The sequence below is a fragment of the Alkalicoccobacillus plakortidis genome (genome assembly GCF_023703085.1).
GTDB classification, from domain to species: domain Bacteria; phylum Bacillota; class Bacilli; order Bacillales; family Bacillaceae_D; genus Alkalicoccobacillus; species Alkalicoccobacillus plakortidis.
Genome location: NZ_JAMQJY010000001.1, coordinates 403,701 through 461,371 on the forward strand (window position 1 = coordinate 403,701; position 57,671 = coordinate 461,371).

The 57,671-nt window shown below is 37.3% G+C and carries 59 protein-coding genes, 4 pseudogenes and 1 other annotated feature (2 of these 64 cut by a window edge); of the genes and pseudogenes, 12 read left to right on the forward strand and 51 right to left on the reverse strand.

Annotated elements, in window-relative coordinates:
• Together NDM98_RS02285 and NDM98_RS02290 are read right to left on the reverse strand one after the other, a co-directional pair.
• Window positions 1–798, reverse strand: a pseudogene (locus NDM98_RS02285) (ATP-binding cassette domain-containing protein); it reaches 1,465 nt to the left of the window's first position.
• A gap of 220 nt (window positions 799–1,018) precedes the next feature.
• Window positions 1,019–1,390 carry a nuclear transport factor 2 family protein gene (locus tag NDM98_RS02290; RefSeq protein ID WP_251604215.1) on the reverse strand — a complete coding sequence of 124 codons (372 nt, stop codon included), beginning with the start codon at window positions 1,388–1,390 and terminating at the stop codon, window positions 1,019–1,021.
• 747 nt (window positions 1,391–2,137) lie between these two features.
• On the opposite strand from NDM98_RS02290, the pseudogene katG reads away from it, so the two are divergent.
• Window positions 2,138–4,373 (forward strand): annotated as a pseudogene (gene katG / locus NDM98_RS02295) (catalase/peroxidase HPI).
• Between the two features lie 212 nt (window positions 4,374–4,585).
• Window positions 4,586–5,188, forward strand: a complete 603-nt coding sequence (locus NDM98_RS02300) for a CHRD domain-containing protein (RefSeq protein WP_251604218.1) — start codon at window positions 4,586–4,588, stop codon at window positions 5,186–5,188.
• 68 nt (window positions 5,189–5,256) lie between these two features.
• On the opposite strand, the gene NDM98_RS02305 is transcribed toward NDM98_RS02300, so the two are convergent.
• The 7 genes and pseudogenes from NDM98_RS02305 to NDM98_RS02335 all read right to left on the reverse strand — a co-directional run bounded on the left by NDM98_RS02305 (window position 5,257) and on the right by NDM98_RS02335 (window position 9,786).
• Entirely contained in the window at window positions 5,257–5,553 is a 297-nt protein-coding gene (locus tag NDM98_RS02305) for an SRPBCC domain-containing protein (RefSeq protein ID WP_251604221.1), read from the reverse strand.
• A 99-nt stretch (window positions 5,554–5,652) separates the two neighbouring features.
• Complete coding sequence (locus tag NDM98_RS02310; protein ID WP_251604223.1) at window positions 5,653–6,150, reverse strand: GNAT family N-acetyltransferase; 498 nt, start codon at window positions 6,148–6,150, stop codon at window positions 5,653–5,655.
• On the reverse strand, window positions 6,119–6,265 hold the full coding sequence (locus NDM98_RS02315; protein ID WP_251604226.1) for a hypothetical protein: 147 nt from the start codon (window positions 6,263–6,265) through the stop codon (window positions 6,119–6,121). The genes NDM98_RS02310 and NDM98_RS02315 overlap by 32 nt, the downstream gene beginning before the upstream one ends.
• A 102-nt stretch (window positions 6,266–6,367) precedes the next feature.
• Complete coding sequence (locus tag NDM98_RS02320) at window positions 6,368–6,739, reverse strand: helix-turn-helix transcriptional regulator (protein ID WP_251604229.1); 372 nt, start codon at window positions 6,737–6,739, stop codon at window positions 6,368–6,370.
• Between the two features lie 147 nt (window positions 6,740–6,886).
• Window positions 6,887–7,718: pseudogene (locus NDM98_RS02325) on the reverse strand (ABC transporter permease).
• On the reverse strand, window positions 7,715–8,704 hold the full coding sequence (locus NDM98_RS02330) for an efflux ABC transporter ATPase subunit, DrrA-related (RefSeq protein WP_251604232.1): 990 nt from the start codon (window positions 8,702–8,704) through the stop codon (window positions 7,715–7,717). Before NDM98_RS02330 ends, NDM98_RS02325 begins: the two are co-directional and overlap by 4 nt.
• A 149-nt stretch (window positions 8,705–8,853) precedes the next feature.
• Window positions 8,854–9,786: a Gfo/Idh/MocA family protein gene (locus NDM98_RS02335; RefSeq protein WP_251604235.1), complete on the reverse strand. Its 933-nt coding sequence runs from the start codon at window positions 9,784–9,786 to the stop codon at window positions 8,854–8,856.
• 93 nt (window positions 9,787–9,879) lie between these two features.
• Here NDM98_RS02335 and NDM98_RS02340 point away from each other — a divergent pair, with 93 nt between their 5' ends.
• Window positions 9,880–10,851 (forward strand): helix-turn-helix transcriptional regulator, encoded by a 972-nt coding sequence (locus NDM98_RS02340; RefSeq protein WP_251604238.1) that lies wholly within the window; start codon window positions 9,880–9,882, stop codon window positions 10,849–10,851.
• Between the two features lie 74 nt (window positions 10,852–10,925).
• Here the strand turns inward: NDM98_RS02340 and NDM98_RS02345 are convergent, their stop codons facing one another.
• Genes NDM98_RS02345 through NDM98_RS02355 form a run of 3 tightly spaced genes read right to left on the reverse strand, consistent with a single transcriptional unit; the run spans window position 10,926 to window position 13,074 of the window.
• Window positions 10,926–11,777 carry an amidohydrolase family protein gene (locus NDM98_RS02345; RefSeq protein ID WP_251604242.1) on the reverse strand — a complete coding sequence of 284 codons (852 nt, stop codon included), beginning with the start codon at window positions 11,775–11,777 and terminating at the stop codon, window positions 10,926–10,928.
• Window positions 11,774–12,202: an RbsD/FucU family protein gene (locus NDM98_RS02350; protein WP_251604245.1), complete on the reverse strand. Its 429-nt coding sequence runs from the start codon at window positions 12,200–12,202 to the stop codon at window positions 11,774–11,776. The genes NDM98_RS02345 and NDM98_RS02350 overlap by 4 nt, the downstream gene beginning before the upstream one ends.
• Window positions 12,196–13,074 (reverse strand): AraC family transcriptional regulator, encoded by an 879-nt coding sequence (locus NDM98_RS02355; RefSeq protein WP_251604249.1) that lies wholly within the window; start codon window positions 13,072–13,074, stop codon window positions 12,196–12,198. The genes NDM98_RS02350 and NDM98_RS02355 overlap by 7 nt, the downstream gene beginning before the upstream one ends.
• A 152-nt stretch (window positions 13,075–13,226) precedes the next feature.
• Here NDM98_RS02355 and NDM98_RS02360 point away from each other — a divergent pair, with 152 nt between their 5' ends.
• From NDM98_RS02360 to NDM98_RS02375, 4 genes are read left to right on the forward strand one after another with little or no spacing between them, the layout of a single operon-like run.
• Window positions 13,227–13,997, forward strand: coding sequence for an SDR family NAD(P)-dependent oxidoreductase (locus NDM98_RS02360; protein WP_251604252.1), 771 nt, complete (start codon window positions 13,227–13,229; stop codon window positions 13,995–13,997).
• Window positions 13,998–14,018: 21 nt separating this feature from the next.
• Window positions 14,019–14,915, forward strand: a complete 897-nt coding sequence (locus tag NDM98_RS02365; RefSeq protein WP_251608883.1) for a fumarylacetoacetate hydrolase family protein — start codon at window positions 14,019–14,021, stop codon at window positions 14,913–14,915.
• A gap of 11 nt (window positions 14,916–14,926) precedes the next feature.
• The gene (locus NDM98_RS02370; protein ID WP_251604254.1) at window positions 14,927–16,024 is read left to right on the forward strand and encodes a mandelate racemase/muconate lactonizing enzyme family protein; all 1,098 of its coding nucleotides are present in this window, start codon (window positions 14,927–14,929) and stop codon (window positions 16,022–16,024) included.
• Between the two features lie 30 nt (window positions 16,025–16,054).
• Window positions 16,055–16,852: an SDR family NAD(P)-dependent oxidoreductase gene (locus tag NDM98_RS02375; protein WP_251604257.1), complete on the forward strand. Its 798-nt coding sequence runs from the start codon at window positions 16,055–16,057 to the stop codon at window positions 16,850–16,852.
• 578 nt (window positions 16,853–17,430) lie between these two features.
• Here NDM98_RS02375 and NDM98_RS02380 read toward each other — a convergent pair.
• From NDM98_RS02380 to NDM98_RS24520, 7 genes are all read right to left on the reverse strand, one after another.
• Window positions 17,431–18,249: a carbohydrate ABC transporter permease gene (locus NDM98_RS02380; RefSeq protein ID WP_251604260.1), complete on the reverse strand. Its 819-nt coding sequence runs from the start codon at window positions 18,247–18,249 to the stop codon at window positions 17,431–17,433.
• Window positions 18,246–19,148 (reverse strand): carbohydrate ABC transporter permease, encoded by a 903-nt coding sequence (locus NDM98_RS02385; protein ID WP_251604263.1) that lies wholly within the window; start codon window positions 19,146–19,148, stop codon window positions 18,246–18,248. Before NDM98_RS02385 ends, NDM98_RS02380 begins: the two co-directional genes overlap by 4 nt.
• On the reverse strand, window positions 19,141–20,436 hold the full coding sequence (locus NDM98_RS02390; protein WP_251604265.1) for an ABC transporter substrate-binding protein: 1,296 nt from the start codon (window positions 20,434–20,436) through the stop codon (window positions 19,141–19,143). The genes NDM98_RS02385 and NDM98_RS02390 overlap by 8 nt, the downstream gene beginning before the upstream one ends.
• Before the next feature lie 510 nt (window positions 20,437–20,946).
• Window positions 20,947–21,315 carry a hypothetical protein gene (locus NDM98_RS02395; RefSeq protein WP_251604268.1) on the reverse strand — a complete coding sequence of 123 codons (369 nt, stop codon included), beginning with the start codon at window positions 21,313–21,315 and terminating at the stop codon, window positions 20,947–20,949.
• 84 nt (window positions 21,316–21,399) lie between these two features.
• Entirely contained in the window at window positions 21,400–21,603 is a 204-nt protein-coding gene (locus NDM98_RS02400; RefSeq protein WP_251604271.1) for a hypothetical protein, read from the reverse strand.
• Window positions 21,584–22,429 (reverse strand): saccharopine dehydrogenase NADP-binding domain-containing protein, encoded by an 846-nt coding sequence (locus tag NDM98_RS02405; protein WP_251604274.1) that lies wholly within the window; start codon window positions 22,427–22,429, stop codon window positions 21,584–21,586. The genes NDM98_RS02400 and NDM98_RS02405 overlap by 20 nt, the downstream gene beginning before the upstream one ends.
• Before the next feature lie 127 nt (window positions 22,430–22,556).
• Entirely contained in the window at window positions 22,557–22,706 is a 150-nt protein-coding gene (locus tag NDM98_RS24520) for a class I SAM-dependent methyltransferase (protein ID WP_373370349.1), read from the reverse strand.
• A gap of 303 nt (window positions 22,707–23,009) precedes the next feature.
• Between NDM98_RS24520 and NDM98_RS02415 the strand changes: the two genes are divergently transcribed.
• The gene (locus NDM98_RS02415) at window positions 23,010–24,008 is read left to right on the forward strand and encodes a helix-turn-helix transcriptional regulator (protein ID WP_251604281.1); all 999 of its coding nucleotides are present in this window, start codon (window positions 23,010–23,012) and stop codon (window positions 24,006–24,008) included.
• On the opposite strand, the gene trpS is transcribed toward NDM98_RS02415, so the two are convergent.
• Together trpS and NDM98_RS02425 are read right to left on the reverse strand one after the other, a co-directional pair.
• Window positions 24,003–25,001, reverse strand: a complete 999-nt coding sequence (trpS, locus tag NDM98_RS02420) for a tryptophan--tRNA ligase (RefSeq protein WP_251604284.1) — start codon at window positions 24,999–25,001, stop codon at window positions 24,003–24,005. The two genes, NDM98_RS02415 and trpS, sit on opposite strands and share 6 nt — an antisense overlap.
• A 111-nt stretch (window positions 25,002–25,112) precedes the next feature.
• Window positions 25,113–25,368: a binding site (T-box leader), on the reverse strand.
• A 17-nt stretch (window positions 25,369–25,385) separates the two neighbouring features.
• Window positions 25,386–26,105: a YebC/PmpR family DNA-binding transcriptional regulator gene (locus tag NDM98_RS02425; RefSeq protein ID WP_251604287.1), complete on the reverse strand. Its 720-nt coding sequence runs from the start codon at window positions 26,103–26,105 to the stop codon at window positions 25,386–25,388.
• 186 nt (window positions 26,106–26,291) lie between these two features.
• Between NDM98_RS02425 and NDM98_RS02430 the strand changes: the two genes are divergently transcribed.
• A complete protein-coding gene (locus NDM98_RS02430) occupies window positions 26,292–26,588 on the forward strand; it encodes a hypothetical protein (RefSeq protein ID WP_251604289.1) in 297 nt (98 codons plus the stop codon).
• A gap of 43 nt (window positions 26,589–26,631) precedes the next feature.
• Here the strand turns inward: NDM98_RS02430 and NDM98_RS02435 are convergent, their stop codons facing one another.
• From NDM98_RS02435 to NDM98_RS02465, 8 genes are all read right to left on the reverse strand, one after another.
• Window positions 26,632–28,314, reverse strand: coding sequence for a glycoside hydrolase family 2 protein (locus NDM98_RS02435; RefSeq protein ID WP_251604292.1), 1,683 nt, complete (start codon window positions 28,312–28,314; stop codon window positions 26,632–26,634).
• Window positions 28,315–28,334: 20 nt separating this feature from the next.
• Window positions 28,335–29,126 carry an alpha-L-fucosidase gene (locus tag NDM98_RS02440; RefSeq protein ID WP_373370350.1) on the reverse strand — a complete coding sequence of 264 codons (792 nt, stop codon included), beginning with the start codon at window positions 29,124–29,126 and terminating at the stop codon, window positions 28,335–28,337.
• Between the two features lie 4 nt (window positions 29,127–29,130).
• Entirely contained in the window at window positions 29,131–29,802 is a 672-nt protein-coding gene (locus NDM98_RS02445) for an alpha-L-fucosidase (RefSeq protein WP_251604298.1), read from the reverse strand.
• 122 nt (window positions 29,803–29,924) lie between these two features.
• A complete protein-coding gene (locus NDM98_RS23770) occupies window positions 29,925–30,764 on the reverse strand; it encodes a phytoene desaturase family protein (protein WP_307728613.1) in 840 nt (279 codons plus the stop codon).
• A 7-nt stretch (window positions 30,765–30,771) separates the two neighbouring features.
• A complete protein-coding gene (locus NDM98_RS23775) occupies window positions 30,772–31,431 on the reverse strand; it encodes a phytoene desaturase family protein (protein WP_308807672.1) in 660 nt (219 codons plus the stop codon).
• 20 nt (window positions 31,432–31,451) lie between these two features.
• The gene (locus NDM98_RS02455; RefSeq protein ID WP_251604311.1) at window positions 31,452–32,012 is read right to left on the reverse strand and encodes a methyltransferase family protein; all 561 of its coding nucleotides are present in this window, start codon (window positions 32,010–32,012) and stop codon (window positions 31,452–31,454) included.
• Between the two features lie 21 nt (window positions 32,013–32,033).
• Window positions 32,034–32,663 carry an SdpI family protein gene (locus NDM98_RS02460; protein WP_251604313.1) on the reverse strand — a complete coding sequence of 210 codons (630 nt, stop codon included), beginning with the start codon at window positions 32,661–32,663 and terminating at the stop codon, window positions 32,034–32,036.
• 1 nt (window position 32,664) lies between these two features.
• Window positions 32,665–32,934: an autorepressor SdpR family transcription factor gene (locus NDM98_RS02465; RefSeq protein ID WP_251604315.1), complete on the reverse strand. Its 270-nt coding sequence runs from the start codon at window positions 32,932–32,934 to the stop codon at window positions 32,665–32,667.
• A 131-nt stretch (window positions 32,935–33,065) separates the two neighbouring features.
• On the opposite strand from NDM98_RS02465, the gene NDM98_RS02470 reads away from it, so the two are divergent.
• Window positions 33,066–33,587, forward strand: coding sequence for a cysteine hydrolase family protein (locus NDM98_RS02470; RefSeq protein ID WP_251604317.1), 522 nt, complete (start codon window positions 33,066–33,068; stop codon window positions 33,585–33,587).
• Window positions 33,588–33,918: 331 nt separating this feature from the next.
• On the opposite strand, the gene NDM98_RS02475 is transcribed toward NDM98_RS02470, so the two are convergent.
• The 18 genes from NDM98_RS02475 to NDM98_RS02560 all read right to left on the reverse strand — a co-directional run bounded on the left by NDM98_RS02475 (window position 33,919) and on the right by NDM98_RS02560 (window position 53,192).
• Window positions 33,919–34,215 (reverse strand): hypothetical protein, encoded by a 297-nt coding sequence (locus NDM98_RS02475; protein ID WP_251604320.1) that lies wholly within the window; start codon window positions 34,213–34,215, stop codon window positions 33,919–33,921.
• Between the two features lie 389 nt (window positions 34,216–34,604).
• On the reverse strand, window positions 34,605–35,333 hold the full coding sequence (locus tag NDM98_RS02480; protein WP_251604322.1) for a hypothetical protein: 729 nt from the start codon (window positions 35,331–35,333) through the stop codon (window positions 34,605–34,607).
• Entirely contained in the window at window positions 35,326–35,883 is a 558-nt protein-coding gene (locus NDM98_RS02485; protein ID WP_251604324.1) for an RNA polymerase sigma factor, read from the reverse strand. Before NDM98_RS02485 ends, NDM98_RS02480 begins: the two co-directional genes overlap by 8 nt.
• Before the next feature lie 256 nt (window positions 35,884–36,139).
• Complete coding sequence (locus tag NDM98_RS02490; RefSeq protein ID WP_251604328.1) at window positions 36,140–36,565, reverse strand: GNAT family N-acetyltransferase; 426 nt, start codon at window positions 36,563–36,565, stop codon at window positions 36,140–36,142.
• A gap of 445 nt (window positions 36,566–37,010) precedes the next feature.
• On the reverse strand, window positions 37,011–37,388 hold the full coding sequence (locus tag NDM98_RS02495) for a GNAT family N-acetyltransferase (protein WP_251604332.1): 378 nt from the start codon (window positions 37,386–37,388) through the stop codon (window positions 37,011–37,013).
• Window positions 37,389–39,880: 2,492 nt separating this feature from the next.
• A complete protein-coding gene (locus NDM98_RS02500; RefSeq protein WP_251604335.1) occupies window positions 39,881–40,735 on the reverse strand; it encodes a hypothetical protein in 855 nt (284 codons plus the stop codon).
• Window positions 40,736–40,792: 57 nt separating this feature from the next.
• A complete protein-coding gene (locus NDM98_RS02505; protein WP_251604338.1) occupies window positions 40,793–41,008 on the reverse strand; it encodes a hypothetical protein in 216 nt (71 codons plus the stop codon).
• A 200-nt stretch (window positions 41,009–41,208) separates the two neighbouring features.
• Complete coding sequence (locus NDM98_RS02510; RefSeq protein WP_251604340.1) at window positions 41,209–41,859, reverse strand: SDR family oxidoreductase; 651 nt, start codon at window positions 41,857–41,859, stop codon at window positions 41,209–41,211.
• A 113-nt stretch (window positions 41,860–41,972) separates the two neighbouring features.
• Window positions 41,973–42,716: an SDR family oxidoreductase gene (locus NDM98_RS02515; protein ID WP_251604342.1), complete on the reverse strand. Its 744-nt coding sequence runs from the start codon at window positions 42,714–42,716 to the stop codon at window positions 41,973–41,975.
• Window positions 42,717–42,732: 16 nt separating this feature from the next.
• Window positions 42,733–43,767 (reverse strand): NADH:flavin oxidoreductase/NADH oxidase, encoded by a 1,035-nt coding sequence (locus NDM98_RS02520; RefSeq protein WP_251608885.1) that lies wholly within the window; start codon window positions 43,765–43,767, stop codon window positions 42,733–42,735.
• A 122-nt stretch (window positions 43,768–43,889) separates the two neighbouring features.
• A complete protein-coding gene (locus NDM98_RS02525) occupies window positions 43,890–44,330 on the reverse strand; it encodes a MarR family winged helix-turn-helix transcriptional regulator (RefSeq protein WP_251604346.1) in 441 nt (146 codons plus the stop codon).
• A 258-nt stretch (window positions 44,331–44,588) separates the two neighbouring features.
• The gene (locus NDM98_RS02530) at window positions 44,589–46,628 is read right to left on the reverse strand and encodes a beta-galactosidase (RefSeq protein WP_251604348.1); all 2,040 of its coding nucleotides are present in this window, start codon (window positions 46,626–46,628) and stop codon (window positions 44,589–44,591) included.
• A gap of 76 nt (window positions 46,629–46,704) precedes the next feature.
• Entirely contained in the window at window positions 46,705–46,926 is a 222-nt protein-coding gene (locus tag NDM98_RS02535) for an alpha-L-rhamnosidase C-terminal domain-containing protein (RefSeq protein ID WP_251604350.1), read from the reverse strand.
• On the reverse strand, window positions 46,895–49,390 hold the full coding sequence (locus tag NDM98_RS02540; RefSeq protein ID WP_251604352.1) for a family 78 glycoside hydrolase catalytic domain: 2,496 nt from the start codon (window positions 49,388–49,390) through the stop codon (window positions 46,895–46,897). Before NDM98_RS02540 ends, NDM98_RS02535 begins: the two co-directional genes overlap by 32 nt.
• 79 nt (window positions 49,391–49,469) lie before the next feature.
• Window positions 49,470–50,318: a hypothetical protein gene (locus NDM98_RS02545; protein WP_251604354.1), complete on the reverse strand. Its 849-nt coding sequence runs from the start codon at window positions 50,316–50,318 to the stop codon at window positions 49,470–49,472.
• The gene (locus NDM98_RS02550; protein ID WP_251604357.1) at window positions 50,318–51,817 is read right to left on the reverse strand and encodes a beta-galactosidase; all 1,500 of its coding nucleotides are present in this window, start codon (window positions 51,815–51,817) and stop codon (window positions 50,318–50,320) included. Before NDM98_RS02550 ends, NDM98_RS02545 begins: the two co-directional genes overlap by 1 nt.
• Window positions 51,818–52,173: 356 nt before the next feature.
• Window positions 52,174–52,713 carry a GNAT family N-acetyltransferase gene (locus NDM98_RS02555; protein WP_251604360.1) on the reverse strand — a complete coding sequence of 180 codons (540 nt, stop codon included), beginning with the start codon at window positions 52,711–52,713 and terminating at the stop codon, window positions 52,174–52,176.
• Between the two features lie 122 nt (window positions 52,714–52,835).
• Window positions 52,836–53,192, reverse strand: coding sequence for a winged helix-turn-helix transcriptional regulator (locus NDM98_RS02560; RefSeq protein WP_251604362.1), 357 nt, complete (start codon window positions 53,190–53,192; stop codon window positions 52,836–52,838).
• Window positions 53,193–53,391: 199 nt separating this feature from the next.
• On the opposite strand from NDM98_RS02560, the gene NDM98_RS02565 reads away from it, so the two are divergent.
• Both NDM98_RS02565 and NDM98_RS02570 read left to right on the forward strand, forming a co-directional pair.
• On the forward strand, window positions 53,392–53,646 hold the full coding sequence (locus NDM98_RS02565; RefSeq protein WP_251604366.1) for an alcohol dehydrogenase catalytic domain-containing protein: 255 nt from the start codon (window positions 53,392–53,394) through the stop codon (window positions 53,644–53,646).
• Between the two features lie 41 nt (window positions 53,647–53,687).
• Window positions 53,688–54,437 carry an NAD(P)-dependent alcohol dehydrogenase gene (locus NDM98_RS02570; protein WP_251604369.1) on the forward strand — a complete coding sequence of 250 codons (750 nt, stop codon included), beginning with the start codon at window positions 53,688–53,690 and terminating at the stop codon, window positions 54,435–54,437.
• A 177-nt stretch (window positions 54,438–54,614) separates the two neighbouring features.
• Here the strand turns inward: NDM98_RS02570 and NDM98_RS02575 are convergent, their stop codons facing one another.
• The 4 genes and pseudogenes from NDM98_RS02575 to htpG all read right to left on the reverse strand — a co-directional run.
• Window positions 54,615–55,247 carry a type 1 glutamine amidotransferase family protein gene (locus tag NDM98_RS02575; RefSeq protein WP_251604371.1) on the reverse strand — a complete coding sequence of 211 codons (633 nt, stop codon included), beginning with the start codon at window positions 55,245–55,247 and terminating at the stop codon, window positions 54,615–54,617.
• A 74-nt stretch (window positions 55,248–55,321) separates the two neighbouring features.
• A pseudogene (locus tag NDM98_RS02580) lies at window positions 55,322–56,283 on the reverse strand (helix-turn-helix transcriptional regulator).
• Between the two features lie 208 nt (window positions 56,284–56,491).
• Window positions 56,492–57,028 (reverse strand): GNAT family N-acetyltransferase, encoded by a 537-nt coding sequence (locus NDM98_RS02585; protein ID WP_251604373.1) that lies wholly within the window; start codon window positions 57,026–57,028, stop codon window positions 56,492–56,494.
• A 374-nt stretch (window positions 57,029–57,402) separates the two neighbouring features.
• A protein-coding gene (htpG, locus tag NDM98_RS02590) for a molecular chaperone HtpG (protein ID WP_251604376.1) crosses the window boundary here: on the reverse strand, window positions 57,403–57,671 show its 3' end. It continues 1,612 nt past the right edge of the window; the window shows 269 of its 1,881 coding nt (coding positions 1,613–1,881); its start codon lies off the right edge, out of view; its stop codon occupies window positions 57,403–57,405.

The following is a 57,671-nucleotide window of genomic DNA, read 5'->3' on the forward strand; positions in this document are numbered from 1 at the left end:
GCTTGGGCATGGACCTTCTGATATGAAAGGAGCAACAGCTTTTTGTGTACGTTCAGACATGGTTTTCAAATCACGCTTTATATATTTATTCGTAAACTTCTCTACGACGCCTTCCACGGTGATGTTCATGGCTTTACCGGCGAAATCCATCTTAATTTTCTGGGCTTTTCCGTATAACAGCTGCTCCAAATCTCCTTCTGAGTAATCACTCAGCTTTTTACTTGAATCAAAGAACCCTGTTTGTATAAGGATGTTCCACTCCCACTTATCTACACCATAATCAGGCAACAAAATCGCTCCATCATTTAAGGACTTTGACAGATCAACCACTTTTCTTAGGTCTACTCCTAATTTGCGACCGATTCCATTACATTCGACGCACATGCCTTTGGGATCATTAAATGAAAACATATTTGCTTGCCCAATGTGAGGCTCTCCCACTCTAGAAAAAAGCAAGCGCATAATAGGCGAAATATCGGTGATTGTGCCCATTGTCGAATGAGAACCTCCACCCAAGCGTTTTTGATCAACAATGACAGACATGCTCAAGTTCTCAATGGCATCGGCATCTGGCTGTGGTACACGAGGTAGAAATGTACGCACAAACATGCTGAAGTTTTCATTTAGTAAACGTGTGGATTCCGCAGCAATCGTATCAAAAACAATGGAAGACTTCCCGGAACCAGAAACACCGGTAAAAATGGTGATCTTTCGCTTAGGGATTTGTAACGACACATTATTTAAATTGTTTTCCCTTGCTCCAGAAATAGATATGTATTCTTGAGTTGGTTTAGTCATGTTCATCGTCCTTCCACGCGTCCTGTATTAGGGACTAATTATACCATTATGATTAATGGTTTCGGTTTTAAGGTTGTATAGTTTATTAGTGTTCAATGTTCCGGAAGTAATTTATGCACGTTTTAGGGGTTTTGAGAACGTCTTGTTGATTTCTAAGGCTTTTTCAAGGCTTTCTTCAAAGAGTGTTTCATCACCATCATAGAAACGTTTTGTGTGCTGTTTAAGTTTTATGTAATTGAGATGTGAGTGTACCTTGATGAAACTGCATTTTCCAATTTCCATCAGTTAGTTTCCATATGGAACTACGTAAGGAATGTTGTTTACTTACATTGTTATATACACTGTAAGTCGTTAAAACTATTTGTTCAGACAATGGATGAATTTCAAAATCACTTAATTTCATATTTACCACACTAAGACTTATTTCACTTATGGTCGCATTTTTATACAAAACTTTACCGGAACTTCCAATCTCGAAAAAATCTTTTGAAAGTAATTGAGTAAGCTCATCTTTTGATGCCCTAATCTCCGGTTTCAATAATTTCTCTTCTAAATTAAGTAAAATTTCTTTTAGAGAACAATTATCATCCATTTCAGATTCACCCTTTCTCTTCTCAATGTAGATATTTTTAACTTAGAGGGCATTGTTCATCAATTATTCTGTCCTGTTAGTGGAAGTACGTTATTTCACAATCTCTGAGAATAATTTAGTAAACCCTTAGTAGATCTTTCATTCATATCTTTGTATTAGAAACCAAGCCAAGAGTCTTACCAATGATAAAATAAGCATGAGACCAAAAATAGCTACAGGTACAATACTTAGCGACATACCCCAATTAACCATTTTTTTATTATGTGGTTTACTCCTTGCTTTAGCGCCTACAATAATTCCTATTACACCTATTAATCCAAAAAGAGCTCCTGAAAGTAAAGTGATCAATATACTATATATTCCGATAATTAAGGTTAGAATGGATAATGTACTATTCACATTCACTTCGCTATTTTTATTAATGGTTATTCCTCCTTTTATTTATTTTCATTTTTATTGTATTACTAACCTCCTCTTCTAGATTTAGTTTCTATCAGTATACTTTCTCTTATTAGGGAATTATAGACTACTATCCGCTCTAACTATCATCTACTCTCAGATATTATCATTAAAGTATGACAAAACAACGTTCTTTTCACTAAGGCAAAATAAACAATCGATGTTTTGTAAGTTATCTCTTTCAATTCTATTAACCTTTTATTATAATGATTACATAATAACTATTATCATCTGATAGTTGTTTTCGTGTTTGTTCTACAAAATTATACAAAGAAATGGGGAATTAGCATGAGCCGTAATAACATAATTTCTGAAGCGAATAATCCAGATGGAAATGATTCTGGAGGGAAATGCCCTTTCTTACACGGGAGTACAACAAGCGCAGAGTCTAGTGGTACAACCAATAAAGATTGGTGGCCAAATCAGTTAAACCTAAATATTTTACATCAGCATGACAAAAAATCGAATCCATTTGGAGAAGAATTTGATTATGCAGCGGAATTTAAAAAGCTTGATTATGATGCCTTGAAAAAGGATCTTCATGATTTAATGACAGATAGCCAAGACTGGTGGCCGGCTGATTATGGTCATTATGGTCCCCTATTTATTCGGATGGCATGGCACGCTGCTGGTACATACCGTACTGGTGATGGTCGTGGAGGCGGTAATAGCGGCAATCAACGTTTTGCGCCACTTAATAGCTGGGCAGATAATGCCAACGTTGACAAAGCACGTCGTCTATTATGGCCAATTAAACAAAAGTACGGAAATAAAATCTCGTGGGCTGACTTGCTTCTATTAACAGGTAATGTTGCGATCGAATCAATGGGTGGTAAAACATTTGGTTTCGGTGGTGGCCGAGAAGATATCTGGCATCCAGAAGAAGATGTGTATTGGGGTAACGAAACTGAAATGCTTGGAGATAATCGTTACACAGGTGATCGTCAGCTTGAAGACCCACTTGCTGCGGTTCAAATGGGACTTATCTATGTCAATCCAGAAGGTCCAAATGGTAAGCCTGATCCTGTAGGAAGCGGCCGTGATATTCGTGAAACGTTTGCTCGTATGGGTATGAATGACGAAGAAACCGTTGCTTTAATTGCTGGCGGACATACCTTTGGCAAGGCGCACGGAGCTGGTGATGCCGAGCAGGTTGGTCCAGAACCAGAAGCTGCACCTCTTGAAGCACAAGGCTTAGGATGGATTAGCTCACACGGAAGCGGAAAAGGCAGTGACACCATCACAAGTGGAATTGAGGGTGCTTGGACAGCAAATCCTACGCAATGGGATAACGGCTTCTTTGATCTGTTGTTCGGTTACGAATGGGAATTAACTAAGAGCCCTGCAGGTGCCTATCAATGGGCAGCAATTGATCAAGATGAGAAACACCTTGCTCCAGATGCTGAGGATGCCTCAATTCGCGTGAAAACAATTATGACAACAGCTGATATGGCCTTACGTATGGATCCAAGCGTACGAGAAAATTTCTCGCCACTTCCATCAAAATCCTGAAGAATTTGCTGATGTGTTTGCTCGTGCTTGGTTTAAGTTACTTCATCGTGACATGGGACCACGCGACAGATATTTAGGACCAGAAGTTCCACAGGAAGAGCTTGTATGGCAAGACCCTGTTCCAGCGGTTGATTATGAATTAACAGAGGAAGAAATTGCTGAATTAAAAGAAACTCTTCTCAACTCTGAACTTACTGTTAGTGAGCTCGTTTCTACGGCTTGGGCTTCTGCTGCGACGTTCCGTGAATCAGACAAGCGTGGTGGTGCAAATGGTGCACGTATCCGTCTTGAGCCACAACGAAATTGGGAAGTGAATCAGCCTGAGCAGCTTTCAAAAGTGTTACATGTACTAGAAGATATCCAAGCTACAACTGAGAAAAATGTGAGTATCGCCGATTTAATCGTTATTGGCGGAACTGCTGCAGTTGAGAAAGCAGCGCAGGACGCAGGATTTGATATAACTGTTCCATTTGCTGCAGGACGTGGTGATGCAACACAAGAACAAACAGATGCAGAAAGCTTTGATGTGTTAGAGCCGTTTGCTGATGGGTTCCGTAACTATCAAAAGAATCAGTACAGCGTTACAGCTGAAGAGCTTCTAGTAGACAAAGCGCAACTTCTTGGTCTAACTGCTCCAGAAATGACAGCACTAGTTGGTGGTCTGAGAGTATTGGGTGCAAACTACAAACAAACTGATTTAGGTGTCTTCACTGAGAATGTTGGTACCCTTTCAAATGACTTTTTCACCAATCTTCTTGATAACAATATTGAATGGAAGCCTGTTGATGGCAGCAAATACGAAGGTCGCGATCGCAAAACTGGACAAGTATTGCGCACAGCATCCCGAGTGGATCTTGTATTTGGTTCAAACTCAGTATTACGTGCCATTTCAGAAGTGTATGCACAAGATGATAACAAAGGAAAATTCGTCGCTGACTTTATTGCGGCATGGGTAAAAGTACTAAACGCCGATCGTTTTGATCTAAAGTCTAAGAAAACTCAATTGGCTTAATTCTTATAAAAAATAGACACGTGACCTACAAGGGTCTGTGTCTATTTTTTTGTACTCTCTATTCTACTTTACATTCTATTAACTAGTTTTCACGAAAATAATAATAGAATTTTTTAAAAATTGTGATCCTATAAGAACGTTCTCTCGTTACCATAATAGGTAGTTATGTAATGAAGCATGACTATAAAAACTTTTTGAGAGGGGTACTATTCATGAAAAAAGCAATAATCGCAACAACGTTTGCATCTGCTTTGGCATTTACAACGTTTTCAGGCACAGCTTTAGCCGATCACGAAGGAAGAGAATTTTTAGTTGAACTAACGCCGTATGAGGTAGTGAATGAAGACATTGAAGTGAAAAGTGATGCAACGGGTGAAGCTCATATTCAAGTGAGTGAAGATGGAGAATCTTTGGAATATTGGGTTGAAGCTGAGTATCTGGAAGATGCAGTAGCTGGCCACCTTCACAGTGGTCCAAAAGGAGAAAACGGCCCTCCTAAAGAGTTAGTCTTGTTTGAAACAGATGAGCCAATGGATTATAACGGAGATGTTGCCTCAGGAACATTAACAGAGGATGACCTCGTAGGTGAACTAACTTGGCAAGAGTTTTCTATGGCATTAGTTGCTGGAGAAGTATACATTGATATCCATACAGAAGAGTATCCGGATGGAGAGCTCCGTGGACAATTAGATGAATATGCACAAGATGCAGCTAAGATGCCTAAAGAAATGCCGCAAACAGGATTTGGCGGTGCAAGTAATCAAGGATGGTTTATGAATGCCTGGAATAGCATCACTTCTTTTTTTACTAGATAATATAGGTGCAAATGATTGATATTAAATATCTTTCGGTAATTCCTTCTTGTAAGGGGTTACCGATTTTTCTATACGTTTGTTCTCAATTTGATCCCGTACTCCATATAAGCCTTCAACAACATTAAGGCCTCTCCCAAGCCACCTGCACAATGAACGAGTGTACTTAAATGATCCTTTGTGTATCCAGTTTCTGTGACAGTAATGTATGTGCCTCCACCCTCGGCTTCTTCAAGATCAAAACTGACAGTAGTTGTTAGCTGATTTGCAGGTGACCATTCAAATGAAAAGTGTTTATCTTGAATTTGATTAACGATCCTCCCTCCATCTTTTATTGTGATTCGTTCTTTGCCCCAATTGGTCCACACAAGCGTTATATATGAGGGCTTATTGTGGTTTCATCTGTAAACCACTTGTTCCATTCTTCAGCTGAGATAATTGTTTGATAAACCTCATCAATAGATTTTTCAATACGAGTCTTTTGTGTGATATGTGGGATGTCCATCATACGCCTCCTCTTCTACTTTGTAGTCACCTTGAAGCATTCCATATACAATACAGTCTTTGTATTGATGTTTTGCATTACGTATCATGTGCCTGATGATCCCTTCTTGCTGCATGCCTGCTTTGGTCATGACTTTTCCAGAGGCAGGATTGTCTGTATTATGAGCGGCGCAGATCTTATGAACCCTCATCTGTTGAAACCCAAACTCAATCACCGCTTTTAAAGCTTCTGTTGCAAAACCGTTGTTCCACCAGTTGTATCCAAAAGAATAACTAACGTGACAATTTTCGGTGGCTTCTTCAAAATCATATAGATCAATTTCTCCGATTAACTCATTTGTAGCTTTTAAAACAATGGCCCAATAACAAAAACGATTGCTCTCATATTCGCTTATTATCTTATGTAAACGCGAGATCGTTTGTTTAATATCAACATGAGCTTGGGCTGATACGTTGATCACTTACTCGTTCGTCTGACAGCCAGTGATTAAAAGCATCAAACACATCGTCCATTGTAAATTTTCTAAGCAGAAGTCTTTCCGTTTCTAGTTGAGGCGTTCCGTTAAATTGAATCATAGTACCTCCATGACTTAATTGCTCATTTTAATTGCACTTCTGTCGTTACTCCTTTCGATTTTTTTGTCATAATTCCTCCCCAATTAACCTTAATTTCAAACTCTAATCCAGATTAAAATCTTCAATGGCCTTTTGCAAAATACTCTGTGATCGAATGACTTCTTCTTCAACATAGCGCTTTAATGCTAATGCCTTTTCTGCGTCACGTATGTAATAGATTGTTATCTCTTGATACGAATCTTCTTTTAGTTTTTTTTGCCCGGAACGTACGATTCCTTCATCAAGCAGCTCATGTAATGCTCGATAGATTTCAGCATGATTAGGCGAGTATCCTAGTGGTTTAAAATGCTGCTTTAGTTCATCAAGCATTTGGATGCCATAAGGTCTACTGTTTTCAATATAGGTGATGAGATAGCCCTTAATAAATAATCGCTGTTTAACCAAAAATCCTGAAGGCTTTCTTGAATTACCCACCAGAAAATCCCCCTCCCCTTAATGTACTAATTGTACAATAATGTCGAATCAAGTGATACAGTCCCTTCTCTCTTTCTGACATGAAGTTTAAAAATGACACAATAAAACCTCCCTTATGACAACAAATCACAAGGGAGGAACTACTGCTTATTTCTTATTTCGATATAAGTACATGGTTAATGGAGCAAAAATAACTAAAAAGATAGCTGAAGCTAAAAGCACCCATCCTACTTCTGCGCCTGTTACGGTTCCATACATACAGCCTCTAACAGCCGTTACTAACAAGGAAATAGGATTAATATCAACAAAACCTTGTAGTATATTAGGTAATGTCTCCGGATCAACAAATACATTACTGACAAATGTTAATGGAAACAACACCATCATACTCACCATCATTAGTGATTTTTCTGAGCGCATGATGATACCAAGTGTCGTCCAGATCCAGGAAAGACTGAAACAGAAGATTAAAATAAGTCCCAAAGCAGCTAGAACTCCAATCAATCCTCCCTCTGGTCTAAAGCCCAAGCAATAATCCTAATAAAATCATGATTGTTGATGCCATCAAATATCTGACCGCATCGACAAGTAGAGCTCCTACCAATGCTGAAGGTAACCAAATAGGTAACGTTCTAAAGCGGTCAAAGACGCCTTTACGGATATCATTATTTAAATCTACGCCTGTGTACATGGTAATCTGTGAAACAGTCATGACTAAGATACCTGGTAATAAGAATTGTAAGTAATCCGCAGTTGATCCGGCAATGGCTCCACCGAATAAATACGTAAACATTAACAAAAAGATGATCGGGAACATCGTTACATCGAACAATTGTTCTGGTACGTGTTTTATTCGTAATAATGCTCTGGATGAGAAAGTTAAAGATGAGGATAACGCACTCGGATGAGGTGGTTTGACACTGGATGCGATGGCATCATGAAGGCGTTGATCTACGTCCTTTGTGGCGTTTTGACTCATGCGCTTTCCTCCTTGTTGCTGTCATTCTCTTCAGCTGTTTTTCCAGTTAAGGTTAAGAAGACTTCATCCAGGCTTGGTTGCCCAAGTGAAAAATCACTAAGTGAGATTCCCGCTTCATCCAACGCATTTAAAGCCTTAACAACAATAGACGAATGAGTCACTTGTGAGGTTAGGGCTGCTGCATCTGTTCCCGTGTGAATGGGTCCATCTATTACGCCCTCTAATAAATTGATGGCTTGCTCTCTTTTAGATGGATCACTTAAACGTAATTGAAACGTACCAGAGCCAACAGATGCTTTTAGCTCATCACTAGTGCCTTCTGCAATGATTTTTCCTTGATTAATCACAGCAATACGGTCCGCAAGTTGATCAGCTTCTTCTAAGTATTGAGTAGTGAGCAGAACGGTTGTTCCTGCACTCACTAATGCACGTACAATATCCCACACTTGATTACGACTTCTAGGGTCAAGTCCAGTTGTTGGTTCATCAAGAAATAACAGCTCAGGAGTAACCACGATACTTGCCGCAATATCAATTCGTCTTCTCATACCTCCTGAGTATTTTTTAACTTGTCTTTTAGAAGCTTCCTCTAAACCAAAGGCATGGAGAAGTTCTTTCGCTCGTGCCTTCGCTTGAGTTCGATTATAGCCCATAAGCCTGGCAATCAGTACCAGGTTTTCGATCCCTGTCAGATCTTCATCGATAGAGGCGTATTGTCCAGTTAAACTGATTCGACTTCGCACATCTGATGTTTCCGTAGCAAGATCATGTCCAAAAATTCGTGCTTGCCCTTCATCTAGAGGTAGAAGTGTAGCGAGCATACGAATTGTCGTTGTTTTACCCGCACCATTTGGACCAAGGAATCCATAAACGGTGCCTTTTTTAATCGATAAATCAACTTCATCAACCGCTCGGTGTTTGCCAAAAACTTTGACTAAGCCGTTTGCTTCAATAGCCAGCTCAGAATTTGAAAGATGATTGCTCAATCAATCTCACCACCCTTTTCTATGTCTATTCACTTTCTGAATATTATTTTAATTGATTGTGTGTAAAAGCACCAGTATCCGATGTCACTTCTGCCTTTCATTCTTATCAATATGGTGTACAAATTAGTACTAAAACATGTGAATAGGAATTAGCTTAACACTTGTTCCTTAATCCTAATCGCGATTTCCAAGGACTTTATTGCTGCATCTAGACTTAATCTTGTTCCCGCATTCGTTTGACAACACGCCACCACATGCTTTAATGATTCTTCATAGCAATTTTTGTTTGTTATTTGTATGTCTTCCTCCTTGTTATCCTTATACTTTTTAAAAGAATTCACGACTGTATCTTGATAACTATCTTCTTGGTACGTAATTCTTCCTTCCTCAAAAACAGCCTCGTACCCAACAGTGAATGGTGCCGCAAACGGCATCATGGACGAACCTTCCACACTAACAATTGTATCCGAATAAGTTAATGCTGCCTGGATATGTGATTCTCTTTTTCTCCCATTGATCCCTTGAGCATTTATTTGTAATGGGCTACCGAGTAACCAGGTGATAAAGTCAAAATCATGGATCATTAAGTCGGTGGTAATGTTATGTAAGCCTAAATCCCCCCACAAAGGTGGTGATGTTCTTTTTACATGTAAAGCCTTTAACCTACCCAATTCTCCTGATTGTTTCACTTTAAAAAGGTAAACATTCGGCATCTCATGTTTGATAAACTGATGAACGAACACACGTTTGTTATAGGTCTTTTCTGCAGTAAGCATTAGAGCCGCATCTTCTAATGTTAAAGCCACTGGTGTCTCACAGAAAACATGTTTGCCGTTTTTAAGAGCTTCCACTACATATTGTCTATGTAATGAGCTTGGTAAACAAACATCGATTAAATCAATGTTTGGGTTCGTTAACACTTCATGAATATCATCTGTTGTTTGAATATCTAGCTCCTCGCCAATCTTTTTTAGTTTATCTCTATCTCTACCAAATAATGTGATAGAATCAATACCAGCTACTTGCTTATATATCACAGCGTGATGATAGCCAAAACCCGTACCTAATATGCCTATATTCAATAAAAACAACTCCTTTTTGATTTACTACTAAAAGCATATCAATCTATTTATGACAACAGATTGTCAACAATGTTTCAAAAGAGGTGGAATCATGTGAAAGTACATCGACTCATGTCTATTTTGCTTTTGATTGAATCGCGAGGAACCATTAAAGCAAATGAACTTGCTGAGAAACTTGAAGTATCATTACGAACGATTTATCGAGATGTCGATAAATTATGTGAATCAGGCGTCCCTTTAACCACCACAACAGGACCAAATGGTGGCATACATCTTATGGAAGGCTATTCATCAGGACTAAACCACCTTCATGAGCAAGATTTAATGAATTTGTATCTAAGTGGGATGGGTATTCAACCAGTTAAAGAAAGTGATATGTCGATAAAATTAAATCACACACTTTTAAAGCTACAGCAGCATGCCTCAATAGATGGATATACTTTAATGGAAAATATGAATAAGAGATTTCATTTTGATGAGGATTCATGGTGGCAGGACCCTATTCGTTTATTAGATATAGATGACCTTCTATCAGCTGTCTTCCGATCAAGTAAGATACGAATTACTTATGAGAAAGTAAATGGAACGTCCTCAATGAGGATCATTCATCCATATGGAATTGTTGTGAAGAGGGCCGATTGGTATGTGATTGGATTCTGTGAACTAAGTGATGAGATACGTACATTTAAATGCGAACGCATAAAAGCAGCAGAAACGTTAAAAGAAGAGTTTCTGATCCCTCTCAACTTTTCGCTCCAACAATACTGGGACGCTAGTAAACAAGCGTTTATTGGAAAGCTTATAAAAGCTGAACAATACCATGTCCAACTATCAATGTCTGCGGATTACGCACGGCACCTTTCTGGTTATGAGGTGTTAAGCCGCCTTAAAAACGACTCTGGCCTATTACTTACAATAAATTTATATGACTATGAATACGCAAAAAGCGTCATATATGAACAACTACCATACATAGAAGTACTGCAGCCTGAAGAATTACGTAAAACCATCCAACAAACACTTGAGTATCTGTTAGACAAGTATAAGAACAATGACCCTCATTAATGATCTCTTACAACCAAAAAAACACCCCCAAAGGAGTGTTTTTTTTGGTTCCTACTCTTTCACAGCACCACTTGCTATTCCGGCAATAAAATAGTGTTTTCTAATGAATAAAAACGTATAGCATTGCCTCCAAATAACTGATCAAATTCTTTTCCTGTAAGCTGAGTACTAAGCGCTTCCTCAACAATCGTTATTACATCATCATAAGATGCGGCTAATAGACAAACTGGCCAATCACTGCCGAACATCACTCGACTTATTCCGAACATTTGTACGGTATGTTGAATATATGGAACAAAGTCCTCCTGCTCCCAGTCTTTTTTGGCTTCAGTAACGAGTCCTGACACCTTACAGTAAACGTTAGCAAATGTTGCAACCTCTTTCATATATCGCTTCCAGAAACCAGGATCACCATCTACTATATTCGGTTTTCCTAAATGATCAATTACAGCTTTTAGTTCAGGAACCTGCTTAAGCAATTGAACAATCACAGGTAACTGATGCTCTTTAATCAAGAGATCAACGGGAATCTGATTGTCTTCTAAATATGAAAACGCATTCAAATATGTTTTATTTAAAAGGATCTCAGCATCCGCCATATCCTGAATCATCACACGAATACCGACAAACTTTGGATGTTGTTTTAACTTCTCCAAGTCATCCTGATAGGTACTACTTGTCATATCCACCCATCCAACGACACCTGCAATCGACTTATTTATTTCACTAAGCTTAAGTAAATACTGTGTGTCTTCCAAAAGTGGTGAAGCCTGAACCGTAACGGACTGATCCATCTTATGATTAACTAGTAGAGGGTTCAGATCACTGGGCTGATAATCCTTGTACAATACATCATCATTTTCATTAATCCAATCATAATACCCTTTGCTTATTTCCCAGTAGTGCTGATGCGCATCTATCCTCATCTCAATTCCTCCTCCTTCACGACACCTTTTTTTATAATCAAATTGGCATATTGTGCTTTTTCACTCGTTGCGATAATAGCATACGCCTGCTTTGCACGCTGATAGAATTCAAACCGTTCTACATGCTCAAAAGAATATGAACCAACCTTTTTTTGATAGACCTGCCAAATAGGTGTTTCGACATCGTCCCCTGGCACAACCTTCATTAAAATAAGTGGGGCTGATACATAGTCATCGAGCGGAAACAGCTTTAAAATCGCCTCTAATAGTTCGGGGATAGCTGTACCATCACTTCGGATCAAACAATTGGTATGGCTTGCAGCAGGAAAATGGGCGTCTGCCAGAACGATTTCATCGCCATGACCCATTTCCATTAAAATCTTCACTAACTCTGGGCTTAGTATAGATGGAATTCCTTTTAACATGTAATTCTCCTTTCACAATGTATGTTTTTTTCGATAGGCAGCTGTGTGATGCCCGTTTCTTTTTTAAATAAGCGATAAAAATGAGGCATTGTCTGATAACCTAATTGTTCGGCAATTGACTGAATGCTTTCATCGGTTTGTACAAGAAGCTCTCTCGCTTTTAATACCTTTTTCTTAAAAAGAAAATCACTTACTGTCATGCCAATTGTTCGTTTGAATTTTTTGCTAAAATATACAGGGCTTATGTTTGCCTCTTTTGCCAAGTTATCAAGACGAATTGGTTCATGAAGGTTAAGCTCGATATAGTCAAGACTGGCTTTAAGCCAAGTGAGATTTGTAGGGATTATTTCTTGCTCCTCCACTGAGTGCTCCATCCATCGTTTGAGCTGAATCACTAGCATAAGAATTTGTAAGGATACAGTCTCTTCCCAATTGGTACACTTATTCGTTCTTTCTTGATCAATCTGATTAAAATGACCTTCCACAAATTGCTGTTCATTTTGAGTACATTTGTGACGAAAGATTCTTGCTTCCTTTGCCTTCACACTCGTTTGAAACAATATCATTCGCTGATCCGTTGTTAAGGTCTGCATCGTGGGCGAGAAAAACAAAGCGGATGAGGTCAGCGTTTCTCTATCCTCTAAAATTGATTTATGAATGATATTAGGAGGAATGATGATTAAATCCCCCTTTTCGAGCTCAATAAATGTTTGATCAATAAAAAATGTGCCCTTTCCACTATGAATATAAATTAATTCGCACCATTCATGAGAATGATCTGGCAGCTCCTCCTTCCTACCTTTTGTGAGATTATGCATGAGTGAGAAAGGTAACGTTCCAACTGGTGACAACGTTTTACGAATAGGATCCATTCCCATACACCTCCTAGGATAAAATAAGCAACAATCAGGCTAATAAAAGCTATTATTATAGCTTTAAGCATATGTTAGAATAGTTAAAAAAATCATATCATATTCTGATTCTTTTTTGAGGGAATTTTTTCTTTTATGAAGGAGGTGAACGTATGCGTTTAGCTAACAAGATCGTTCTAATTACTGGAGCTGGTTCAGGGATTGGAAGAGTCACAGCAGAACTTTTTGCCAAAGAAGGAGCTACGGTCATTGTCAATGACATTGATACAACACGTGGTGAGGAAACCGTTCAGCTCATACAAAACGCTAATGGAAAAGCCGTATTTATGCAAGCGGATACAACGGATGCAACCTCTGTGGAAACCATGATCCAAACGATTATTCAAACGTATTCTGTCATTGATATTCTTTTTAATAATGCCGGAATTAGTGGGATTGGTCGCTTGCACGAGCTTGAAGAAGATGAGTGGGATCGTATCATGAGGATAAATGTAAAAGGTGTCTTCCTCCCAAGTAAGTATGTTCTGCCTCATATGATTAAACAAAATGGTGGCGCGATAATAAACATGTCTTCCTGTATTGCTGAAATCGGCTTGGCGGACCGAGCCTCCTACGCAACAACAAAAGGAGCTGTTCTCTCGTTAACAAAATCTATGCAGGTTGATTATGCACCCTATAACATTCGTGTAAATGCTTTGTTACCCGGTACCATTTTCACCCCGTTTGTTGAGGATTACCTCAGCAAATCAGCAGACCCTGACGCCGCCATCGCTAAAGTAAAAACACGCCAATTATCTGGCGAGCTTGGTAAACCTGAAGACGTGGCAAAGGCAGCCCTATTTCTCGCATCGGATGAATCATCGTTTATGATGGGCTCCCCACTCTATGTTGATGGTGGCGTCGTATTCGGCAAAAATGCCTAAAACAAAAAAGGAGAATGAATGATGAGAATTTGTAATATTACAGAGAATGGTCAAGATTATTTAGGGGTAGTTATCGATGGACGGATTGTACATATCAGCAAAGCCTTAGAGGACACACCTCAGGATCAAGTCCCTAAAAATGTAAGCGAGTTCATTAAAGGTGGTCAGTCAGCATTTGAAAGTCTGCAATCATATGTTCAAAAGCTAGTGATTTCTGATAGTCAACCCTATGTAGTAAAGGAGACAGATTGTGAGTTTGGGCCAGCTGTGCCTAACCCAAGTAAGATCATTTGTGTCGGCTTAAATTATCGACGTCACGCAGATGAAACAGGAGCAAATTATCCAGAGGTTCCTATCCTGTTTAATAAATTCAACAATACTCTAACTGGTCACAATAGGGATATTGCCATTCCAAATGTAACAGATCAGCTAGATTATGAGGTAGAGCTTGCTGTTGTCATTGGCCAAAAAGCTAAAAATGTGAGTGAAGAGGATGCCCTTAAGTATGTAGTTGGCTATAGCACAGCTAATGATTTATCTGCTCGAGATTTGCAGATGAAAACACCCCAGTGGTTGCTTGGCAAAACGTGCGATGACTTTAGTCCAATTGGCCCCTACCTTGTGACTGCAGATGAAGTGGACGATCCACAGAACTTATCCTTAAAAACAACAGTGAACCAAGATGTTCGTCAGCAATCGAACACATCGGATATGATTTTTAGTTGCAAAGAGATTATTAGCTATATCTCCAAGCATTTCACTCTTGAACCTGGTGACATCATCTTAACTGGTACTCCTGAAGGTGTTGTTCTCGGATTACCGGAGTCCGAACGTGTGTACCTTAAACCTGGTGATACAGTAACAGTTGAAATTGAGAAACTAGGAGCATTAACAAATACCTTTATAGAGGAAAAATAAGGAGCGATGTGATGAAGATAACCAATGTTGAAACCTACTTGCTTGATATTCCCTTAAAACAAAAAGCGATTACTGATTCTCAAACAAAATTAGAATCCGTCGAATTTGTTGTGGTAAGAATTGATACAAATGAAGGCATTAGTGGCTGGGGCTTTAATTGGAACTACACGAAAGGATCAAGAGCTGTACAGGCCATTATTGATGACACTTACGCTCCTGTCCTCATGGGAAAAGACCCGTTGCTGCACAAGGCCATTATGAATGACATGCATTATACCAATCATTTTATTGGTCAAGTTGGTATTACACGAGTAGCCGCATGTGCCGTCAACTTTGCTTTATGGGATATTCGATTAAAAAGCTTTGGCATTCCATTATGGCGTTATCTTGGACCTGTTAAAGATAAAGTAAAAGCTTATAACACCGATGGTGGCTGGTTACAAACAACAACCGATGAGCTAGTACACGATATGACAGCTCTTATTGATCGAGGCTTTGACGCCGTCAAGATGAAGCTTGGATTACCAGATCCACGGCAAGACTACGAGCGTGTGAAGCAGGTCCGTAAGGCAATCCCACCAGAAGTGAAGCTTATGGTTGATGTCAATACCGTTTGGGACCTCAAAACAGCCATGGTTTGGGGCAGACGATTAGAGGAATTCGATATTTACTGGCTAGAGGAGCCTATGAATCCCTTTAACAAAAGTGACCATGCTAAGCTGGCTCAAGCCTTGGATGTACCAATCGCTGTTGGCGAGACGATTTATACTAAATACGATTTCCGTGAATATATAGAGGCTGGCGCTGTTGATATTGTTCAGGCTGATGCAACAAAGCTCTCAGGCATAGATGAGTGGTTAGATGTCGCGGCCCTTGCCCGTTGCCATGATCTTGAGGTCATACCACATACAAATGTGCAGCAAAAGCTTCACGTTCAGCTTGCAGCCGCCTCATCTAACGTCCCGATGGTCGAATGCTGTTATGAATCAATTAGTGATATATGGGAGGATCCTATTAAGGTTGTGAATGGCTACTATACGCTTCCAGAGGAACCAGGGCTCGGATGTAAGTTAACAGATTATGTGCTAAAGGAACATCGAATTGGTTAATTGAATCTATTATAGTTGGGAGGTTGGTCGATGAAACGTTTAGAAAATAAAGTAGCACTCGTCACCGGAGGAAGCAGAGGAATTGGTGTTTCGATTGTCGAACGACTTGCAGAAGAAGGAGCTCATGTAGCGATTAACTACCACTCAGCAAGCTCCAAACAACTCGCTGAGGATTTGAAAGAAAAAATAGAAGCGATGCATAACATTAAAGCCATCACAATCCAAGCAAATGTTGGTGTAAAAGACGATGTAGAACGTATGGTCTCAGAGGTTGAAGACACACTCGGCGATGTAGAGATTTTAGTTAATAATGCTGGTATCGCACCCTTTGAATCCTTTCTAACTCTATCTGAGGAAACGTGGGATATGACCTATCAAACTAATGTTAAGTCTATTTTCCTATTAAGCCAACGCGTCGCGCAAAAGATGGTCAAAAAAAGAGCAGGCAAAATTGTGAATATCACTTCAACAGCTAGCTTGCTTGTAACAAGTCCTGTCATTCCACACTATATCTCGTCTAAAGCCGCCGCCTCCCAGTTAACAAAGGCACTTGCCATTGAGTTAGGTCGCTATCAAATCAACGTCAATGCCGTCGGACCAAGCACCGTGGAAACAGACATGACAACTGAGATGTTTGAGGATAAAGAGAACTATCAACGTGAAGTCGAAGCCAATCCGATGAAACGATTAGGAACATCCAAACAAATTGGTGATGCCGTTGTCTTTTTAGCTTCAGATGAAGCCGAACAAGTCAACGGCCACCTCCTGATGGTGGATGGCGGTTTAACAGTGAAGGCTGCTCAGCCTGATGATCATTTGCAGCATTGATTGGTAGTTGATTAAACAGGGTTTCGGTCTTAGCAGGAAGATTTTGCGCTACAGTAAGAAACCTCTATGCTTTATCAAAAAGTATTAAATGTTTAGTAAGAGCCAAAACCCGTTACAAAGGACTCTTTCTATTCTACCAAGACATGTTGATCGTTCATCAAGAAACAATACCTATCATCAAGATCTTTCATACGCTTAGTCAGAAGGTTTAATCATAATCAAGAAGAATAAAGCTGATGGTAGCCAACCTGGGAGTAATAATTTAGATATTCAATGGTTTGAGAAGTATCACTTAAACGTATGAGTAATTGACCAGACCCCACTGAAGCTTTTAACTCTTCAATTGTCCCTTCGGCTATATTTTTCCCTTGGTCTATTACTCAATTCGATCTACTTCTCTAAGATTTTATATTGTTAGCAGAACGGTTATTCCAGCACTCACTAAAGCATACACAATGTCCAGGGGAGTATTATCCCCTTATACAAAAGGGCCGGACAATGAGCTGTCAAAATGACGTCATTGTCCGGCCCTTTTTTTGGCTAAAAGAGTTTTGTCACAGCCCCATCAATTCTGTTATCTACTCCTTCACCGCTCCACTCGCAATGCCAGCTATAAAAAATCGTTGCAAGAATAGAAACATGATAAAGATTGGCAGTACTGATATGGATGCAGCTAACATCAATTGCCCGTAATCAAGGTTATCCTGTCCTGCCAAAATAGACAATACAATCGGCAGTGTGTACATATCCTCAGTCACGATAGCTACAAGTGGCCATAGGAAGTTATTCCATTGATGTGTGAATAAAAAGATAGCCACTGCCCCGATGGCTGGAAGCATCATCGGTAATGAAATCTGAAAGAAAATACGGTATTCTCCGCAGCCGTCAATCCGTGCTGACTCTAACAATGAATCAGGAATCGATTTCATGCTTTGCCTCATAAGAAATATCGCGAATGGGTAAGCGAGCTGTGGCAAGATAATCGCACTGTACGTATTCAAAATCCCCAGATTAGCAAAAAGCTCGAATTGAGGAATAATCAATGCCTGATATGGAATCATCATTGATACAAGTAACATTGCAAACAATGTGTTCCGACCTTTAAACGTATATTTTGCAAAGGCATAACCTGCTGCTGCACTGAACAAGCCTGCCACGACTGTAAATATTACGGTAATAATCGTGGAATTCAATAACGCTTGAAAGATATCAATGTTATCTAAAAGGTTTCGAAAGTTTACTGCTAACTGGTCACCAGGAATAAGATTGGGTGGTACAGAAAGCAATGCTCCTGATGAGTTCGTTGCACCAACAATCATCCAGTAGAATGGTCCAAGTGTGATGAACAAGCCAAGCACTAGCACAAGATATTTTAATAGCTTACCTAGGATATTCAATCGTCATCACCTGCCAATTTAAACTGAATAAACGATAGTAGCGCTATGATAAGAACAACGATATAAGCGATCGCTGAAGCATAACCAAAGTCAAAGTATTCAAATCCATTTTCATATAAATACATGGTAACCGTTGTTGTGGCATTAATCGGTCCACCACCAGTTAAGTTAAATGCTTCATCAAACAATTGAAACGTCCCGATTGTTGACATGACCACAGCAAATAGTAAAACGGGCTTTAACTGGGGCAAAGTGATTGAAAAGAACTTGCGGATAGGGCTGGCCCCATCGATACTAGCTGCTTCATAAAGATCTTTAGGTATTACTTGAAGACCAGCTAAGATAATAATCATGTTATAGCCTGTCCATCGCCAGATTGTAACCATAATAAGAGATACTTTGGCCCAAAAAGGATCATTTAACCAAGGGATACGATCAATGCCTACGCTCGAAAGCATATAATTTATAATCCCAAAGTCTTGATTTAAAATTAATAGAAAAATAATCGCTGCAGCGACTAATGATGTAACAGTTGGTGTAAAAAAAGCTACACGTAGCACACCTTTCAAGCGATGAATTCCACTATGTAATACATTCGCAAGTACAACGGCAAACATAATCATAATTGGAACTTGAAATATGAGTATAATGAAAGTGTTTAACAGTGATTCATAAAATAAGCTATCTTGAAACAGGCGTATATAATTCTCAAACCCTGCAAAAGTATTAATGCCTGCTTCATTTGTTGTAAAGCTAAGGAATAATGAATATACTACGGGATAACCCGTAAACATCAAAAACAGTAGAACGGTTGGTGCAATAAACACATATGGTGCGAGTCCTGCTTGATTTTTCGGGCTTTTGCCTTTTACTTTTTTATGGGTGACAGAATTACTCATCGCTTGCCTCCCGTCCCGTGGCTGCTTCTAATCGATTTCCTGCAGTCTCAAGAGCCTCATCTACAGTCACGTTCTCCAAAATAACTCGTCCAATGGCATCGTTAAAATTATTTTGAGCCCTCAAATAATCATCAGTGAAGTTAACAATCGGTAAATCTATTGCCTCTTCCCCAAAAAGGGTAAAGATTTCTTGACCACCAAAGAACTCATCTCCTTCAGCGAGCTCTGGTCGCTCAATGGCTTCGATAAGAGCCGGATATGCACCGTAAGCTTGTGCCCCGTAAACTTGATTGTCAACGTTTACAGAAGCAAATTCTCCAAATAAATACGCCGCTTCTTTATTACTTGATACAGATGTAATCGCAAGGTTTGATCCACCATCATTTGCGGCAGTTAAACCACCTTCCTCAAATACAGGAAGCTTCATGACTCTCCATAAGCCTTCTTGCTCTGGCATCTGGTCCTCGATAATCCCTTTTTGCCATGACCCACTGATCACTGATGCAACCGCATCATTTTTAATTGCCGCATTTACTTCCTCACCCGTAGAAGCGTAAAGGAAAATTCCTGCATCGTCCATTGCTTTTAATGTTTCCATCGAACGATGAGCTGCCTCTGTATTAGCAGTAACTCTTCCATCTAGGTCAAAATATAATAAATCATGCTGTTGTAGCATCGCTCTGTAAAATTGAGTGTCTCCGTTAAATTGCATTCCAGTCATTAACGTGCCAGTTTCGTCAAGCATTTGTTCACCTGCTGCAATATAATCATCCCATGTAATGATCTCATCTGGATCAATACCTGCATCTTCAAAAAGATCGACTCGATAAAATACAGTCATCGGTCCCGTATCTCTAGGGAATGCCATGATCCCATCATCATCATTTATGAGTGGAGCAATTTTTCCTTCAACAAATTTATCACGATGCTCATCAAACCCCATATCTGATAAGTTAACAAAGCTTTCGCTGAAATTCTCCATGTAGAGATCAATTCGTTGATTTTCTACTTGGACAAGATCAGGAAGCTGACTCTCAACACCAGCTGCAAGGCCAGTTGTTAATCTTTGATACACTTGATCTCCACTTAGTTTTAACACGTCTACATTAATATCAGGGTACTTCTCTTCAAAATCTGGAACAATATCAAGTAAATACTCAGCCTCTAAATTCCATGCCCACACTGTCACGTCACCGGAAGGTCCATCTGATTCCTGATTCTCCGTCTCACTACATCCCGTCAAAGCAAGGCCTAAACAAGCTATGCTTAACGGTATTTTATACCGCATACCATTCCCTCCCATTAATGAAAAGTTCAAATAATGCAACTTAAAAAATGTGATAACGATCTCATATGTTAACGCTTCCATTTATAGCATAAGGATAATTTTACGTCAAATCATATCCATTGGGTTAAGATATTATAAATATCATTTTGTTTTTAGTTTTATTATGAATACGTTACTTAAAACTGTAGTATGTAATATTATAGTTTTGGCATGTTTATGATTAGTTTCCTTACTCTTTTTCTTTTCTGTTTATCCCGTATTGTTCTCAAAGCTTAAGCCTAGTTTTATGCAAAGGTCATAACTTGCATAGTATTGACGATGTAGATGTGCACACAGCAGTGGATGCTTAACATTAAGAGGTATCAAAGTATAACTAGGTACATGAAAACTAACTAAAGGCATTTAATTTCAAAAGAAGAACGCTCCTAACATTAGGAACGTTCTTCTTAATACATATTCTTTGTAAAAAAATTAGCAGTTTTGGTGTACCAATTTGGTTTATCTATAACACTAATTCACATTTACATTTACAAGATATTGATCGTACGCTTTTTGCATGATTTCTACATAACGATCAATACCTAACGATTCTAGACCAGTTACATAGCTGTCCCAATCTGTATCAAAATCAAGTTCTCCTACGATAAAACGTACAGCATTTTGCTCCACATTTGCCTTAATATTTGTTTCTAATGTAGTTACTTCTTCTTGTACTAGTTCTTCAAACCAAACACTCCAATAAGGGAATACTTGGTTCGGCTCCATCCCCTCATATAAATAAGTCGCTTCTTGTAAATGACGTTCAAAACCTTCTTGTTTATAAATACTCGACCTGCACCCATGAATCTCTAAATTCTGCTGGATGATAATATTGTGCACTAGTACCCTAAATAAATTCCTTTAAATATCTTTATCTTCGTTTGGTTTTGTTAGATTTTTAACTGATCATTATGGTAAATGAAATTATAATTTAAAGGTATACATTGATTGATCTTCTTTCATTTTTATAGTCAGCTTGCTTTTTGTACCTTCCACAAGCTCAAATAATTGCTCAATATGGTATACACCTGATTTCATGTTATTTTCATACGTAATATGAGCAATGGATGCAGCAACCTTTGCGGTGATATTTGATTGATTGTGTCCGTTAGTTAATTGATCGCTCAATATGGCTCGTTGACGAATAAGCATCCACTTTAATCGCAAACTGATCCGACCCGATATTTAATCTCTCAATTAGTGACACAAGACGATTGCGGAGTTTTTTGTTTTTTAAACATCTTGATAGTTTTAGAATCCCGATTAATGCAGCGATAGTAGTAATAAATGTTGAATCAAAACAAAGTCTTGTTGTCACACTGGGAATAGACAGTGTATGTCGCAAGGTATATTGATCTGAAAAAGGAAATTCATAAACATTGCGATTTCCTACTGGTTCATTGAAATCAATTTTTTTACGTTTATTAAAGGAATTGACCATCTTTACTAATGTCCAATCAATGGCAGCAGGTCCATGTTTCTCTCCAACTCCAAGCAATATTGAAATATCTACTTCCTTGACATCACTGCAGTCTTGTAATGCTTGTTGTACGAGTAAGTTAGTTAATCCTGGAGCGAGCCCCACACTTACTATAGCAGTACCGGGTAATGATTGATTTTTTAGTTCCATCACTTGTTTCAGAAAATCAGAATTCGCTGCAATATCAATATAGTAAATACCTGCTTTTAAGCACATTTCAACAAATATGGTTGATTCTAAATCAAGACACATCACAACAATCTTTGTTTCAGATAACCAATCCGGCTCGATATGGGAATGTACATCATAAACAAGTGGTTGTACTTGGTTTGCCGTCTCCTCTGAAAATTGTTCTGCCTTCCGCTTATTTCGGCCAGCAGCATAAACTTTATTAAGATAAAAACGAACAAGTTGTTGGCAAATACTTCGTCCAACCTTTCCATACCCTCCTACAACAACAATTTTATCTTTCATTGTTTCATATCACTCTTTCTACATAAGATGGCTTCAACAAATAATGCTTTAAAATAACTCGTACACTCATGAAAGTTTGACTCATGGAGTAATTTGATTAGTGACTCACGCTCTATCGGATGATTCGTCACACCCATCGATTGGATGTAATGTAAGGTATGGTGAGTGGGTTGTCCATTTGGACACGATTACTAATCCCTGCATCCTCACAACGTGATTTTGCTAGTTTTAGCATGATAGAAGATGTATCAAGAGCTGTTATTCTGATTCTAGGCAAAGCTTCAGCTAGTCTGACCAGTTCTTCACCTCCCCCTGCACCAATAACAAGAATGGATGCATCTGCACGGATTGACCGACTTATTAGAATGGCTGATAACGTATGTAAAATCTCATATCCAGGTACCTTTTTAGTAATCGTTGCCTGGATATGTTTGGACTTCTGATAGATCCCAACTGTTTAACGGACACATGATTTGGCCTCCTCTTTTTTCCTGTGGTACACTTAATTAATAACTATTCTCAATTATATCGATTAAATACTTTATTTCTATCCCACAAAATTGGGATTGTTGGAGGAACAATGACGGACAAAACCCTTTCTTTACATCAGGTAAGAACGCACATTCGCCAAGCATTAAAGAAACAAATTTCTTTTGATGCATCCTGCATTACGACAGTTGATCCCAGTACTTTGCTTTCAACAGGATCTCTTACTGATACAGTTATTGAAACCATTCATGATGCTTTACTTAAAAATGAATACCTAACTAATGATCTCAACTCTCATCAACAACTTGCCGAGAGCACAAGATCTAAGGCAGTGTCTTTACAACACTCACAAAAACCAAATGCAAGCATACGACTACACACCATTTTAATTCCAGCAGGTTTTGGAGATGAGCTTCGTGTAGCGCTCATCAGCAAGTCAACATGTTGGGGATTTATTAGTCTATTTCGTAAACTTTCAAGTCCTTACTTTACAAAGGAAGAATTAAAGTTGTTATCTAGACTCGCCAGTTTTTTTGCTGAAGATCTTCAATCAAAACAAGCTCAGTTAGTGAAAACAAAAGACAATGATTTTACGCCAGGTTTACTCATTCTAAATAAAGACCTTCAACTTATTTACTCAACAGGTGAAGGAGAAAAATGGCTTGCACTCATGAGAGAATGGGAAGGTTTATCAGAAAGTCAGCTACCTCGCTCCTTTCAAACCTTATCGATACAATTACAAAAGGAGAATACAGACCATGCAACACTCATTACGAGCAACTTATTTGGTGGCATTATGCAGGTACGTGCAGAACAACTCCATCATTTGAAACAGGACAATACAATTGCGTTTCATATTGAAAAGGCTTCAATTGAAAACAATCAATTTTATATTCAATCACACTACCAGTTAAGTAATCGCGAACTCGACGTGATTCTCTGTATAAAAAAAGGACTATCAACTAAGCTAATAGCTGATAATCTTTTTATTTCTACATACACGGTTCAAGATCATTTAAAATCTATTTTTCATAAAGTAGACGTTCATTCACGTAATGAGTTATTAAGTAAGATAGATCAGCTATTATAAGATATCTCTTCTAAAATAACTCATACTCATGGCTTCTCTCACTTCCTCCATTGTCTGCTTGCCAATGTTTCTTGCCCTTGCAGTTCCTGCTTCAAGTATTTCATCGATTTGTCGAGGCTGCTTCAGTACGATATTTCGTCGTTCTCGCATCGGCTCAAGCAAATGATTGATGCTTGCTGCAATCATTTGCTTACACTCAACACATCCAAGCTTGGCATTTGTGCATCCGTCATAAATGTCAGTTACTGCTTCTTTTCGAAAGGCTTGGTGATAGGAATAGATTGGGCATACTTCTGGATGACCAGGATCTGATTTTCTGACTCTTGCGGGATCAGTGGTTGCTTTTTTAATTTTTGCATGTACTTCTTCTTTTGTTGCGTCAAGATTAATTGTATTGCCTTTAGTTTTACTCATTTTACTGCTGCCATCTAAGCCAATTAAACGCGGAAATTCACCAACAACAGCTTGAGGTTCTTGAAAAATCGGGGCATATAGCTGGTTAAAACGTCGAATGATTTTTCGTGTCTGCTCCATATGTGGAAGCTGATCTTCACCAACTGGAACGACGGTTGCTTTACAAAATGTGATATCTGCTGTTTGGCTGATTGGGTACCCGAGAAATCCATAATACAAATCTTCATAGCCATTTTCCTTCGCTTCAGCTTTAATTGTTGGATTATGACGTAGGGAATTAATCGTAACAAACATCGAGAAATAAACTGTCAATTCAGCGATTTCAGGAATCATTGATTGCACAAAGATTGTGCTTTGATTCGGGTCTATTCCAACAGATAGATAATCCAACGTGACTTGTTTTAGGTGGTGTGCTAATTGATCAGGCTGTTCAAAATGAGTGGTTAGTGCTTGCACATCCGCTAACATGATAAGTGAGTCAACTTGACTTTGTAGCTCCACGCGATTTTTTAAGCTGCCGACATAATGGCCAAGATGTAGCTTTCCTGTTACACGATCTCCTGTTAATAAACGTTCCATAAATAACGTTCCTCCTAAAAAGTATAGTATTTTGATTCATCCTCTTTTTTCGCCACCAACCATCTTCCATGGCCATCACCCCCTTTAAAAAAACACAAAAAAACCCCATCCAAAAAGGACGAGGTTCTCGTGGTACCACCTTTGTTAGCTGCCTTAAAAACAACTCACTTTTCATACGGAAGAATTAACTTAGGGTCTTCGATACGATTCTACTTGGTAACGGTTAGACAGACCCGGCCACATTTACTATTCTTCAACGCGGCAATTCAGAAGCCCATTCCAAATCAATAGGAGATTGGTTTGCAGCGACCACCAACTCTCTGAACACCTAGCTTGATTTGTACTTACTCTTCATCATAATTATTCGTTTATTAAATGACTCTTTTATTCCCCTAGATCCACATTGTGATATACCTGTTGTACATCCTCAAGGTCTTCTAATGCATCAACCAGTTTCTCAAACTGCTCTTTAGCATCTTCTGGGACTTCCACATCGTTTTGCGCAACCATTGTAAGCTCTGCAACAGAGAATTCACTAACGCCTAATTTCTTAAACGCTTCTTGAACAGCGTGAAATTGCTCAGGATCGGCATGAACGATTACTGTATCATCTTCTTGCACGATGTCCTTTACATCTACCTCTTCCTCCATCATATGTTCTAAAACTGCTTCTTCTGAATGGCCTTCGACACCAATAACTGCAGCTGCATCAAACATATAAGCAACAGACCCACTCACGCCCATATTACCACCGTTTTTTCCAAAAGCCGCTCGAACATCTGATGCTGTTCGGTTAACATTGTTCGTTAAGGCATCGACGATAATCATCGATCCGTTGGGTCCAAACCCTTCATAACGGAGCTCATCGTAATTCTCATCTAAACCGCCTTTTGCCTTTTCAATCGCCCGATCTATAATTGCTTTTGGAACATTATATGTCTTAGCACGCTCTAGAACCACTTTTAAAGCTTGATTCGATTCTGGATCAGGTTCACCTTGTTTGGCAACCACGTATATCTCTCGACCGAACTTCGCATAAATTCTACTTGTATTAGCATCCTTTGATGCTTTTTTTTCTTTAATGTTATTCCATTTACGTCCCATTTTGAACACTCACTTTCCCTTGATCTCTCAGTTTTTATCATATCCTAATTCTTATGTTTCTGACAAGGTATTAGGACAACCCTTCCTATAATATACTGTAAAATGTTGTTTTTAAGTGGGATATTCAGGGTATCTATATCTTTGTGCATGATTCATTATTTCGATCACTAATTAGGAGCTGAAGAATTGAAAAGAGTCGAGGTCAAGAAACTAGCTATTGGTAGTGTATTAAAAAGTGCCATTTATTTTTATTTTATTCCCATTATTCTTATGCTTATCGGTACGATTGTTGTAACGTTTGTTCTAGTTGCTCAAGATGGAGCAAGTGGATATGTAATGATTCCTGCTTTCTTAATCGGAATTGTCTTTTACACGGGATTGTACGCAGGCATTATTTCATTAATGACACTCTGCTACAATTGGTTAGTTGGTAAATTTGGCGGACTTGTTTTGACGATTGTAGATGTAGATACGGAAGAATAACAAGTAGAGCTTGCCAAAGGAATTCCCGTGGCAAGCTTTTACCTTACTCACTAAAATACTTTTTCACTACACTAGCTGCAAGCTTAGGTCGTCTAAATTCATCAAATATGCCCTTACTATTTTTTGTTCCAGCCCGACTCATTAACCACCCTGTATCTTCTACAACTTTACAATCAGCAAATTGCCAAATATACATACCAGAGATGAAGGATCGCTTCGTATAAGCTCGAAGGTTCTCTTCTATGATAATCGCCTGTCTTTCCTCCGTACCCCGTACTGCATTAGGATGACGTAGACCGTAATACCCGTCTCCGCCAAACTCACTCATAATAATCGGCTTACCACCTCCACCAAGTTCTTCTGCCCAGATTCTTGCTTGATCAACCAGTTCTCCTGGATCTTCATCTGTATACCATAATGGATAAAGATTAAAAGAAATAATATCCGCAAGATCAAAACAAATATCGTGTTCCCGGTGATGTGTAGCATATGTCACTGGTCGTGATGAGTCCAACTCTTTAATTTGTTCAAGTTGTTCTTTATACATCACTTTGCCTTCTTGTGTATTACTCGCACATTCATTTAGAATGGCCCAGATTAAGATACTTGGATGATTAACATGATTCTGCACCATTTCCTCGTTACAATCCATACATTGCTTTTGGAATAATGGGTCACTCATTTGATCAAGCACTAGCCCTCTTGCGTGATTTTCCTCCCATACAGCAATTCCTCTCTCGTCACATAGGTCTAGGAATCGCTCATCATTTGGATAATGACTGGTCCGAACAGAATTAGCTCCAGTTTCAATAAGGAGTTCAAGGTCTTGAACTAATAACTGATAAGGAAAAGATGCTCCAACTAATGGATGGTCTTCGTGTCGGTTATACCCTTTTAGTATAATATCTTGGCCATTTAATTGTATGCGGCCATTCTCTGTTGTGACCGTTCTGAAGCCAACACGTTCGATTAGGTCATCAACTGGAGTCGTTTGATGATCTGTATAAACATGTAAAGTTAATAAATAAAGAGACGGATTATTTAACTCCCACGGTATTAACTGTTCGAACATCTTGTTTATTTGCACATCTACTGTTTCGTTCGCTTGGATTTCGATAAAGCCAAACGAAATAGGTGTATCAGCTAATTGGCCCTTTATTTCTACCTTTTGTATAGTATCATGATGATTCGTTACCCATACTTTAATATCCGCTCCCCAGACGCCATCCTTTTGAAAAGATGTGCAGGACAAACGATCAATACATACATCAGATATGTATTCGATGGAAGTAGGACGAATGATACCACCATATGTGTAATAATCATTGGCTATATGAAGCTTAGATTTCTCTGAAAACGTATTGTCTACAATCACAACAAGTTCATGCTCTCCTTTTTCAACATCTTTTATATATGTAGAAAAGGGTGTATATGCATTATAATGATGAGCTACATGCATACCATTCCAATAAACGTCTGCCGTATGACTCACGCCTTTAAAATTTAATTTAATCGACGTATCTTTGCTCACATCTACTTTGCGCCTATAGGCAGCTTTTCCTCGATATGTTCGAAAGTCAGGGTGAAGTTCCAGGCAAGCTGGTACGGGCATACGATATTCGTATCGTTCGCATACTGAATCACCCTCATTGATCGGTTGAAAATCCCAGTCACCTTCTAACTCATACACGTCCCGGATCTTGTTTGTTTCAAATAATCTAATCATTAACTTCCTCCTTCATTAGACTAATCAAGTAATATCTTTATCACAACAGGCATATCACTTTGTACTGTATGTGTTTGGACAATCAAACCTTGCTCTGTACGCTTCCATTCTGGTTGCTCAGCAAATCCTAGTAAAGACACTTCCTTAATAATGCCATGAAAATGAGGTAACTTTGACGCATCCTTCTCTGCAAGCGAAGTCATACACACTTCTCCACTTTTAGGGTATTGCAGGACTGTCGCAAATAGGTAAGAACCATTTACTGTAAAACGAATATCTTCTGGAGTGAACACCTTTGTTTCGTTATCTGTGAATTGTCCTTCTATAATCTCGGTTGGTCCTTCCCCAGATTTTCTCCATACTTTCGTGTCATATATAGCCTCACCATTTACCTTCAACCAGTCACCAATCTCAAGCAAAATGGCACGATCTTCATCTGGAATGGTTCCATCAGCTTTTGGTCCAACGTTTAGTAATAATGAACCATTTTTACTGACGATATCAACAAGGTCTGAGATAATCTCTTTAGCTGTTTTATACTCATTATTTTCTGTATAACACCAGGAGTTTTTTGCTACCGCTGAATCCGTTTGCCAGAAGTATGGTTTCTGTTCAGCAAATTGTCCTCTTTCAATATCAAGAACTGCAGTCCCAAACATAAAGGCATCATGTTTGTAGTTAATCGCAACCTCGATTCCCCACTCAAGAGCACGATTATAATAATAAGCAGCAAATTTCTTTAGATATGGTTTAACAGCATGATGTTGAATCCACCAGTCAAAATACATAATCCGTGGTTGATATAGATCCACAATTTCACATGTGCGTACAAGCCAATCCTCTAGAAATTCTTTTGATGGGGCTTGGGCTAAATAAATCTTGATGGTCTGGCTCTGGCATTGCTGCCCAATAAAAATCTCCTTCCACAAGTGGTTCTTTAATATCACTATCAAATTCTTTTCCGTGCCCCATGAAAAACCAATGCTCCATTCGATGAGAAGATGCACAAAAAGCAATCTCTCGTTTGGCCAATGACTCACCTAATTCTCCAAGTACATCTCGTTTTGGACCCATTTCATATGCATTAAATGGTGACACCTCACTTTTATACATCTGAAATCCATCATGATGCTCTGCAACCGGCATGACATACCGTGCACCTGCATCTTCAAACAACTGAGCCCATTCTTCTGGATTAAAATATTCAGCCCTGAATTTTGGAATAAAGTCCTTATATCCAAATTCTTTATGCTCACCATACGTTTTAAGATGATGTTCGTATTCTTTTGATCCTTGAATATACATATTACGCGAGTACCATTCACTTCCGAATGCCGGAACAGAGTAAACACCCCAATGAATAAAGATGCCGAACTTTGCTCCTTGGTACCAATCCGGTACCCTATATTCTGATAAAGAGCTCCAATGATCTTTGAATCTCCCTTCTTTTATTACTTGATTAATAGTTTCTAGATAAGCCTCTTTCATAAGTGCCTCCTCATTAAATGTGTTGTTCTTATCTTAAGCTCATTTGTAAGCGTTATCAATATCATTTCAAAAAAAATCACTGATCCATTTTAAGTTCGAATCAGTGAGCATGAATTATTTACTTACCCTGTATAACGACCTGAATGCAGTTCATCTTCAAGAATGAAGTCGGCAGTCAGTTGTCCTGACAGTGTGACCATCGGAACCCCTCCACCTGGGTGAGTTGAACCTCCCACAAAATAAAGATTAGAAAGCACCTGACTTCGGCTTGGGATTTTAAAGCCTCCATTTGTTTTCCGATCTGCTGCAACACCGTAGATTGAGCCACCATTAGATCCGTATAGTGTATTAAGATCATTTGGCGTGAATACATATTCAAATTCAATATGATCACGTATTTTGGATAAACCATTACGCTCAAGCTTGCTAAGAATAGTTTCACGATAGGTGTCTTTATACATAGCCCAGTCCTCTCCATCTTTTAATGGGGGAACATGAGTAAGTATAAAATGATTTTCTGCTCCAACCGGTGCTTGCAGCGGATCAGATTTAGAGGATATCCCTACATACACAGTTGGATCATCAGCCGGCCGCTTTTCCTCAAAGATTTGTTTAAATTCTAATTGCGGATCCTTAGAGAAAAAGAAATTGTGATGAGCAAGTTGCGGATATGTTCGGTTTATACCTAGAAGTAACACTAAACCAGAAACACTCGGTTCATAGTTGCTCAGCTTTTTAACTTCTTGTTTTGCTTTTGGTGCTTTAGTAAGCAGTTTTTCATAAGTCGGTATAACCTCAAGATTTGAAACGATGATATCCGCGTTCAACATCTCTCCGCTCGCTAGTTGAACTGCTTTTGCTTGTCCATCTGACTCTATGATTTGATCCACTCTAGCATTAGTACAAATATCTACTTCAAGCTCATTCAACACTCGTTCCATAGCTCGAATGATATTATACATGCCACCCTCAACATAATGAACGCCAAGACCAAATTGAACGTAAGCAAGTTGTGATAAGACAGCTTGGTGCCTGATAAGGAGATGAGCCTACATACATCACTAAAAAATCAAGAAGTTGCTGTAAATGAGGATCCCTTATATACTTTTTTGTAGCTTGGTTCATACTTTTCATTGGGTCCATTGCAAGCAATTCTTTAAAGCTATGCAAGGTACGCAAGTCCTTTAATCCAGCTAAGCTTTTTTGATAGAAGCTTTTGGTACATAGCTCATAAATTTGACTACTATAATGTAGATAATCAAGAAACCCAGACTTATCCTCTGGTGAAATTCGATCAATTTCAGCTAGCATATCCGGTAAATCACCTTTAAGATCAATGGATACACCATCCTCGAAAAACGTTCGCCATTGAGGTTCAATTCGCTTGATCGTCAGATAATCAGAGAGTTTACGTCCTGCACGTGTAAACAATTGTTCCAATGTCCATGGCATCGTCAAAATAGATGGACCTGTATCAAACGAATAACCAGCACCACTTCGGATATTACATTTTCCACCAATTCGTTCATTGGCCTCTAGGACTTGAACCTGATAACCTTCTGCTGCAAGACTAATTGCTGAAGATAACCCACCAATTCCGCCACCAATTACAATTACTTTCTTCTTCACACGTACTTACCCCTCTTCTCTTAATAGATCCAAGGCATTAAAATCCAGCGCTGCCGTTTCCACTCGTCATAGGTTTCACCCAATGCTTCTGTTAACATCGCTTCCTCAAGCTTTATTCGAATAACGATGGAAGGAATGATAAGCAGAAGAGTGAATAACAACCCTACCCATGAAGCTAGGTAACAGGATAGACCAACCATGCAGACTATTAAGGCAGTATATAAAGGATGTCTCATAGAACGATATGGTCCATGACTAACCAGTTTTTTATCAGCAGATACCTGAACATGCCTTGTAAATTCATGCTTTAACGTCAGCATTGACCAGTATCTGAGAAAAATACCTGTTCCATAAATAAACAAGCTTAACCACGTGATAAAAAGAGGTGTGTGAATTACAAATGAGGTTTCTCGGATAATCAGGCAACCAATGACCGTTGCGATGATGGAAAGTAGAATAAGGTAATAGCTTTTTTGTTCAATTGAAAGAGAGTCTCCTGAGTGACGTGCCCCTCTAAAAAGAACAAATTCCAATAACCAAATTAGACTTAAGCAAAAAAAGAACCACTCTTCTATATTCATAAAGCTCCCTTCACTTGCTGATTAGTTAGAAGTAACACGCTGATACGTAACGTGTGAATAACGTTGGATAATAATAACGATAATGAGCACAGAAGTTAAAACAACCGCCATTTGATAGGTTGGAATGATAATAGCACCAATAAAAATGACTAAACCACAAGCAAAAAATAACTTTCCAGCTAAACGATTAACAATCGCCCAAACCTGATCGTTCTGAAGGGTCCAACGATTTCGTGCACCAAAGATAGCATTCCGTTTCACTTGCGGCATAATGTTACCAATAATCATCATCACAACACCGAGACTAATTCCAATTATCGCCTCTATATTTATAGAATAGTCAAGTCCTGAAAAGATAATCAATCCATGACAAACAAATAATAATCCTGGTAAAACAGCGCATATGACTTGCTCCACTTTTGCTTGAACAGAAGTCATTTTCCTCATTACGCGTATCAGAAATTGATTCACTAAAAATAGAATGACCATAAACGCAGGCATGATAGTGATGGCTGCTACGGCTGGCAAAGTGCCTGTCACCTCTCCATTGGTCCAATGGACGGCTAATTGATCTGGTAGTTGACTATAGGTCACAACACTTAATAAAACCGAGGCTAAAAACAAACTGATGGCAATATAAGTAGCTTTCATTTTAGTCATCTCCTTTTGTTTTAAATTGATAAAACCAAGCAAAGACATCTTGTAACACCGTTGTATTTAACGTGTGATAGATGTATTGTCCTCTTTTATCGGCTGTTACCAGATTTGCCTGCTTAAGTAACTGAAGGTGATGAGAAATACTTGGTTTGCTCATATCAAAGTGCTCTGAAATCTCAGATGCAGTTAAACACCCATGCTTGCTTAATAAACTCATAATCTCCCTCCTTGTTTCATCGTTTAGAGCCTTAAATAACTCGTTCACAGCTTTATCTCCTTTAATTAAGTAATTAGAAAACTATCTAACTAAAGACTAACACAATTAAATAATTAAACAACTGTCTAATTAATGATTTGCTATAATAATATAAATACATTAAAAAGGAAGTGGCCCTTTTGCATACAGCCCTCATTATTATCGATGTACAGAATGGTATGTTTGATGAACAATTTCCAGTATGGAATGGGGATCGACTACTAACCAAGATAAAAAACCTTCTACAAAAAGCTCGAGAACAAAATGTGCCCGCCTTTTATGTACAGTATAACGAGGCAGCTGGCCTTCAGTTAGAATCTGGGACAACCGCATGGGAGATTCATCCTGACATCAAACCATTGCCCATGGATCATATCATTCAAAAAACAAGACCTGACTCTTTTTTTGAAACCATTTTAGAAGATGAGTTAGCTGCCCTTAACATCAAGCACGTCATACTCACAGGCATCCAAACAGATCTTTGTGTGGATACAACGTGTAGACGTGCCAACAGTCTTGGCTATCAAGTGACAGTAGTTGCAGATGCTCATAGCACATTTGATTCACAAAACTTATCAGCAGAGCAGATTATTGCCCATCATAATGAAACGCTCCAATTTTTTGCTGAAATAAAAAAAGCTGATGAAGTAGATTTTCATTAATGTGAAAAAAGGCTAATTCTCGTTGCAATCGTTGAGAATTAGCCTTTTTATTTTCTTGAATTCAGATGATGCTTCTGTTCATTAAAAATGTAACCTATTAGTGCATGTTCAAAATCTACGTCCCTTCTTCTAAAATAATTCAAATCATCTTGCTTTGAATACAGCAATAAAAATGAAACAGATAGCCGTTTAGATATTTAGATCGACGACCGTCGAACAGATTATACTTCTCTAAATTTATTCTGCACCTGAACAAATATGTATTTATCAGTCCACATTTGAGTAGTGACAATTAATTCTTCATCCTCTTTTTGAAAGAAAAGAGCAGAGCCTACTTTCTCTTTAAACTCCAGCCATCTGAATGGATACGCTGTTTAATATTTTCATCTGATTTCGCGAAACCTTCATTTTTACTACTCTTTGTTAAAAACCAAGTGTAATCTTCAAGTTCTGCAATTTCTGCTACCTCATCATCGGATCTATCAAGTTTTTCAATGACATAACTTGCAGACACATTTTCAATTGGTAGAGAAGGATAAAAATAATATGACTTATTTACAAATAAAAAAACAGCTACACTAACTAAAACTATACTAAACATACTAAAGAATATTGCAAACCGTTTCACAAATATCGCCCTCATTCTAATTTTTTATAGTTTCTCTCGTATAAAATTCCATTCAAGGCAAATCTCATTTGTCTACCTCTTTTTCTATATTACACCATTTATTAACTCTAAAATCTTAATCTTTTCTTAAACAATTCTGTTATTTTACGTAAATTATTTACACGTAGTATCCGGGATTATTGAGATGCAGCATGGGTTGTTAGAGATTTTATTATTTCTACTTACTTACGCATCTCTTACTCATTTTTCTATACCAGATACAAAGAAAGAAGAGTACCAAAGCTTAAAAGCCTTAGTACTCTTCTTTTTTTCTTATGTGCGGTTGTTAGAAGTTCATCAAAAAAACTGAATGAAACAAAAGTAATCACAGATGATAGTCTTTACGTTTGTCAAAACCAATTGATGCTTTCTGCAATTTCAATTATTTCTTCTTCTTCAACACCTGACAATCCTTCATTGTCACTATTCCTGTCAAAACAAGTAATAATAATTTTCCATTCATCTTTTTCTAAATATATTACTTTACCATCGATGTCTTCTATTCCCATTAGTTTTGCTGTTACTCCATCAATTAATAAATCTTTTTCAATTCCAGTTCCGTCTTTGCTCTCTGCAGAAAAACTAGGTTTGGTATCAATATTATTCGTTGCATGGACAGAATAACGTCTTTCAGCAGTTCCTGCGTTATAATACAATTGTTTAAATTCCCCTTGTTCACCCATACCTACGCTGTATTCTACATCTTCTTTACCAATAGCACTCTCTAACACCTCTGGAAAAGGGACTTGTATATTAAACAAGCTCTCTAACTCTTCAATTGATTCTACATTTCTTTCAGCATAAACATCAGTATTTACAAACCCATAACCAATGGACATCTCTTTAACGTTATGTCTTTCCTCAAATTTTGTTACCTGAAATAAATCTTCAAACATACCCTGAGCAGAAGGCGTTGAATAAATACTGACACTTAAAATAACAATGGCAGCGGCATACACAAGTGGTTTTTTGAATGTTTTTTTCTGTTCTCCTTTCGCTTTTTTGACTCCCATCTTTGATCTTGTCGATAACTCATCTGGAATCTTAATCTCCTCAAGCTCACGTTTAAACTCATTCACTCATATCAACTCCTTTTAATTCTTTTCGTAGTTTCCCTAGTGCTCTATACAAAATAGATTTTGCAGTACCTAAAGGAATGTTGAGGATTTCTGAAATCTCTTTGAACGAATAGTCTTCGTAATACTTTAAAATAACGACACTTTTCTCTTCAACATCTAATAAATCAATTAATTCTTGTAGTGCTATGGAGAGACATACATCTTCCATTTCATTTGCTGATTTTCCTTCATGATCAACTCTGAAATTGACTACCTTATTATTCTTGTTAATAACATTTAAAGAGCAAGTGATCGCAATTTTTATTAACCATGTTTTTAAATAATCAGGATTTTCAAGAGAACTGATATTTTTGTATGACCGATAAGCAACTTCTTGAACTACATCTAAAGCGTCATTCTGATTTTTTACATACAGATAGGCCATACGATATATATCTTTTTCATAACATTGAAATATTTTTAAAAAGGATTTCTCATCTCCTTTTTTGGCTTTTACTATTAATTTTTTTATTTCGTTCACCTCTTTTTCTTTATTATATCTATTAGACAATTCAAAACACTTTTTGGCTTAAACTTTATAATATATTCTTGGAAATATTTGATTATAGGCTTATGCTAACCTTAAAAAAGTACCATAGCATCAATCGCTATGGTACTTTTACTTTTCTTTCAATCTTATATGGACAGGAGGAGTCGAACCTCCATGAGTTTAACCTCTTTAATCCCTAAGTTTGTGGATAAAATCTAGCCTCTCAATATAAACCTGAGAAATTTGGTTTCTTTAGATCATTATTTACCCCTAATGTCTAATCTTCTTTTAATACACTAAACATTGCTAAGTCAATGTACCTACCTTTGCTTTTTTCGTAGGAACGTAAAAGCCCTTCCTGTTTAAAACCGAGTTTCTTTAATAGAAATTGTGATGCTTGATTTTGAGTTTCTACCTTAGCTTCGATTCGATTAAGTTTGTAGTAATCAAAACCATATCTAACAAGTTCCGTTAAAGCCTCGGTCATGTATCCTTTTCCCCAATGATCAACAGAGAGTTCATAGCCAATTTCTCCTCTGTCATTTTCTGAATCTATATAATTGAAACCGCAAGACCCAATAGACTTCGATTGATCAGATTCAAAAATAGAGAATCGATTACCTTGATTGCTTTTATCCATTCTCTGAAAAATATTAATCATTTCATATGATTGCCTTACATCCATCATTGGTGTAATGTTCATAAACTCTGTTACTTGAGGATTAGACCAAACTTTGAAGAGCGCATTGGTGCATCTTGAAGGGTAACCTTCTTTAATGTAAGTCTTTCAGTATTCAATTCACTCAATTTTCACTTCTCCTTTTAGTTTAAGTTGAATTTTCTTATATATGATTGCAAAACTAAGTTTACTATCTGGCATATTCCACCCCTTAATAATTGCATAAATTATAACACTTTAATTCTTATTTAAAATATGTCGTTAGAATTAGTGAAGCTAAATAACCTCATTTATCAACACTCGGTTAAGAGGATTGGTTTAAGTCATTAAAAGTTAAGATAAAAATAGATATCAGAATTGCCTCTTTCAGAAGTGAATTCATAATCTCTTGTATTTAACCCACCAATCTCAAATCCGTACTTCAAATAAAATTTATTTGCAGCAAGATTATAAGCTTGAGCGATGGTACTTAATCCTTTGCAGTTCTTTTTTTAGCTATGTTGATTGCAAAATCAAGCATATCTTTAGATATTCCGCTCCTTCGATAGTTCACATTTACTTTAAGATCGCTTAAATAACAATATTTATTCCACCCAGTTTCAAATACTGCTAAACCAACACATTGATTCTGATCAAATGTGGCAACCGCAAAACCATTTTGATTAATTGTCTCAAATGAGTAATTCTCTTCTGGAAATATCTTTTCCTTCGGTTCATCGAAATATATTTCGTGATACTCCCATTTGTCATTTGGCTTCGTAACTACTAATTCACCAAACAACTCAAATTTTTCGTTAGGTAATCTCAAACAATCTTTTGTCTCTTCTGTGACTAATTCAATCTTCAATTAAATCCCCCATGATCTCAAATAATTAATTGATTTTAGTGTACTTTATAATGAACCCTCTGCATGAATAGTATAGACGATATTTGCAAAGTTTCCGTACTGTCAAGTCTGTAGTGAACTTTCACTACTGGTAGCGTAAGGTTTGTTAATGTAGAGCAGCAGCCTTCTGGTTCTAACAATTCAACTTCTAACATTCCTTAATTGTATAATTGATCTTCTAGGTTTCAACGCTTGAGTAAGTTAATATTATTCATATTTTCTTCCTCCTTTTAGTTAGATACATAAGGTAAAAACCTCGGCGTATATTGTCAGAAAAATATCTGATTTATAGTAATTTTCCGAACTAAAAGATAGGCAGATTCAGACCACTTATTTACTCATTTATCATTAAAAGAAGGTTTCTATTCCATAATATCCATTGCGGAGAAAAAAACTTTACAATTATTTAGACAACAAACTTTTATGAGACTAATTAGTTGTGAGTTATTACTTGTAGCATACCCCTCCACCAAATTTTAGAATAATTTTATACTTACTACTTAAATGCTCATATACAATGGATTTAGGCTATTAAATTCTCATGGAGTAAAAACGGAGATAAGTATGAACATAAAAAACAAGAAAAAAAGAGAGCATTTTGATTGGCTAGCATTAATTTTTGAGATTTTGCTCTATATACCACGTCTCACCTTAAGTTTATTTAAATGGCTCTTTGACCTAATAACATAAAGTTCATGGACGCTGTCCAAACCTGCAAGCTAGATTAGCTTGACCAAGTTTTAAGTCATCCCCCCTCCTCAAATCTTGAGGGTAACAATAGCCGGTAGCCGAACAAAAAGATGTGTTTTTTGTTCGGCCAAGCGGGTGATCATACTGAGAATCTATCAACTCCTTAAATTCCTTTTACTCTGTTCCAGTCAGCCATTTACCGTTGATAGATACAATATGTAGAGTCTTTTTTATTTCAATTTTAAAAGTTTAATAGAATGAGACAGTTAAAGTTGTTTAGAAAGGCGAGATTCTTATTAATACAAAAGTTAGATTGATAATTTTTATTCCGCTAGTGATTCTTTCACTAATTGCTCTGGAAGTGTTTAACCTTTCTATCCAAGTATTTTGGATTACCATTGCAATCATCTTTATGTTTAACGGTTTGATGCAGTATGCAATCAGAGAAAAAAGAGAAAGTAGAAAATAGCTCAAAAAAGTCCTTTAGCTGTTACTATAGCTAAACAGTTAAAGGATATTAAATAGTAAACAATTATACATAGACCAGGTCCTTGACTTCCGCTAACCACACATCAAGCATTTTTACTTGTTTCTTAGGTAACTCCACATTGGTTATACTATTGGTAATAAAGGAAGGTAATTATAATGTCAGAAAAACGTATGAACATATTACTATTAATCATCTCAATACTCGCTATTCTTAGTGGACTTTTTAATCTTCTTCCTAAAAGGAATACTTTTTTTATTGCTTTTGGTTTTTCAATGGGAGCAACTAGATTGATACGAATTAGAGAAATTTCTAAAAGTAAAAAAAGTACACTAGATAAATAGTCTATTCTTATAAGAAAGATTCTCCCATCACAGTAAATCCATACAATCACACTTAACACAATCCGCCTCTATATATGGGATTATATGTTATAATGCAAAATATAATTTAAAACTCACCTGATTCTATTAGGAGGTCGTCGTATGAACTACTATGAAAAACTAAAAGAATTGAGTGTTCAACTTGAAATTGATTTAAATAAACTAAGTAATCAAAAATTTAATGACCATTTCAGCTGTAATGTTCTTCATAGCCATTCACTCGATACTTACTTTATTAATGTTATACTGACCTCAAATCAGTTCAAAAATAGATACTCTATTAACTGCAAAAATTATAGCTTTTTTCTCCGCGACTCTCCATCGAATTTTAGTTTGCCCAACAGCTACATGTTAATTATTAACCGTTACATAAACTATTTAAAAAATCTTTAAATCCAATAATGAATCAGATTGGTAAAGTGAATATTTCTTATTCATCTGAAGGGAGTTTGTCTCATGGAAGCAATTTTAGCAAGTATTTTTTCAACAATAATTATAGCTATGACAATCTATTTTATTATAAAGGTACTAAACATTGCTTATAGAAGAAATGAAATTACAAATCGAAAGTTTATTATAATTGCAACTTCATCCATAACGATTGGAATTACATTATCATTAATAATGCTTTATATGTATCAAAATTTGTTTGATTTAATTTTTTAACATATCTCTTTTTTTAAAATAACTTTATATATAGTCATAAGATTATTATATAGTTTTATTTCATCCGAGATTATTTCAATTCCCACTAAATTTTAACTACTGTATAAGATAATTCTTACTAAATTGTGTAAAGTATCACTAGTTTCTATGAAACTCACTCAAAAAAATATGCACTAAAGGGTAAAAGACTCTATGGAAGTGAATCGCATAAAGTCTTTTTTTATTACTTATTCTCCAATCGTATCTCCGATTTCACCATCTACCACTTCTAAGTCTTCAGGTACTTGAAATAATGTTTCATCGAAGTCTGGGTTTAATTTATATTCAATTACTGTATCTCCAGCTGTTACTGATGAATCAACACTTTGTTCTTCTGACTCGGAACTCATACTAATCTCACCCTTTACTTCAAAGAACGTTTCCGTATCAAACCAATACTCTTCTATACCATCATCTACCTCTGCTGTGATGTGATAAGCCTGATAGCCGTTTACTTCTTCTTCACCTTCTAAAGTCAATTCTGCTTCTTCAAGCAGCCCTTGATATCGTTCGCCTATCATATCAAAGGTGAATTCTTCTGTAGTCGGATTCTCAATTCGTACAGCCTCTTCGTCTCCTTCATTGTAAGTTATAAGATAGCTCGGTTCGTCAATATCTGTAAAACTGTATGAAGTACTCTCTGCATTAGTACTTTCTCCACCTTCTTCTTCCCCACTCGATTCCATAACTGATTCCGTTCGATTATAAAGATCTCCGTCCGTGACGTACGTCCATTCATATGTAGACATCTCTAATTCCATATCAAGATTTCCTGCTTCATCTTCCTCAGGAGGTTCAAAATTTAAATCGCCACTACCTTCTCTTAAGACATATAATCCTTCAAGGTCACCGTAAAGCGCGATAGCTTCCTCTACAATTTCCTCAGCTGTTAGTTCATCATTAGAGTCCATTTCATCTGTTGTAGTGGTTTCATTTTCATTCACTTGATCAGTTTCAGTGGACTCGGTTGAAGAGTCATCTGAATTACATGCACCAAGAATTGTAACCGAGCTAATTAATGTTGCTATGACTGCCTTTTTCATATTGAACACCCCATAAATTTTTTAATATGATCCTTTCTTAATCATTCATAGCTCACTTTAGGTCTTCTCATTATTTGCAGGATTTTCACCCTTAAATGATACGATGAGCACAATCACACCAACTACAAATGCAAGTAAAGCTAACCAAGCAACGAGATTAGAAACAGGAATTACATTTAATAAGCCTAAAATCGCAATAATCGGGAGAACAAATATCGTACCAATCAATCCTTGATATCTTGAATGCTTTGCTCTTCCTTTAAAAGAAGACATGTATTACCTCCTATTTTCAGCCTATTAAACTGTTCCCTTCTCCATTAATACCAAACATAAACAATTAACCAATTCTTTTTCAGATTCCGATGATATAAAAAAAGTACCAAAGCTATAAAAGCCTTGGTACTTCTACCTTTCTTCTTATGCGACTCGGTGGCATCGAACTTCCATGAGTTTCATCTCACTAAGCTCTCAAATTAGAAAGTTGTGTTCAATGCATTATCAATTGAATGCTCACCTTGCTTAATATAAAAACTCTTACCGAAAAGCTTTTCATTTCCTATTGTTTGAACGAGTACCTGAGCAACATCCTGTCTTGTGATTAGATAATCATTAAAATGCTCTTTTCTTGTTGGGTGTAACTCTATTTTTCCAAGTGCTTTGTCATTGTTCATCGGCCCTGGTCGCACAATGGTGTATGGTAGGTCGCTTTTTTCTACGTAGAAATCGGACATATTCTTTGCAACTGCATATGGTTTCATTTTCTCGCTTTCCTCGTCTACATCTAAACTGTCTGCTGCACTTAGTTGAATAAAGTGTGTGACACCGGATGATTTTGCGTAATCAACAGCCTTTTTAGTTCCCCATAAATCAATGAGCAATGTCTTATCCGCTCCAGTACTTCCACCTGAACCAGCAGCAAAAATAACAGTATCAATGTTCTCAAAAGCATGTGAGAAATCCTCTTCTAAGTCACCTAGCACAACATGGTTAGCACCGAGTGATTTCAATTCTTCTACTTGTTCTTTTTTACGTACGAGAGCAGTTGATTGATGCTCTGTTTGCTTTAGTTGAGTAATGATTTCTTTTCCAACCTGACCGTTTGCTCCAATAACTAGTACATTCATATGAGTGCCTCCAAAGATTTTTCATGCATGCGTCTGCATGTTCTTGTTGTTTCTTATACCCTTATTGTTCTCAATGAAACAAGAAGAATACGTACATCATACGATATAGATTCTTACCACTCTTGTTTAGTTGGTGTCACAAAAATATCGTTAATCATAACGTTACTTGGCTTATTCACTGCAAAAGCAATCGTTTCAGCCACATGTTCTGGTGCAATTGCTACTTCATTTAGGTTACCTAACACGGAACTCACATCTTTGTCTGTTACTTTATCTTGCCAATTAGTTGCGATTACACCTGGTGAAACGTACACCGCTTGAATATTATGATTCACAGATATTTCTTTTCTTAAGCTTTCTGTAATGGCTCTTGTTGCGTATTTTGTCGCACTATAGACACCATGACCTTCACCTACTGCGTGACCTGCAACTGAGCCAACATTAATAATTTGACCACTGCCTTGCTTTTTCATTTTTGGGAGAACAGCAGCTATACCGTATAATACTCCCTTTAGATTCAAGTTGATCATTTTTTCCCACTCATCAACGTGAGCATTATCCCATTTAGAGAATAACATTAAGCCTGCGTTATTAATGAGTGTATCTACTCTTCCATAATTATCCACAGTGAAATCTATTAATGCACTTACTTCGTCTCTTGAGGAAATATCCGTTGCTTTAAATGTAGCAACTCCACCATTGCCTTCAATTTCTTGAACAATTCCACGTAGTTCTTTTTCATTACGAGCAGCTAGAACAACTTTTGCACCTTCCTTAGCAAGATGTTCTGCTGTTGCTTTCCCAATTCCACCTGAAGCTCCAGTTACGACAATCACTTTATCTTTAATATAAGACATGTATCATTACTCCTTTTTAGAACCCTAATTTATATTGAACCGGAACCATTTCATCCGTTGATTTTCTTAGTTGTTTAGCAGCTTCTAGAGCCCAATAAGGATTACGAAGCATGCCTCTTCCTACCGCTACAAGATCTGCATCTTCTGTTCCTACCACCGCATTAGCTAGTGTTGGGTCATCTAATCGCCCCACTGCAATCACTGGTACATTTAAAGCCTTTTTGATTTCTCTTGCTAGTGGAACTTGATATGCTGCGTGTGTACCTGGTTTACCCCAAGCTGCAATTTGACCTTCTCCACCAGATGAGATATCAAAAATTTCTGCTCCAGCTTCTTTATAAGCTTTAGCAAGTTCAATCGCTCCATTAATATCATAGCCACCATCTACATATTCTTTTGCAGATATACGCATAATGAGAGGCATGTCAGTAGGAATCTCTTCTTTGGCTGCTTTAAGGACATCTGAACCAAACTTCGTTAAATCTTTTCCAAATTCATCTGTTCTCTGATTGGTGAGTGGTGAGTGGAATTGATGAATGAGATAACCGTGAGCTCCGTGGATTTCAATGACATCAAAACCCGCTTGGACAGCAAATCTTACAGATTTACGAAACTTCCCAATCAGTTCGTATACTTCTTCTGTTGTTAATTCTCTTGGTGTTTTTGAATTCTCATCAAAAGGGATGGCAGAAGGTGCAACTGGTACTTCAGCATCTTCTGCTTTTCGACCTGCATGAGCAATTTGAATAGATGCCTTCGCACCATGTTGGTGAATCCCATCAACAATCTTTTTTAATGCCGGAATTTGTTCTTCAGACCATAGCCCTAAATCATGATCAGATATGCGTCCATCAGGTTCAACATCCGTCATTTCAACCATCACTAGACCTGCACCACCTATAGCGCGGCTTACATAATGAATGTAATGCCAATCAGTGGCGATACCATCTTTCTTGTCCACACTGTATTGGCACATTGGTGACATCATAATGCGGTTTTTAAGCTCTAATCCTTTTAAAGAAAACGAATCAAACATATTAGGTTCTTTCATCATTGTCATCTCCTCGATAATTAAATGCATGCGTCTGCATGTAATTAGAAGTTAACATCTATTTTTTCTGATGTCAACCAAGTAGAATGAACTTGAAGAAAATCCAAAATCAGCTCTCTACTTTACTTATGGTTATTCGTATCCTTTAAAAAACTAAAGATTACACTGTTATCCTTTTCATTAAGATCCATATCATTTATGACCGTATTAAACGTATTCAGTGCTCGTTCAAACTTACTCTCCCCTAATGAAGTCAGGGAAGTATATATTCCTCTTTTATCATCTTCACAAGTCGTTCTCTCTAGTGCACCACATGTTTTAGCTTCAAGTCTTCCAACAAGTCGAGACATGGCACTCTGACTAAGACCAATTAATTCTTGAAGTTGTTGTAACCGTAATTTACGATCACTTTCTTGTGATAAGTAGTACATAACGTAAAATTCTTTGAGGGATATATCGTTATTTTTTTTAAGTGCAGACTCCAACTCATTTGAAATTTTATCTTTAATTGAGGTTACTTCTAACCAATTGTTTAAGAACTCATATTGAGACTCATTATTCATAAGATCACCCTTTATAATAATTAAAACAATGCATTTGTATTGTGATTCTATATCTATTATAACCTAAAATACTTTTGATGATATTTACGCTTTCCAAGAGATAGAAACGTTTATTTTACATTATCATATTACATTATATTAGGTCGTTGCTATTTAAAAGCTCTAAAAGTCTTTTAGTAACATACATTTTACGACATTAAAAAACAAGGGTAAGCTAATACCCCTGTTTAAGCACATTACATTCTTCTAGAAATCTCGTTAAACCTTTGTAAGTATCATGACACCATAAGGCTCGATCGAACAAGCGCTTTGGAAAGTAACATCAGATAAAAGCTCGTTCATTGGTTCATTCAGAGTGATGGTTTGCTCCTCTCCGCTGTAGTTAAGTAAAAAGAAATATTCCTTGTCCTTACTGGCTCTAATAGCGAGTTCAATCGTTTTTGGAAGCGTTAGCTCTGACCTTGTCTTTAATCCTGTATCTGTTAATAAAAGATCAGCAAGTTGGTCGTTAAAGACACCGCCATAATAGTAGCAAGTACCTTTGCCAAAGCTGGTTCTGACTAGGGCAGGCTCATTAGCATAATAGCTATTTTGATAAGTCGCAAGTACGGTTGTTTTCTCACTTAAGATCGTTAGGACTTCATTAAATGTTTCTGCCTTCACGGTGTGTTCTCCCCATTCAATATAAGGAGTGTCATCAACCTTATTAATTCTGGTGAAATCATTGACTTCAACGCCGGCTAGATCTGAAAGTAATCCTGGAAATGACTTCATATAAGCATGGCCATATTCGTTTTTATAGCCTGAGCGACTCCCAAGAATGAGTGTTCCTCCTTGCTCGCTAAATTGCTCTAATAACTTAGCTCGTTTTGGGGTCACAATAGCTGCATGCGGATAGACAAGAACTTTGTAGGTCATGAGTTGATCTAGCGTCGTATCGTCATCTAGGGTGAAACAATCTACAGGAATATGTTGATATTGAAACGCTTTAAACCAAGATCGAATACTTTTTCCTGTAAATGGACCATGCCATGTATCAAGCTCTCCATCCCATTCGTTGTCATAATCATGTAAAATGGCAGCTTCTGCTAAGTAATCTGTTCCGAATAGGTTTTCCCCAACCCGTTTAAGTTCTTCACCAATCTTTGCCGCTTCTTTTAATCTTCGGTTTGGCTTATTATCATAATTGTTTAATCCGTGCCAATACATTTCTGTTCCTTTGATGGCCGTGCGCAAGCGGAAGTACAGAACCATATCTGCACCATGCGCAATGGATTGATACGTCCAGAGTTTAATTTGACCCGGCTTTGGTGTTGGCTGCTCTAACCGATTAACCCAACCACCTGGCCCGCTCTGTTGTTCGAATATAGCAAACTGACTACTAATATCTCTTACGGTACTAAGGTTCCAGCTCCACTTTCGATCGAAAAGCGGATCATCCTCACCTTCTGAGAAAACAAATCCAAAGTTAGGATACGAATCATAGGCATAAAAATCAAGTAAATTATTTGTTAATTGATGATGATTCAAATGTCCAAATTTCCCGTTTGTCGTGACCCAATGATTGGGTGCATGTTCCCGAATAATATCAGCCTGCAGCTTAGCGTAACGAATGGTACTATCAGAGACAAAACGTTTTTCGTCTAATGCATGATGAGGATTGTCTGAATCGGCCGGAGTCACTCTTGGCAAAAAGACCTGTTCCCAGTCAGAGTAAGTCTGATTCCAGAAGACGGTCCCCCATGCATCATTTAACTGATCTAATGTTCCATACTTTTGTTTGGCCCATTCTCTAAAAGCATCATGGTCAGCATCAGAATAGTAAACATTGGACTCACAGTTAAATTCGTTACCAATTTGCAAGCCACATATAGCCGAGTGATTTGCATAATGCTTGGTAAGTTTTTCGACGATGATCTTAGTGAATTCTCGATAGGTAGACGAATTATAATTATAATGTCCCCTCAGACCGTGGTGATGCGTAGTCCCATCCTTCGACACATTCAAGACCTCAGGATGATTGTGTGTCAGCCACGCAGGAGGAGTCGCTGTAGGAGTAGACATTATGACTTTTAAGCCGCATTTCTCTGCTAATGAAATGGCACGATCAAAGAGATCAAATGAAAATACACCTTGAAGCGGTTCAAAAATACTCCAAGCAAATTCCCCAATACGCACATAGCTAAAACCCATCGCTGCCATGCGTTTATAATCATCTACCCATAAAGATTCATCCCACTGCTCCGGATAATAACAAACGCCCAATTCAATACGTTTGCCAGGTATCGCTCGATTCAATACAAACACTCCTCTAACTAATTTTGATAACGCTATCATTAATGCTCATCGCTTTTATTTACTTCACCTGTGTTTATTAGACTTTCTTTATATGAAAGTTGTATTCGCCTGATTTAGTAGGAATAACCATACGTCGCACACCATTCATTCGTTTAATTTCTTCTTTCAACATACCCATTTCTCGTTCTCGCACCACCTCATTTTCAGCGACAGGTAGAGAAATCATTGCTTCACTATTAACTGGGATAGATACATCTACTAGTAATTCATCCTCTTTCTTTCTCCACTGAACTTCCAAGCAAGCCGGATGCTAATTTATGCCTAGTTTTAACCCAATCAACATGTTCCGCAATAAAAGGTGAAATACTTAATGGATATATTTTCTTTCCAGTATAATCAATTTGAATTCCGCTTAATTGCGAGTAAAACCATTCTTCTATATGTCCCATCATGATGTGATTATGTGAATGACCTGTAAGAGGACCGTCCCAAAATTCAGTTAAACTTGTTGCACCATGGCTCACTAAAAATTGATAATAAGGCTCCTTAGATTGCTGAAGCATCTTCTCAACAATATCTGATCTATCGTACTTTGCTAAAGCTAATAGTAAATACCTGTGACCTACCTCTCCACAAGTTATAGCATAGTCATTTTCAATTAAACCTGTAACCAGATTAGATAGTACTTTGTCTTTATCCTGCTCTTTCACTAAATCTAAGGCCAGAGCTGTAGAATTAGCTGTCTGACTGTTAGTAGCATAAAAAGAATGGTTTTCATTAAAAAATGCTTGATTAAAAGCGTTTTTAGTCTCTAGTGCAACTCTCTTGAATCTTTTTACATCATCGCCATGGCCAAGTAATTGTGCAATTTCAGCTACTATCCGACTTATGTCAAACAACATTGCTGTTGCTGTGACGGCGATAGGTGTGTGAACAGCAAAACCTTGATTATCATTAGGAACCTCTCCTAAATCACCCCAATCACCTAAACCATGATTCACGATTCCATCTGTAGAACTAGATACTAAATACTCCACATATCTAATCATTTGAGTGTAATGTTTCTTTATCGCGGTATCATTACCATACCAATGATAATGATACCAGGGGGCCATAATAAATGAGCTACCCCATTCTGGTGAATCTCTAAAACCACCTTCAAATTCCACATATTCAGGAGCAATATTTGGTACAAACCCATTCTCTTCTTGAGCTTCTTCCATATCCATAAAAATCTTCTCATAAAGAGGTGCTACATTATAGTTATAGAACACTGATGGCGCCATTAAATGTAATTGTTCAATCCAGCCTAACTTTTCACGGTGTGGGCAGTCTGTAAATATACTCTTCATATTACTCTTAATGGACCTATTTATGATGTCATGAATAGCTTTCCACTCAGAATTCGAACAGGTAAAGTCTCCAACCTCATCTACATCTGGGTATATCATTTCTCCTTGTACACTTAAGAGCTCTGGTCGTTCTTCTTGATACGTGAATCTGACTTGCACATATCGAAATCCATGATACATAAATTTGGGTGCCCATTCTTCCATTTCATTTTCTCCTCTTAATGTATACGTAAAGGAGACCGGTTCTCCAATCATAGACTGATCTATATTGCTATCATCCTTAATCAATTCTCCGGTAACCAATGTAACAGAAGAACCTTTTTTTCCTTTTAAACGAATACGTGGCCAGCCAGAGATGTTTTTCTCTAGATCATATAATTCTATGTCTCGATGATTCACTTTCTTTTTTATTGCTACGATGGTTTCTTGCACTTTATTTCTTGGAATCATCCGGCTACAGAGTGTCCCTTTTGGAGCACTTACTAGAGGCGCAGATCTCCAATTATTTCCTGAATCGATAAATCCAACTTTGTCCCATCCGGTTTGATAAAGACGTCCATCATAGTCTTCTCCACCATATATTGATGAAAAAACAATTGGACTTCTATCAATCTCCCAATCTGATCCAGTTCCAATTGATTCAGATTCTCCATTAGAATATTCTATTGTAAGCTGAACAATACATTTTGGTAAATCGTAGCTTCCTTCGTATTTTACATACCTTTTTGTCTGGCCATTTACATGATAGAAGCCACACCCTAGCATAATGCCAGCTGCATTCTGTCCATCATTCATATAAGAAGTGACGTCATAGGAATGATACAGGCAGGACTGATCATAATCTGTCCAACCTGGTTCAAGGACAGCGTCACCTACCTTAACCCCATTTAAGAGAAATTCATATTGGCCTAGTCCACATACATGAGCAAGCACTCGAACAGGTGATCTTGAGATATTGAACTCATGTCGGAATAAAGGCATAGGCTCTTCACAGGAATGTTGTTTCCAATCATTTTGAATAGATGGCGTCAAACCAATCCAATCCGCTTTCCATACCTGATCCATTAATCCCATTGTCCAGGTTGATCGTTCGCTCCATTCGCTTTCTTCACCGTTTACATCCCAAATACATACAGTCCATACATAGCTCTTCTCTGGTAATAAGGGAAGGCCTTCATATTTAATAAATTGATGCTGATCCGTATCGATTTTTCCACTATCCCACATATCAGCATGTTGCGAGTTTAGTAATGATTCTTGAGTAGACACATGAATCCGGTAAGCCGTTTGTTTCTGCCCTCTTTCAATTGAATTTGAAAATCCCCACCCGAATAAAGGAGTATTTACATCTATACCATAAGGTTTGTGCATTTGCTCTACTGTTAGATTTATTGCTTTGATTATCCCCATGCTTACCTCCTTATTGTCGGTTTATTACTGTTATCGTTGTTTTTCTTATGGTAAACCTTCTCATTTCGCCTCAACCCCTTTATTCTATTTTGTTGTTGTTTATTACTTCAAATTCGTAAATTGACGTTAATGATATAGACTTAATCTCTGCAAGCTCTTTGTTAGCTATTTCAGATCTTGCTGCCATTGGTGAATCACTTTTCACTTTACGTCCTTCTTTTATTGGAGAAATGAGGAGATAAATTGAATCGTTTAGTAGCGTTGTCTTCAAGTGACTTAGCCCAATCTGCCAAACTTCACCATTGTTAAAATTGTCATGTATTAGTTCGTTATTAATAAATGCGTATCCTACATCCCCCTCATAATGGATGTTTAATAACACTTCTTTGCACTGACTAAAGGCTTTACTTGGAATGGTTACTTTAGTTCTCCTATGATCTATTTCTTCTAACTCATGTTCAGCCTTTATCTTCTCTTTTTTGATTGAGTATTCACTTTGCAACACATGATCTGTACTCTCAGAAAAATAGGAAGCGAGAGTTGTGGAAACGAGTTTGTCTATTACTGTTATTTGAAGAAACTCAGATTCTGATTCAAAGCGAATACGATCTTCTTCCACAATGACAGCAGCCTCTGTTATAATCGCATGCGGCTTACCATCCCATTCAAATGACCAAAAATTCAAACTATTTTCGTCTGACATCGTATAAATTCGAATAAGTTTTCCTTGTTTAGTGTGAAGATCTATCCTAGTGATTATTTCTTCAGTTGGCCATACGGTATAGTGACTGTTCTCTCTTGTTACGTCTCCATCTGAAAGAACGACACGCTTTATATTCTGTTCTTCGAATCGATAACTTGGCTTCATGCCTATAGGATGAAAGAAAAAATAAGCTTCTTCATTTTCAGAAAGTGTAACTCTTTTCATTAGCTGGGCTGTCGCATATTCCAGCTTACATCTGATAAAGATAGATGAAAAGGAAGAATACAGCTAACATCCTCACCTATCGACATTCCTCCTTGATTCGGTATTTGTAGATTCGTTTGTTCAATTTGAATCTGTAATGTGACATTTTGTTTTGAGGGTGATTGTATATGGTCCTGGTAGTTATTGATAAAGATAAATCCTTTGCCTTCATTTACTCGCAGTGCATAGCGTAAAGTATTCACATCATCTGGTCTCATATCATCTGTACTGTAGGGTAAAATAGTAGTGGTCTGACAAAAACTTTCTTCAAAATCTTTATAAAAATAATGCTGTCGCTTTAACCGTTTATACGATTCTCTGATTTGACCGAATTCTCCAATAGGTGCTTGATAGTCATAAGATATTTTTGGTGTAGCATTTTCATTTAAATATGGAGTGGTTTTCCCTTTTGGATTCGAGCTTCCATGAAAGACATAATATCCAACGAAATTACACCCACCAGCTACTTTAATATTAGCCATCGCTTCAACACTTCTATAAGGCAAGACGAAACGATAATTATAAAAGACCGTCATGCCGCCTCCCATCTCACAGCAGGCAAACGGAATCGCCTTTGGATCATAATCAGGATCAAAATTATATGTTTTGTGATTATAATCACGATAAATAAATTCAGGAGTAATGGGGTGTTCCTTTACATTCTCATCATAAAAAACCCAAGGCCAAAAAGCATACCCTCCCCATAAAGGTAGAACTTCTTCAGTTGGTGCTAAAGCTCCTCCCCAACCAGTGGCTGAGTATATCGGGGTTACTAATTCTGCTTTTATTGCTAACTCTTTTAATAATAGAATATGTGCTTCTCCATCTTCTCCAGCTGACACCCATTCATTACTTGTTCCCGATGTTAACTCCCAAGGAGCCCCGGCATGATAAAACTCATTCTCGAGTTGAATGCCAATGACCGGTCCGCCATCCTTATACATTAGTCCATCTGCTTGCTTCCCTATTTCATTGTATAAACGTTCAACATAATAGATATATTTTGCATCATTGCTTCTTACGCGGCATGGTTCTCCATAAAGCCAATCTGGAAGACCGCCATTTCTCACTTCTCCATGAGCGAATGGACCAATCCGTAAAATGCAATGTAATCCATGCTTTCCGCAAAGCTGAATGAATGTACGTAAAGACTTATCTTCCGTCCAATCATATTCTCCTTTGATCTCTTCATGATGATTCCATATAACATACGTTGGAACAATGGTTATCCCACACATTTTCATTTTTAAAAGCTCGTCTTCCCATTTTGTGTGATCATATCGACTAAAATGAAACTCTCCACAGATCCCAAAAATAGGATTGTTATCAACCATCATAAAATGATTAGAGAAATGAATCTTCTCATTGTTGGGGTTTCTTCCTTCTAATGCTGGTAAAGCAGGTGAAAATAGATTCTTCTTATCTGAAATACATATCATTTCCTTTTGACTTTTCTGCACCTTACCACCGTCCCGTTAATGAATTAGATCTTTCAGAAGAAATTTGAATATCTTCAACCCTCACTTCACTGATAGCGCTTTCATAACACATACTAGCTTACCTAACTTTACTAAGTCAAGATTATAATGAGGTTGGTGCCCTGCGGAGTATCGATTAAAAATAGATGGTTTACATTTTATCGCTTAAAAGCCTCCATTTTTGATCTCAATTCCCAACTAGTAATCATTAACAATAGTATGACGGTTTAGGATTAGGTGTTTGAGTAGATGGGATCATTATCACAGATAGAGGATTTATTGAATTCCCACCTCTAATCCCATGGATAAACGTCCTAATCCTAAGCAAATCAAAGGAACTATTCCACTATGTTAAGTCGTTTGGCATAGCAGTGCCTTTCTTTTCCCCCATACATTGTTCGTGTAAACTGACGAGTAAAGCCGGCTGTTTCTAGATTGTTAATGCTTGCATGGTTCTGAGGGTGAACCGTTGAATATAGATATTGGTACCCTTTCTCCTTTGCGCTCTTTTCTCTCATTTCGTGAAATAACCTTTGTAAGCCCAACCCACGAACTGATTCATGAACTATGGTAGAATCCAAAACCGCTACAAAAGGCAGCTCTTCCTCCGATACTCCAAATTCAGTACCTAAATTCCCTTCATTTCCACCTGGGAAAGCTAGTACTGAAAAAGCAACTAAGCTACCATTTTTAAAAGCACCATATACCTCACCATTTCCATCAAATATCTCTCTGAAATAGTCCTCATCATCCATTGCAAATAAGTCTTGGGAAGGCAATCGTGAAATAACATCATTCATTAACCTTATTACATTTACTAAATCTGAATGCTCTAACCGACGCATCTCTAGTTGACCACTCTGTTCTATATACAACATGTAAACTCCTATAAGTTTCTATGATTTCTCTAAATCAGTTCATCTAAACTAAAACTATATCTAACGCGTATCCAAGTAATGTGATAGATAAGCCTCTTTTCTAGCTATCCAAAATTTCATCATCACTTAGTATGTATACTTTTTATTGCTTTTTTTCTTTCTAGGTTTTTCTCTCCCCATAGTTCAAGTTGTTCGTATATAGGTATAAGTTCTAACCCTACCTCTGTTAATGAATACTCAACTTTTGGTGGAACTTCATTGTATTGAACTCTTTGAACAATTCCATATTCAATCAGTTCCTTTAGAGATTGATTGAGCATGGTTCCTGTAATACCAATTACCTGTCTTTTTAATTCGTTATATCGGATTATTTTGTTCCTGCATAATACAGTTAGGATAGATAAGTTCCATTTTCCTGATAAGATTTTTAGTGTGTAATAGGCTGGAGCTATTTCTTTATTCAAGTGATCATCAGTCATAATTTATTCCTTCCTTAGTCATTTTTTTCTTACTTAGACAGTTTAATATGCGTACTTGTTATAAATATATCTTTAATTATAATCAAATTAGGAAATCAAGTCATTATTGTTTTTCAAAAAAAGGAGTGGTTAGTTTGATAAATAAAGGAACTTTTACACTAATTTTAATTCCTCAAATTCAGAGGAGACATGTACATAATTGACGATTAACAAAAATGAGATGCGCGCTGCACAATACAACAACTACGGATCACCAGATGTTTTTTACGAAGGTTATATTGCAATACCACTTGTAAAACCAGGAGAGGTACTCATCCGTGTACATGGAACGAGTGTAAATTCAATGGATACTATGTTTCGAGCAGGCAAACTCAAGATCTTAACGGGACAAAAATTCCCCAAAGGGACTGGAGCTGACTTTGCTGGTGAGGTTGCTGAATTGGGTGTGATGTAACAAGCTTTCAATTAGGCGACAAAGTGTGGGGTATTCTCCCGATGAATTTAAGAAGTAGCATTGGAGGTGCCGCTGAATATGTAACGACAACGCCAGAGCAATTATCATTAAGTCCTACAACAATTAATCTTTTACATGCTGCGGCTTTGCCTGGAGTTGGTGCTACCGCTATTATTGCATTACGAAGGAAAACAGAACTTAAAAAAGGTGAAAGATTGCTTGTTCGTGGTGCAAGCGGTGGAGTTGGTAGTATAGCTGTACAAATCGGCAGCATGTTAGGTGCACATGTAACTGCACTTGCAAGCGCAAAACACCTTACCTTTTTGCAGGAGATCGGTGCAGATGTCGTGTTTGATTACTCGAAAACATCCCCTTCTGAGCTTGGAGAATTTGATGTGATTATGGATACCGTCGGGACAGATCTTATGTATTACAGATGCTTGCTTACTACGAAGGGAAGGATGGTCACAATTGGTTTTCCTAGCTTTGCTTCATTTTCCTATATAGTAGCGTCAGCCGTTTTCGGTTCACGTAGAGTTCGAGCGTTTAGTGCGAATCCCAAAACCGACCTTCTAAAGGAATTAGCAGGTTATGTAGATTCAGGTGATGTTAAACCAATTATTGACAGCATCTACCCTCTCTACGATATTGCTTGGGCACATCGCTCTTTGGAAGCTTGGAGGTGGGCGTGGGAAGCGAATCATACAAATTTAAAATGTACTCTTACTTACTCAATAAACTCCATGAGATTTTATTACTACACGAATCTTTTATTTATTACACAAAAATAATAAGTACCAATTTCAAGAAGGTGAATGTATATCAACAATATCTCGAGCTTCATTTTATAGAAAACTATTAAGGATAGCGCCAAGAAAATGCGGAAATACATGGATAAGGAAATTCCAAAATTAGAAAACTCAACTTCTCTATAAATCAAAATAGAGAAATTGAGCTTTTTAGTTCCTTCATTTATTTATTGAATTCATTAACTGGAAGAAGTATTCAGGTTTATGAGTTTTATTTAGGTTATACCATGAATGTAATACATCTGGTGTAAATACATCTATTGTTTTCAGTACCTCCATTGCAAATTCCAGGGGAGCTATTCCTGATGCAGTAACTAAATTTGCATCAGATACCGCAGATCCCAACTCATAGAACTTTTCACCTTTATAATTAGGACATATCATTTTAGTATATTCCAAGTTATTACTTGTATGCTTTCTAGCATCTAAGTATCCCATATTCGCGAGGCCCTCAGTTGCACCACAAATTGCAGCAACAATAGTGCCAAGCTTTAGAGCTTGGCCAATTCTTTCCAAGATAGGTTGATGAATTTCTTCACTCCAGGTAGTCCCTCCTGGTAAAATTAAAAGATCTTTACTCTCAAGAATACATTCTTCAAGGGAAATCTCTGGTTTTATGCTCAGTCCTCCCATAGTAGTAATCATTTCTTTATTAGCTCCTACTGTCATTACTTTTAGAGGCGCTACATCTTTTTTGAAATATCTCCCTGAGTTTAGTTCAGCAATTAAATATCCATATTCCCAGTCCGACATTGTATTAAATACATATAGAAAAACTTTTTTTGTTTGCATCTAATCACACTCCAATCACAATTGATATAGCCATTATAATAAAACTTCCCTGACAGCTAACGTCAGGGAAGTTATCATTCTTGATGAAATTTTATTAATTCCGACAGAACTTCAATCATTCTTTTCTTAAGACTTATTGGCTCAATAACTTTAATAGATTTATTGTACGGTAAAAGTAGATAAGGTACATATGTATGTATGATATCTTTTTCAAGAAGAAAAACGGCTTGATTTGAAGTCCGTTCTTGTAAATAATGCCCTAAAAACCAATGTTGGCAAAGATCAGCCAATACATTTTTATCCCCATTGACTACCAAAGAAATTATACCATCCTTATCTTCTATAGTTGGAAGAAGACTTTTTATAAAATAGTCGTGTGCTGAAAAATTTTCTGGCCGGTTAAACTTATTATCGGTTAGCATTAGACTTTCAATTCGATCTACTCTAAAACTACGGATATTATTCCTAAGATGACAAAATCCAATCACATACCACTTATTATTCCAATAGATAATTCTGTACAGATTGACCAATCTATCATTTAATTTCTTTTCACCACTTTTATTGTAAAGAATTTTTACTGAAAGCCCGTCAGCTACAGCCTGCTCCAACTCCTTCAAAAAAGGTACCATAGAGAGAGAACTTACTCGACTTATTACTTCAAGACTAGTTAAATGTTGGTTTATCTTTGTTTCCTGCTCTTTATTAGAGTGGTTACTTAGTTTTGAAATGGCCCTATTTAATGCTTCACCTCCATAATATCCGGCTTCTTCTGCAAAAACAGCAGCGTGAAATAGTGAAGTTTGCTCTTCAAAATCAAAAAAAGAGGAGCCTCAATAAAATTGTTCAATAAAGTGTATCCACCGTTATGTCCTGGTTCTGAAATTATAGGTACGCCACTTGTTGAAATTGTATCAATATAACGATACACAGTCCTTATATTCATCTCTAACTTTTCTGAAATTTGTTTTGCAGTAATTTTTTCACCTGAACGAAGCATCCATAGAATCGCTAACATATTGTCAATTTTAGGCATATCATTCGACCTCTATATTAAATTTATTTTCTATTATATAATCCAAATTAAGTCTTACTTCTTTAATAGACCTTTAAACTTTCCTTCCTAGATGTTTTTCATACCAACCTGTAGACTTTTTAATGTCTGTAACAGGTATAAATATACTTCCAATCTTTTAACATACTATCTCTACTTCAAATGAAATTCCTATGTACTAAAAAGTGTGTTATAAAATAGTTTTAATGGATTTAGAAGCTTCTGTTCTTTTCTCATCTAGATATTTAATCGCATGCATCGAATGATCCTGAATGATGCCTGTATCTACAAAACCAAATGAAGTATATAATTTTTTAGCTATAGCATTGCTCGTTCGATAAAAGAGTCCTACATTTTCTGCTTCCCCATATGGCATAGTTCCAATATCCGCCAACATTTTTTCAAAGGCAAGCTTGCCATATCCTTTCCCCTGATACCTCTCCCCAACCATAAAATGCCAAATGAAATAGATCTTTTCACCGTAAAAAACTTCATTTTGAAATGATTCATGATCCGTCGTATCATAAATATACATCAAAAAGCCAATCGCAACTCCATCGGCATAAATGGCAAACGGAGTCGTTGGTATCCCCTCTGCGTTCAACACATAGGCGTCGGCAATACTTCTGAGGTTATTAGTATCTATAAAGTCTTTCTGGTTTTCCCCAACTTCAAGTGCTATTACTTCATCTATGTTATCTCCGGTTATTTTCCGCAATTCAATCATTTTTTTCCCTCTCCTAACACAATATTATTAATAAGTAGATTAAAATAAACAATATTTGGTTATTAGAATTTATTATAACATTCAAATAAATTCCATAGGGTTTATTTTACAAATTTCATGAGCAAAAGAAAAATCACCAAAGCTCCTATAGCCTTGGTACTACTAATATGCGGCCAGGAGGAGTCGAACCTCCACGAGTTTAACCTCACTAAGCCCTCAACCTAGTTACTTGGATGTTAACGTCTACTCCGTGTGGAACAAAAAAAGTTTAGTTCAACATACGTCCAGAGAGTCTTGGCCCCACCCATTAACGTCAATTAAGCAGTCATATAAAATAGCCGACTCAAAAATGAGTCGGCTTCTTCATATTCTCATTAAACCATTACCTTACACATATCCTTCGTAAATTCCACCGGATCTTCTAGAGGAAGACCTTCAATTAATAGTGCTTGGCTATATAACAGGTTTGTGTATAGCTTTAGCTTATCTTGGTCCGTTTCATGAGCGGCTTTGATTGCTTTAAAGACATCATGGTTTGGATTAATTTCTAGGACCTTTTCGGCTTTTACATGCTGACTATCTGGCATTGCCTGCAAAACTTTCTCCATCTCAATTGTTACTTCCCCATCAGCTGCTAGAAAAA

Coding starts and splice junctions, on each gene's coding strand:
- NDM98_RS02290 (WP_251604215.1), bottom strand. CDS start 1,390: ATGGATGATAATTGTTCTCTAAAAGAAATTTTACTTAATTTAGAAGAG.
- NDM98_RS02300 (WP_251604218.1), top strand. CDS start 4,586: ATGAAAAAAGCAATAATCGCAACAACGTTTGCATCTGCTTTGGCATTT.
- NDM98_RS02315 (WP_251604226.1), bottom strand. CDS start 6,265: ATGATTCAATTTAACGGAACGCCTCAACTAGAAACGGAAAGACTTCTG.
- NDM98_RS02345 (WP_251604242.1), bottom strand. CDS start 11,777: ATGAGGATAGATGCGCATCAGCACTACTGGGAAATAAGCAAAGGGTAT.
- NDM98_RS02350 (WP_251604245.1), bottom strand. CDS start 12,202: ATGTTAAAAGGAATTCCATCTATACTAAGCCCAGAGTTAGTGAAGATT.
- NDM98_RS02355 (WP_251604249.1), bottom strand. CDS start 13,074: ATGGATCCTATTCGTAAAACGTTGTCACCAGTTGGAACGTTACCTTTC.
- NDM98_RS02360 (WP_251604252.1), top strand. CDS start 13,227: ATGCGTTTAGCTAACAAGATCGTTCTAATTACTGGAGCTGGTTCAGGG.
- NDM98_RS02365 (WP_251608883.1), top strand. CDS start 14,019: ATGAGAATTTGTAATATTACAGAGAATGGTCAAGATTATTTAGGGGTA.
- NDM98_RS02370 (WP_251604254.1), top strand. CDS start 14,927: ATGAAGATAACCAATGTTGAAACCTACTTGCTTGATATTCCCTTAAAA.
- NDM98_RS02375 (WP_251604257.1), top strand. CDS start 16,055: ATGAAACGTTTAGAAAATAAAGTAGCACTCGTCACCGGAGGAAGCAGA.
- NDM98_RS02385 (WP_251604263.1), bottom strand. CDS start 19,148: ATGAGTAATTCTGTCACCCATAAAAAAGTAAAAGGCAAAAGCCCGAAA.
- NDM98_RS02390 (WP_251604265.1), bottom strand. CDS start 20,436: ATGCGGTATAAAATACCGTTAAGCATAGCTTGTTTAGGCCTTGCTTTG.
- NDM98_RS02405 (WP_251604274.1), bottom strand. CDS start 22,429: ATGAAAGATAAAATTGTTGTTGTAGGAGGGTATGGAAAGGTTGGACGA.
- NDM98_RS02415 (WP_251604281.1), top strand. CDS start 23,010: ATGACGGACAAAACCCTTTCTTTACATCAGGTAAGAACGCACATTCGC.
- trpS (WP_251604284.1), bottom strand. CDS start 25,001: ATGGAACGTTTATTAACAGGAGATCGTGTAACAGGAAAGCTACATCTT.
- NDM98_RS02425 (WP_251604287.1), bottom strand. CDS start 26,105: ATGGGACGTAAATGGAATAACATTAAAGAAAAAAAAGCATCAAAGGAT.
- NDM98_RS02435 (WP_251604292.1), bottom strand. CDS start 28,314: ATGATTAGATTATTTGAAACAAACAAGATCCGGGACGTGTATGAGTTA.
- NDM98_RS02445 (WP_251604298.1), bottom strand. CDS start 29,802: ATGAAAGAGGCTTATCTAGAAACTATTAATCAAGTAATAAAAGAAGGG.
- NDM98_RS23770 (WP_307728613.1), bottom strand. CDS start 30,764: ATGTATAATATCATTCGAGCTATGGAACGAGTGTTGAATGAGCTTGAA.
- NDM98_RS02455 (WP_251604311.1), bottom strand. CDS start 32,012: ATGAATATAGAAGAGTGGTTCTTTTTTTGCTTAAGTCTAATTTGGTTA.
- NDM98_RS02460 (WP_251604313.1), bottom strand. CDS start 32,663: ATGAAAGCTACTTATATTGCCATCAGTTTGTTTTTAGCCTCGGTTTTA.
- NDM98_RS02490 (WP_251604328.1), bottom strand. CDS start 36,565: ATGAACATTACACCAATGATGGATGTAAGGCAATCATATGAAATGATT.
- NDM98_RS02500 (WP_251604335.1), bottom strand. CDS start 40,735: ATGAAAAAGGCAGTCATAGCAACATTAATTAGCTCGGTTACAATTCTT.
- NDM98_RS02505 (WP_251604338.1), bottom strand. CDS start 41,008: ATGTCTTCTTTTAAAGGAAGAGCAAAGCATTCAAGATATCAAGGATTG.
- NDM98_RS02510 (WP_251604340.1), bottom strand. CDS start 41,859: ATGAATGTACTAGTTATTGGAGCAAACGGTCAGGTTGGAAAAGAAATC.
- NDM98_RS02515 (WP_251604342.1), bottom strand. CDS start 42,716: ATGTCTTATATTAAAGATAAAGTGATTGTCGTAACTGGAGCTTCAGGT.
- NDM98_RS02520 (WP_251608885.1), bottom strand. CDS start 43,767: ATGAAAGAACCTAATATGTTTGATTCGTTTTCTTTAAAAGGATTAGAG.
- NDM98_RS02525 (WP_251604346.1), bottom strand. CDS start 44,330: ATGAATAATGAGTCTCAATATGAGTTCTTAAACAATTGGTTAGAAGTA.
- NDM98_RS02540 (WP_251604352.1), bottom strand. CDS start 49,390: ATGGGGATAATCAAAGCAATAAATCTAACAGTAGAGCAAATGCACAAA.
- NDM98_RS02545 (WP_251604354.1), bottom strand. CDS start 50,318: ATGAAAAGAGTTACACTTTCTGAAAATGAAGAAGCTTATTTTTTCTTT.
- NDM98_RS02555 (WP_251604360.1), bottom strand. CDS start 52,713: ATGTTGTATATAGAACAGAGTGGTCAACTAGAGATGCGTCGGTTAGAG.
- NDM98_RS02560 (WP_251604362.1), bottom strand. CDS start 53,192: ATGACTGATGATCACTTGAATAAAGAAATAGCTCCAGCCTATTACACA.
- NDM98_RS02570 (WP_251604369.1), top strand. CDS start 53,688: ATGAATTTAAGAAGTAGCATTGGAGGTGCCGCTGAATATGTAACGACA.
- NDM98_RS02575 (WP_251604371.1), bottom strand. CDS start 55,247: ATGCAAACAAAAAAAGTTTTTCTATATGTATTTAATACAATGTCGGAC.
- NDM98_RS02585 (WP_251604373.1), bottom strand. CDS start 57,028: ATGATTGAATTGCGGAAAATAACCGGAGATAACATAGATGAAGTAATA.